Here is a 45,488-nt window from a genome sequence, read left to right as displayed (position 1 = left end):
CGCGGTGGCCGGCGCCGCGACGGCTGCGGCATCGGCGGCGGCGGCTTTCGGCGCGGGCGGCGGCATCACCGGCATCAGGCCGGGCGAACCGTTTGCCGCCGGTGCGGCGGCGGGCTGGCCGTCCGCGCCCTCTTTCGGTACGTCCTTGATCGGCGCCATCTTGTTATTGTGCTTGCGCAGCGGACGCTGCTCCTCATCCGCCGGTCGCGGAGGCATGTCCGGCGTCGACATCAGAATCAGCAACTGCGTATTGTTCATGATGCCGGCCAATGGCTGGCAGATCACGCCGCCGAACGAACCGCCGGCGCTGTTCTCCACCTGCGACACGCGCGCCACCGCCAGACCGGCCGGATACACACCGTCCAGACCCGAAGTAACCACGATATCGCCCACCTGAATGTCCGCATTCGGCGCCGTAAAGCGCAACTCCAGATTGCCCGCCTTGCCGCGCCCATAGGCCACGGAACGCAAGCCATTGCGCAGCAGTTGCACCGGAATCGCCTGCTCCTTGTCGGACAGCAGCGTCACCTCGGAGGTGAACGGAAACACCCGCGTCACCTGCCCGACCACGCCCTGATTATCGATCACCGGCAAACCCAGCGTCACATCGTGGCGCGTGCCGCGATCCAGAATGATCTTGCGGCTGTTGACATCGCGCGCGTCGTACAGCACATCGGCCAGCATCGACTTCACCGGCAGATGCTCGCGCGCGTCCAGCAGCTTGCGCAACTGCGCATTCTCGGCCGCCTGCAACTGCGCCTGCTGCAACGCCTGCGAGCTGAGGATCTGCTGGCGGCGCAACTCGCGCACCTGCTTTTCCATCGACGACAAAGTGGAGAAATAATCGCCGACGCCGTAGATGGCGTCGCGCGGCAACAAAGCCGCCATTTGCAGCGGATACAGCACGGTGCCGGCCACCTGGCGCACCGTGGTCAGGGTCCGCATATGCGAATCGACCAGCAGCAGTGCAATCGATATGCACGCGAACACCGTCATCTTGACCCGCGCCGAGGCGCCTTGCTTGAAAAGTGGCGGAGGACTGTATTCCATGACTTCCAATAAGCATCGGGGCCGCTGATTCGCGGCCCCGTTTTAGTCAGATCATTCGTAGGAGAAGATCGAACCCAGTTGGTCCATCCGCTCCAGCGCCATGCCGGAGCCGCGCACCACGCAGGTCAGCGGATCTTCCGCCACCAGCACCGGCAGGCCGGTTTCTTCCATCAGCAGGCGATCCAGATCGCGCAGCAGCGCGCCGCCGCCGGTCAGCATCATGCCTTTTTCGGCGATGTCCGCGCCCAGTTCCGGCGGGGTCTGTTCCAGCGCGTTCTTCACGGCGGAGACGATGTTGTTCAGCGGGTCGGTCAGCGCTTCCAGGATCTCGTTGGACGAGATGGTGAACGAGCGCGGAATACCTTCCGACAGGTTGCGGCCCTTGACTTCCATCTCCTTGACTTCGGAGCCAGGGAAGGCGGAACCGATGGCCTTCTTGATCGCCTCGGCGGTCTGTTCGCCGATCAGCATGCCGTAGTTGCGGCGGATGTAGTTGACGATGGCTTCGTCGAACTTGTCGCCGCCCACGCGCACCGAACCTTTGTAGACCATGCCGCCCAGCGAGATGATGCCCACTTCGGTGGTACCGCCACCGATGTCCACCACCATCGAGCCGGTTGCGTCGGACACCGGCAGGCCGGCGCCGATGGCCGCTGCCATCGGCTCTTCGATCAGATACACCTGCGAGGCGCCGGCGCCCAGCGCCGATTCACGGATCGCGCGGCGTTCCACCTGGGTCGAGCCGCAAGGCACGCAAATGATGATGCGTGGCGATGGGCGGAAGAATTTGGAGTCGTGCACCATGCGGATGAACTGCTTCAGCATTTGTTCGGTGACGGTGAAGTCGGCGATCACGCCGTCTTTCATCGGGCGGATCGCCTCGATATTGCCAGGTACTTTACCCAGCATCTGCTTTGCTTCTTTACCAACCGCTTGAATGGTCTTCTTGCCATTCGGGCCGCCTTCCTGGCGGATCGCGACAACCGAAGGTTCATCCAGGACGATCCCCTGGCCGCGAACGTAGATCAGGGTGTTGGCCGTGCCAAGGTCGATGGCCAGGTCAGAGGAAATGTAACGACGTAAAAAACCAAACATTAAAGTGTCCTGTGGCGCGACGTATGTGCGCGTAAACCGTTAAGTGAAAAATTCTGTCCGGATGCGGCGGCAGCATTGATTCGGCGCCGACAACGCATCAACCCGCCATTCTACCTTATAATTTGACTGCGATTTATCCAAAATCCATCCAAAAGTGCAGTGCCCCAGCCCGCGATTTAAGCGGCATTCGTCGGTAGTTGAAGACGAATAGGCAGATATTCAAGTTCTTTATCAATATTACAATTAACGCGCCATGTCCCTGACCCTATCCGACGTAACCCGCATTGCCAAACTGGCCCAACTTGAGATGAGCGAGCAGCAGAGCGCGACCGCTCTGGAACAGCTGAATGGCATCTTCGCGCTGGCCGAACAGATGCAGGCGGTCGACACCGAGGGCGTCGCTCCGCTGAGCCACCCGCTGGCGGCGCACATGAACAACATCGCCCTGCGCCTGCGCGAAGACGTGGCCAGCGAGCCGAATCGCCGCGACGATTACCAAGCCGTCGCACCGAAGACCCAGGACGGCCTGTACCTGGTGCCGAAAGTGATCGAGTAAGCCTTGCGCCGCACTCACCGCACCGATCACCGAATCTGAATTGAAACGCCATGCACACCAAAACCATTAAAGAGCTCTCCGCCCTCCTGCAAAGCAAAGCGATCACCGCCACCGAACTGGCCACCCAGTTCCTCGACCGCATCGAGCAAAGCGACCTGAATGCCTTCCTGCACATGGACCGCGCGCTGACCCTGGCGCAAGCGGCCGAAGCCGACAAACGCATCGCCGACGGCACCGCCGGCCCGCTGACCGGCGTGCCGATCGCCCACAAGGACATCTTCGTCACCAAAGGCTGGCGCTCCACCGCCGGCTCCAAAATGCTGGCCAACTACGTCAGCCCATTCGACGCCACCGTGGTCGAGAAGTTCCAGAAAGCCGGCATGGTCACGCTGGGCAAGCTGAATTGCGACGAATTCGCCATGGGCTCGGCCAACGAGAACTCGGCCTTCGGCGCGGTGAAAAACCCGTGGGATAAAAGCGCCGTGCCGGGCGGCTCGTCGGGCGGCTCGGCCGCCGCCGTGGCCGCGCGCCTGGCGCCGGGCGTGACCGGCACCGACACCGGCGGCTCGATCCGCCAGCCGGCCGCCTTCTGCGGCATCACCGGCATCAAGCCGACCTACGGCCGCGTGTCGCGCTTCGGCATGATCGCGTTTGCCTCGTCGCTGGACCAGGGCGGCCCGATGGCGCAAACCGCCGAAGACTGCGCCCTGCTGCTGAACGCCATGGCCGGTTTCGACGAGCGCGACTCGACCTCGCTGTCGCCGGAACTGGGCGGCGTCGACGAAGACTTCACCCGCGAACTGGGCCAGCCGCTGACCGGCCTGCGCATCGGCGTGCCGAAAGAATACTTCGGCGAAGGCCTGTCGAAGGACGTGGAAGACGCGGTGCGCGCCGCGCTGGCCAAGTACGTGGAACTGGGCGCGACGCTGGTCGACATTTCGCTGCCGAACACCAAGCTGTCGATCCCGGCCTACTACATGATCGCGCCGGCCGAGGCCTCCTCCAACCTGTCGCGCTTCGACGGCGTGCGCTACGGCTTCCGTGCCGAAGGCTACAAGGATCTGCAAGACATGTACCGCAAGACCCGCGACCAGGGCTTCGGCAATGAGGTGAAACGCCGCATCATGGTCGGCACCTATGTGCTGTGCCACGGCTACTACGACGCCTACTACCTGAAAGCGCAGAAAATCCGCCGCCTGATCGCGCAGGACTTCGAGAAGGTGCTGAACGGCCCGGACGCCGTGTGCGATGTGATCATGGGCCCTGTGGCGCCGACCGTGGCGTGGGATCTGGGCGACAAATCGGACGATCCGGTGGCCGCCTACCTGGCCGACATCTACACCCTGTCCACCAGCCTGGCCGGTCTGCCTGGCATGTCGATCCCTGTGGGCTTCGGCGCCAAGAATCGCCCGGTCGGTCTGCAAATCATCGGCAAACACTTTGGTGAAGCCAGGCTGCTGAACGTGGCGCACGCCTATCAGCAAGCCACCGACTGGCACACCCGCGCGCCAGCAGGCGTTTAATAACGAATACAGCGAGAACTATATGGAATGGGAAGTCGTCATCGGTATTGAGAACCACGTACAGCTCACTACCGCATCTAAAATCTTCAGCGGCTCGCCGACCACCTTCGGCGCCGAAGCCAACACCCAAGCCAGCCCGGTTGACCTGGCGCTGCCTGGGGTGCTGCCGGTCATGAACAAGCAAGCGGTCGATCGCGCGATCCGCTTCGGCCTGGCCGTCGGTTCAAAAATCGCGCCGGCGTCGATCTTCGCCCGCAAAAACTACTTCTATCCGGACCTGCCGAAGGGCTATCAGATCAGCCAATTCGAAGACCCGGTGGTGCAAGGCGGCGCCATCACCTTCGGCTACGAGAAGGATGGCGAATTCGTCACCAAGACGGTCAACCTGACGCGCGCCCACCTGGAAGAAGACGCCGGCAAATCGCTGCACGAAGACTATGCCGGCATGTCGGGCATCGACCTGAATCGCGCCGGCACGCCACTGCTGGAAATCGTCTCCGAGCCGGAAATCCGCAGCGCCGCCGAAGCGGTGGCCTACTGCAAAGCCCTGCACTCGCTGGTGATGTGGCTGGGCGTCTGCGACGGCAATATGCAGGAAGGCTCGTTCCGTTGCGACATCAACGTCTCCGTGCGTCCGAAAGGCCAGCAGGAATTCGGCACCCGCTGCGAGATCAAAAACCTGAACTCGTTCCGCTTCATCGAAGAAGCCGTGCACGTGGAAGTGCGCCGCCAGATCGAACTGATTGAAGACGGCGGCAAAGTGGTGCAGGCCACCCGCCTGTACGATCCGGACAAAAAAGAAACCCGCGAAATGCGCAGCAAGGAAGACGCGCAGGACTACCGCTACTTCCCGGACCCGGACCTGCCGCCGCTGGTCATCTCCAACGCATGGATCGATCAGGTGAAAGCCGCGATGCCGGAACTGCCGGCTGCCATGCGCGCTCGCTTCGTCAGCGAATACGCCCTGCCGGAATATGACTCGCTGGTGCTGACCGCATCCAAAGCCATGGCGACCTACTTCGTGGCCGTGGTGGACGCGGCGGGCAAGGAGAACGCCAAAGCCGCCGCCAACTGGCTGATGGGCGATGTCTCTTCGACCCTGAACCGCGAAGGCGTGGACATCGCCGACGCGCCGGTCAAGCCTGCGCAACTGGCGCTGATGTTGAAGCGCATCGCCGACGGCACCATCAACAACAAGACCGCCAAAGAACTGTTCGGCGACATGTGGGCCGCCAAGTCGGACGACGACAATCTGGTCGACGCGCTGATCGAATCGAAAGGCCTGAAACAGATCTCGGACACCGGTGCGCTGGAAGCCATCGTGAACGAAGTCATCGCCAACAACGCCAAGTCAGTGGAGCAGTACCGCGCTGGCAAGGAAGCTGCGATCAACGCCCTGATCGGCCAAGCCATGAAAGCCTCGCGCGGCAAAGCCAACCCGGCGCAGCTGACCGAACTGCTGAAAGCCAAGCTGGCCGGCTAATCCGCCGCCCCAGCCAGAAACGCCCCGCCAGCTCACGCTCGCGGGGCGTTTTTTTGTGGCCAGGCGGCCGCAGGATCGCGGCCCAACCCTGCGCGAAACTCCTGCCACAGCACCGACAACGGCTGACCATACGCCGCCTGCACCGATACGCCGAATGCCTTGCCTGCGGCGACATCCCGGATCAAGCGCTCAAACGCCACGCCATCGCGCTGCTTCATGTAATCCACCATCATGGAGCTCTGGCGATAGTACATCGGCCAGGATAGCTTGAATTCATCGGCGCGCCTGGGGAACAACAGCGAACCATCCGCCTCCGCTTCGAAGTGGCGGCCGTGGACCAGCGCGAATACGGCCTCCTCGCGCGAAACGCGTTCTGCGGCGCCGCCGTTCGACACCGCCGTGGGCAAACCTTCCATGAACCAGTTAGGCAAGCGCGCCACCGCCACGACGCCGGCCTGCTGCTGCAAGTGCAGGTGCGACAGTTCGTGTGTGAGTATCGCCGCGCGCACCGCCGGCGGGTCGGCCAACAAACGCGGCGACAAATGGACCGCCCCGAAGCCAGTGGCGCCGTACGCGATGGGCTGCACAGCCGAGTGCCGCGCGAAGCTCTCGCGCGAGCCATAGACCTGAACCCGCATCGGCTGAGGGAAGCTGCCGTAGTGCGCCCGTTCGACCACGCCGACCGCCGCCGCCATCAAGGGCGCGATGGCACGCGCCCCTTGCTCCGCTCCCGGCTCGCACCAGATGCGCGGGTCCGTCGTACACTGCACGAAATCCGATGTTGGCTGCGCCCACGCCAACACGATGCGCCCCGTCTGCCCAACTGCCAGCAATCCAACCCCGGCGAGTACCACGCCGCCTGCTATTAATCGTTTAATCAAACACACCTCCCTGTCTGCGTCATATCATATCGCTAATATTCACCACTCGCGCAAGGACTACGATGGATTTGCAATTCAACGCCGACCCGGCACTGCTGCCGCACGCCGTTCCCGGCGGCGTGCGTTTTGTTTTCGATGATGCCCATGCGCAGCGCGTCGCGCTGGCGGGCACCTTCAATTGCTGGGCGGGCGATGTTTGCATGATGGAGCGCGTGTCTTCTGCGCGCTGGCAGGTGACGCTGCCGATACCGGCCGGACGGCACCTCTACAAGATCGTCGTCAATGACACCGACTGGATTCCCGATCCCGCCAATCCGTGGATCTCGGAAGACGGTCAAAACAATTCCTGCCTGACGGTGGACGAAAGCGGCACGGTGCTGATGCGCCAGCACGGCTTGAGCGCGGCAGCCCCCGGTCCGCTACATGCGCGCGCCGCGCTGGCCAGTCCGGACTGGCTGCGCGACGGCGTGATCTACCAGCTATCCGTGCCGGCCTTCGGCGGCGACTTCGATGGCGTGCGCGCCAAGCTGCCCTACCTGAATGAGCTAGGCGTGGATGTGTTGTGGCTCATGCCCTTCCATCCGGTCGGTGTCGAGGGACGGCGCGGCGGGCTGGGCGATCCTTATGCGGTGCGAGATTTCAACAGCATCGATCCTGCGCTGGGCGATGCTGCATCCTTGCGCGCGCTGATCGACGCCGCGCACGCACGCGGCATGCGCGTGATCATGGACTGGACGCTGAACCGGAGCAGCGTCGATCATCCATTCACGCGCGAGCATCCGCAGTGGTACACGCAGCGGGCCGACGGCAGCATCTACTATGCCGTCCCCAATCGCGACTACTTTGCCGGCTTTAACTTTGCCAACCGCGAGTTGCGACAGTACCTGATCGCCAGCATGCGCTGCTGGATCGAACGCTTCGGCTTCGACGGCCTACGCTTCGACGATTCGGACATCACACCCTGCGACTTCCTCGACGAGATCCGCGCCGAGCTGGCGGCGCTGCGAGCCGACATCGCGCTGATCTCGCAGTCCTACGACGAATTCCACCACCTCGCCGCCTGCGACCTGACTTACGAAGGCGGCACGCGCGAAATGCTGCGGCAAGCCGACAACGCCGCCTTCGCCCGCTACTGGAACGAATCCACCTACAGCTTCCCGCGCGGCGCACTGCGCATGCGCTGGCTGGAAGACAAGGAGCAAGGCCGCATCTCCGCCTTCCTCGGCAGCGCCGCGCACCGCCCCGCCGCCGCCGTGATGCTGTGCATGGACGGCGTGCCGCACATCCTGATGGGCCAGGAATTCGGCGAGCCCACATGGACCGGCTGGCAGGCATTGTTCGACGGCTGGCAGCCCGACTGGCAAGCCTTCAACAGCGAACTGTATGCGCACTACCAAACCCTGATCGCCCTGCGCCGCCAACATGCCGCACTACGCACCGGCGCCACCGCTTTCCTTGAAGGCCTGCCCCCCGGCGCCATCGGCTTCACCCGCGATGACATCGTGGTGCTAGCCAACCTGTCGCCGACAACGCTGACCTTCGATACAAACCTCGCGCATGCCCAACCACTCTATACGTCCGACTGGCACGCCGCAGCCGCCACACTAGCGCCCTACGGCTGGATGATCGGCACACGCAACTAAGCCATACCTGATTGGAAGAGATCCACTTGGTCCATGTCAGATCAGATGGATCTCACACTTGGTAAGCCTGCTACTCTCCAGGAAAATGTGCGCTAGCCCAGCCGGAGCCGCACATGCTTACCATACTCGATCTCGATAAAATTTCAGTGGCACGCTTGCGTGATGCCGAGGCGCTCTATACAGCGGATCGCTATGACGGCGCATATTACATGGCAGGCTACTCGCTTGAATTGGCTTCGCTAGCAAAAAACAAGCGAGCGATATGCTCATTGCAATTTCGGCATTGATGAGGATGCTATGACTACGTTGATTGAGAAAATGAAGCGCGTGGAGTTAAAGGTTTCATCCAAGTATGGAGCATTCGAGCTGTTTGCATTGTTTCAGCCTGACACCACGTTGCGCCTGTGGGATATTCTGATCGCGGCCGAATGGGTCGAGCAGGACGAACTCGCCTCCATGCGCATCATCTCCAGCTATCCTACGTCATCACATCGTCACGCTATAAAGAAACTATACATTAATGTCTACTTTCTGCAACAAGAAGTATACAATTCTGTCTAGCCAGAATACTCTAAGTCTACTGCAATCAGGGAGACGTCATGAGTATTCCGAAACCCACCGCCGGCGAGCTGGAACTGCTGCAAGCACTGTGGCCGCTCGGTACGGCCACTGCCAAGCAGGTGCACGAGGCCATGCTGGCCGATAAACCGGACCTGGCCTACGGCACCGTGCTGCGCCTGATGCAGATCATGCACACCAAAGGCATCCTGACGCGCGACGAAAGCCAGCGCTCCCACATCTACGCGCCGGCCCAAGCGCAGGACGCGCTGCAATCGAGCCTGCTCAAAGACCTGATGCAGAAAGCCTTCGCCGGTTCGGCCAAGGCTTTGGTGCTGGCCGCCCTCCGCAGCGGCATCTCCAAAAAAGAGCGCGCAGAAATCGAAAAGCTGCTGAAGGACGACAGCAAATGAGCGCCTTCATCTTCGCCCTCGGCATGACGCTGATGCACTTCCTGTGGCAAGGTCTGTTGATCGGCTGCGCCACCGCGATCACCCTCACCTTGCTGCGCAACAGCCGCGCGGAGTACCGCTACATCGTCGCCTGCGTCGCCCTGCTGGCGTGCCTGTGCTGGCCGGCGCTGGAACTATGGCAGCGCGTCGCCAGCGAAGCGACGGCCGCCGGCGCCAGCATCCACGGCCTGCCGTGGCAGGGCGCCGACCTGCTCGACAACGACCAATGGTTCAACCTGCGCGACTCACTGCGCGCCATCGTTGGCGTATGGGCGCTGTGCGCCGCCGCGCTGGCGCTACGCATGATGCTTGGACTGCTGTGGATAGACCGCGTCTCGCGCCACCCAGGCAACTGCCGCCGCCACGACCAGCTGCGCTGGGAAGCCGATCTGGCAAGGCTGGCGCAGCGCTTCGGCATCACACGTGCAGTGCGCCTGCGCGTGGTCGATGCGCTGGCCAGCCCAGTCACCGCCGGCTGGTGGCGCCCCGTGGTGCTGGTGCCAGCCGCGTTGGTGGGCGGTATGCCGCCGGACTTGCTGGAGGCTCTGCTGGCGCACGAAATGGCTCACATCAAACGACACGACTACCTGATTAACCTGCTCCAGAACGTGATTGAAACGCTACTGTTCTACCACCCTGCCGTGTGGTGGATCTCGAACCGCATCCGCGTTGAACGCGAACTGATAGCAGACGATATCGCCGCAAGGCAGCTAGGCGAACCGCGGCGCCTGGCCCTTGCTCTCTCTGAACTAGAGCGGCTCCGGTTCTCCACAAACCAACTGGCCCAAGCGGCCAATGGAGGAAACCTGATGATGCGTATTCAGCACCTATTAAAACCTGCCCCGCAGGCCCTGAACTGGAAAGCCGCGATTGCCATGCTGGGCGTGGCGCTGGCCTGTCTGTCGATCTACACCGAAGCCACAGCGGCAGACAAAAACGCCTACGGCCGCAAGCCGGCGCGGATCGACTTCAAGACCTGCGCCAAGCCGGAATACCCGGCAGCGGCGATCAACGAAAACCGCACCGGCACCGTGCAACTGGGCTTTTTGATCGACCGCACCGGCAAGGTAAAGAACTCCCGTGTGGAGCACAGCAGCGGCCACACCGACCTCGACGAAGCCTCGCGCACCGGCATTGAAAAATGCATCTTCAAACCTGCCACCAGAGCCGGCAAACCAATCGAATCCTGGACGCGCCTGCAATACGTCTGGACGTTAGAATAGAGGCATAAATCCCCTGCACCGGAGGCGGACATGGGCAGCAAATCCATCCAGCGTATGCGTGAGCAATCTCGCCGTTTTATTTCGTCAACACCAATGAGAAATATATGCGCGATGGCCCGTTCGCCAATTTGAAAAATATCTTGTTGCGGCCTTTCCTGAAGCGCGCTCTACGTTTTCCCTCGGTCATGTTAAAGTCCCGCGCGTGGGTATTCTGGGTATCGTAGAGGGCATGCCAGAGCGACATTTTGTTGATGTTGCCACCTGTCCAAACCTGTCGGTCGTTGAGCCACACTTGGGCATCGTCATCGGCGCCGATCCACATCGTCAGGTCCTGCTCCCTGTCCAGCATGAGCTCGGTATAGCCGTAGTAGACGGCGTCTTCGGCGAAGTCGGGCGGCACGAGTGGGTAACTGTCGGCGTTGAAGTAACGCCACCTCACGATCCGGTTGTCCTTTCCACGATAGGCGGCGTCCAACGCGACACCATCTTCCGGCGGATAGCGGTAGTTGGAAAATAGTCCGCTGCCATGCCTTCCTTCAAACGGTCCGATCAGATACCAACTGTTGACATACACGCGGTTGGCAAATTCACCGCCGCGGCCCAGCATACGGCCGGCACCTTTGTGCATGGCGCCGGCATCGACCAATGGGATTTGGCCGACCCCGGGGTTGAAGATGCTTTCGTGGTTACGCCCATAGCGCCCGGAGACATGCTGGGGAAGTGCAAGATCACGATTGATAAACCTGTCGATCCGTTCGATGGCCAGGCTATCGCCGCCACCAGAGGGCGTGCCAAGCGGACCGTCGCTGGCCCGTTCCCCGCCAGCGCCGCTTCGGACCGCGTCAGGACGCCGGCCGCCACCGTATGCCTTGCCGGCGGTGCGCTCCGGGCTTTGCACGGCAACGCCATTGACACGGCGCCGCAGATCCTGTTGCCGTTGCATCAGCGCGGCGCGTGCAAGCGCAGCAAGCTGCTCGATCTCGGTCGCTACCTGTTCAGGCCGGGCGTCCGCCGCTGGCGCCGCCCCCTGCGCCGGCATCGGCGCCGGGGCATCAAGTTGCTTACGCGCCTGGTCCTTCGAGATCCCTTCGATGCGTGCCAGTTCGTCGGCCTTGAGACGCGCTTCCACCTCGGCGATGGACTCGGACAACTGTCTGGCTTGTTCAAGCAATTCGGCCGGTGTCTTCGGTAGCGAAGTGGCGCTGAAGCTCGTCTGGTCCTCGGTGGTATCGGACAAGGTACTGGCGCGATCACTTTGTTCCAGCAAGTCGCTGATCTGTTTCATGTCCTGCACGCGCTTTTCCATGCTCGACTGCTTCGATAATTCGGCGCCAGCGCGCACAAGGTCCTGTTGCCGCATCAGTTCGATCCGATAGGCGCCGAAGTAGTAGCACAGTGCGATCAGCGCGGCATGCAAGGCCAGCGACACCGCCACGAATATGTGACGCCGGCTCAGCTCGACCATGTGGTGCCGCAGCCGCTGCCATTCATCAATCGGACCGGACCTCATCGCGCGCCACGCGTGTGCATGGAGATATTGGTCAGCCGCTCGAACTGGCACAAATCAAGCACGTGCACAATGTCCTGATACCTGGCCAACTGGTCGCCATCAATACGTACCCGCCGCCCGGGATTGGCCGCCGCTTCGCGCTTGAGACGGCCATGCAGAATCTGGGTCGACACGGGCGCGCCGTCGAGAAACAACTGTCCGCTTTTGTCTACGCCAATGACGAGCGGCGCCGCCCCGGCCTCATCCGGCTCAAGACTCACCTGAGAGGCAGGGAGGGAAATCGGCAATTCGCCCTGCTTTTTTTGATTGGTTGGCTGCTTGAACGAGGTCGCCACCATGAAGAACATCAGCAAGAAGAAAATGCAGTCGATCAGCGCAATCAGACCGATTTCCGGCTGTTCCTCCTCACCCAATTTAATTCGCATGGGACACCACATGTAAAGATTGCGGCGGCACGTTTGTCCCCAGGAACCATTCGTGGATCAGACTGTTGATCTTTTTTTCCAGCGCCAAGCCGAAAAACGCCTGGCGATTTTTGAAGAAGTGGTGCATGGCCAAGGCGGGCAGTGCAACACACAGGCCGCAAGCAGTATTGATCAACGCCTTCGATATGCCTCCCGCCAGCAAGGCGGGATTGCCCATGCCCTCGGAGAACGCAATCATATGGAACGCTTCAATCATGCCTATCACGGTACCAAGCAGGCCCACGATAGGCGCTACCGTCGCCACGATCGCCAGCGCATAGGCTTTTTGCTGATGGTGGCGCAATTCGATCGAGGCGATTTCGCCGGCGCCGCTGTTGACGATGGCGTATCCGAGGTGCCGATGCGCGACCACGTAGGCGATCACGCGGGCCAGGGTGCTATCATGGTCGGTCAGTAGTTGCTGCAACTTGACGAATTCCTGCGCCGCCCACAGCGGTTTGACGCGCTCAATCAACCCGTCGGGCACAACGTGCAGGGCGCGGAAATTGACCAGGCGCTCGATCGTGACGGCGAGGAACAGAATCGACAATCCGAGCGTCACGACGATGGCGCCACCGCCGTCCGCGACCTGCGCGATTATGTTGAAGTCGGCGCCATGTGCGATGTTGTGCGCTGCGAGGGCAGCCAATGGCGCGATGCTGTAGAGTTTTCGCATACTGTATTTGAGATGGTGATGTGATCTTCGACGACGGTGTGCACCTTGGAGGTGTTGCATCCATTCTAACGACCGTGGTGCGCATGTTTTCCCCATGCGACGAATGCCCGCAAATCGGGGAGGAAACCGGCGCTGATGGGATGAATGCCGTCGACCGCATTACTTCCCCGGTCTGGCGATCTAGAAGGCTAAGTATGCGCCCTTAATCCCGCACGCCGATCCAGCGGCCGTGGTCGAGGCGGAGGCGTTGTTTCATCTGGAGTTGGCCTTCGCCTTTCATGATGTAGGCGATCATGGGGAAGACTTGCTGCGCTGAGGGCTCCTTCATCCACGGCGCGGCGGCGAATTTGTAGGTGTAGCTGGCGGTGCCGGTGGCTTCGTCCCACGATACCAGCTTCGCCACACTCAGTTTGCCGACGCAGAAGTCGCCCGTGCGGGTGATTTTTTCGCCGGTCGGCGAGACGGTGGTGGTGTCGCGCTTGACGTAGAATTTTTTGCCGGCTTCGGTCAGCGAGTAGCGCTCCACCGGGACTTGCTGTTCGCCGCGCGTGGTCATGCCGCTTTCGGCGTTCACCAATCCCAGTTTGGCCAGTACCGGCAGCTGGATCGCATCGCGGCTGCCGGCTTCGGCGTCGCCGGGCGCCACGTCGATCGGCCAGTCGAATTTGCCGACGCAGACGTCGCCGTTTTGCGCCAGGTATTTGCTGAGGCCTGCAGCCATCGCTTTGTCGGGTTGCTGCGCCGCGTGCGCCAGGCCGGCGCTCGCCAATGCTGCCGCCAGTGCAGCGGCGGTCCATGCTTTATTCATTTCTTCACCAAATCCGCATCGGTCAATGTATTGAGAAAGGCTTCCAGATCCTGCATCTCCTGCTCGGTCATGGCAGGCGTGCTGCCGCGTGCGCGGCCGTCCAGCGGCATTTGCTTATCGAGGTTGTCGCGATAGCGCGCCGGCAGGTCGTTGAATTTCCGGACCACGCCTTTGACGGTCGGATACCAGCGCTCCGGCTCCGTATCGCGCGTGTTGTAGAAGCGGATCACGTCCTTCAAGGATTTCAACGCACCGTTGTGGAAGAACACCGAGCGCGTGGCGACGTTGCGCAGGGTCGGCGTCTTGAACATGCCGCAGTATTGCGCGCTCGCCGGACGCGGATGGTCCGGGCGATCGCAGATCCCAAGGTCGCTGTACTTGGCGTTGCGATTGGCCGGTATGTCCTTGTTGCGCGGTACGCCGATCGCCGCATAGGTGTAGTCGGTGAACATCTTGACGCTGCCGCCCAGTCCCGCGCCGTTGTAATGACACGCGAAGCAGTTGCCTTTGTTTGGATCGCTGTAGACGGCGAAGCCACGCATCTCGGCCGCCGTCAGATCGCCGCCGATCTTGTTGCTGGAGTAGAGATCGTACTTGCTGCTGTAAGGATGGAAGCTGTTGTCCTCCAGCTGATACGCCTGCAACGCCTCCAGCGCGTGCCGGAAGGCTTGCTTGTTGTCGGCGAAGGCATCGGCGCCAAACGTCTTGCGGAATTGATCGGCGTAAGAAGACGCCTTGATCTTGCGGACCACATCGGCAACGCTCTTGTTGGCCATTTCGTGCTTCGCCAGCAGCGGTATGCGCGCCTGCTCGGCCAGCGTGGCGGCGCGGCCATCCTGCGTGTAACCGCCACCCGGCCCCGGCGTGCTGATGCCGTCCGGGTTGTCCAGCATGTCCGCATACGGCGGCGTGTATTCCTGGTAGCGCAGCGAGGGCACGGCGCGCACCCCGGCGGTCGTCATCTTCGCACCGCCCAGCTGCACGGATAAGTTATTCGGTGGTGCATGCGCATGCGCCGGATCGTGGCAGGTGGCGCACGCCAGCTTGCCGGACCCGGACAGCGACTTATCGAAAAACATCTGCTTGCCGATTTCGGCGGCGGCGCTCAAGGGCGTCGCCACCGGCACGGCGGCGGCTTGCGCCGTCGCCGCGATCAGCACCATCATCAGTGCTGATTTCATCTTACTTGAGCGCCCATCCGTTACGCTGATCGGCATCACGACCGACTTGCTTGATGGTCGGGTAGCCATTCTTCTGCACGTAGCCATCCGGGATCACATAAGCGTGATTCATCGGACGCACCGCATCGAAGTGCGCGTCGGCGCTGCCTGCGTATTCCGGCAGGTTCAGGATGTTCGCCGCGATGAATTTCTGCGTGTACTTCGAACGGTTCATGTACGACCAGTCATCCGCAGGGTCGGCCAACTGGAACATGTCCTGCAAGGTGCGCACCAGTGAGATGTGGCTGTACGCATCGCTGTCCACCACGCCCTTGGGTGCGGCAGGCTGGTTGTTCAACACGCCGAAGGTCGAAGTTCCGTGGCCCTTGTTGCCCTGCTTGTAGTTGGTGATGACTTCATTCGACACCGTGCCATCGGCATTCTTCACCAGGGGACCCAGCGCCAGCGGGGTGCCGCTGGTGTTCCAGCCGCAGCAAGAGTTGAAACCGCTGGTGGCCGTGCCTTCGTCGAACATCATCACGATGGCGACGCGCTTCTGCGGGTTGTTCCACAGCGGCGAAGCCTGGATCTTCTTGATCAGATAATCGGTGTACTTGTCGCCACGGTAGATCAGCGCACTGCCCGCGCAATCGCTGGCCGCCTTGGTGCTGGTGCTGGTGCTGCCTGGCATGGTGCCCACCAGCGTCACGCCGTGCATGTCGTCGCACTGGTCCGGTTCCAGGATGTTCAACTGGCCGACGTCGCCGCTGGCAAGATCGTCGCCGAATTGGTCGATGTTCCAGCCTGCCGGTGCGATGGCTTTCAAGGCATCGTCCCACTGGCCGCCGCCCATGGTGCGGTTATTTGCCAGGAACTCCGGCGAGCTGCGCACGTTCTGGAAGAACACGCTGCCATTGTGCTTGGCCGCGTACAGCGCGCCGGCCAGGCGTACTTGCAGGCCTGGCGTGCCGATTGCGCCCACTGGCTCGTCGGCGGTGTACAAATAATCCGGTGCCACGATGGTGGTGTCGGCGGTACCATCCTTGCGCCAATCGGCGCCCGGATTCTTGGACTCGCTGTACACGCGCCAGCTCATGCCCTTGCTGGTCAGCGCGGTGAACAGATTCTGCTTGCCCTTGATATTGTGGTTGGTGGCGTTGGTGCAGGCGCTCACGCCCGGCGGCAGCGGCAAGTCTTCAATCGCGTTGGCGGCCGTGGTGCCGCTTGGGTAGCAGTTGAAGGCACTGTCGTCGGTGATGCCGAAGTCGTCACCGGAGGCGATGGCCAGGCGGTTAGGCTCGGACGGATTGCCGGTCGAGTAGTAGCTGGTGAACTGGTTGCCAGCGTTCAGATAGGCGTTGATGCGCGGTGCGTACACCGAGTTCTTGATCGACGACGTGGCCTTGTTTTCCAACACGATCAGGAACACGTGGTCGTAGCGCGGAATGCCTTCCAGGTTCATCACGGCCAGCTGCGCTTCCTTCATGGTGATGGCCGGGCCGGTGGCGGTAGGATCGGCTGCCAGTGCGGCGGGCGATACATCGCGGCGGTCCACCATTTTGGCGGCGAAGGCGAAGCGGCTGGACAGCAGCACCGATTCTTTCAGCACGTCCGCATTGGCACCGGTGGTGTCGCTCAGCACCGTGTCGGCGCTGACGTTCAGACGCGTGGCCAGGCTGTTCTTGGCCGACTCGAAGCTGATGCGGTCATCGTCCATCATGCGGGCGATTTCGGTGGTCAGCGGCGAGATGGCGATCCTGGCCGGCACCAGTGGATTGATCAACGCTGCCGAAACCTGGTCGGCTGGCGCGCGCAGCACCATGCGCTGGGTGACGGCTTTGCCGTTGTTCAGCGAGGAGGTCGAGATTTCCGCCACCAGCGGCCCTGGCGTGCGGGTGGCCAGCAGGAAGCTGCCGTCGGCCTTGGTCAATACGCCGGTTTCACCGGTGTCGCACACGCCGTTGTCGTTGGCGTCGACGCACACCTTGGCCGACTGGTACAGCGAGGCGGCGGTCTTGGACGGCGCGCTGGCACCCGGCGAGTTGGAGATGACCGGCGGCGTGAACTCGGTGCCGGACACCACGCCGCGGATCGTCACCGGGGTCGTGGCGGCAAACGCCGGCGCGCACAACACCATCACGGCGCTGGCAATCAGGGAGGTTTTCAACATGGGGATTCCGTTTCGTCAGAGAGTAAGGAGATCAAGCCTGCTTGCGGCGACGGGCGATTGCACCGACCACACCCAGACCTGCGGCCAGCATGGCGATGCTGCTCGGTTCCGGTACCGGCGCGGCCACCAGCGACCAGGTGGCGTTCTGGGTCGGCTGGTCGAAGGCGACGTCGCCGGTGTTGTAGTTCACGGCGAAAGCCTGGTTGCCGATGCTGGCGTCGTTGCTGTTGACGAAGTAGAAGTAGTTATTGATGCTGCCGACCGCGTGCTGCGGATCGGCGTCGGCAAAGATGAAGTTGTTCTTGGCGGCGTTGGTGGAGATCACCGCGCCGGCGGCGCTGTTCCAGTCATGCGTGGACGCATCCCACGAGGCACCCACCAGCGCACCGGTGTAGTCGTTGCCATTGAAGTTGATGTGAACATTCGACACGCCATCCAGCAGATCGCCGACCAGATGGCCGGACAGCGAACCAGTGATGGCCTGGCCGTCTTCGAAAGCGTAGGAGAAGTTGAAGTTTTCAGCATGCGCGGAGGCGAATGCTGCCAGCAGGAGGGCTGCGCTAATAATTTTTTTCATTTCTGGCTACCTGAGGTTAAGGAAGCCGGAATGATGTGTTTTTTTTATGACCGAATCATGACGAACAGGCCATAAACGATATCATTTTTGTTTCGTATTGTATCGGCGCGCTTACTCAAGCAGTGCGCCGATCGCCAGCGGCGTGCTGCCGGTGATGATCTGTCCCGCCTCCGGCCACGCCGCGAAACGATAGACGTACACCCGAAATCCCTGGGCCGCATCGCCTGCAAAGGCTGGCCCCTCTTTCGCTGCCAGCGTCGTCGCCGCGCCTTCCTTCGCATGGAACCGCACCTGCGCCGTATCGCTCTTCATGTAGATGAACTGCACACCGATGCACTGCTTGCCGCCCGCCTCACCGCTATAACGCAAGTAGGCCAGTAACTGCTCACACGCTGTGCGCAGATCGGTCGCCGGATAGACGCCGTCCGGCCGCGTGACAATCGATACCCATGGTCCGGCCTTGATCTGCCCCGGCTTGCGGTTGATCCGCAATTCCGCGTTGTCGTCATAGGCGGCCTTGGAGAGCGGCAGCACCGCGCGGCCCAGCGCATCAAGCGCCAGCGACACTTGCGTGGCTTTGCCGTTGAGGGTCAGGCGCAGCCCTTCCATGTTCACGCTGGCGTCGCGCGGCCGCAGGCGAAAGTGGTTTTGCAGGAACTGCTTAGGCTTGCCGTATTTTTCAAACCAGATCATCTGGCGATATGCATCGCGATAGGCGATCCAGTCGCCATCTTCCTGCGCGCAGGCGACCGCCGGCAGCAAGGCGAAGCAGAGCAGGAGTGCGGCGCGCATCGTCAGAAGCGGTAAGCCAGACCGCTGTATACGGTGAGGAAACCGCGCCGCTCCACCACAGGGCTGGCGGCGGCTTGCCCACCCAACCGCGTGACGCTGGCGCCGCTGGTCAGCAGCCACTTGCTGCTCAAGGCCCAGTTCCAGTTGGCGCCCGCGTTAAGCTCAGCGACGCCGCCCGACGGCGTGTAGTCGCGCGGCCCGCCGGCTGCGCGTGAGACTTCGTAGCGCTCGCGCATCACGGAAGCATCGGCCAGCGATACCCCTGCCGACAACGAAAAGGTGTGGTGTGGCGCCAGGCTGCTCCAGCTCTTCTGCACGCCCACATCGCAGCGCAGGCCGTGTGCGCTGGTGTCGTAGATCAGGCGCGATGTGACCCGCGCATCGTCGCCGAGGTAGTAATTGAAATAGCCGCCCGCATCCAGCGTGCCGTCGATGGTATGCGAGCCACGCAGGCGGCGGTTATCATCCGGGCTGCGTGAATTACTGGCGGCCAGCAGCGGCCCATATTCCACGCCGGCGACAGGCGACAGATTCATGCCTGCCACGCCGCTGGCCGACAGGAAAACGCCATTGCTCCACTCGACCTGCAACAGGGGCCGCAGCGATACCGGGCGATTCTCGCCGGCCGCCGCGGCGCCGCTGGTCGACAGCGCTACACCCACATACATATCCCGGCTACCGTCCGGCATCATCGGTACGTTGCCGTCGTCGGCGGCAGCCACGCCGCACAGCGGCAACAGGATAAGAGGCAGTAGCTTGTTCATGTCTTCCTTAAAAACCGACGCGCACACCGAGCGAAACGCGGTCCATCGATATGGTCAGTCCTTGCTGTTTTAGTTTGTCCGTGTGTTCCAGTTCCAGTAGCAGCGACACATCCTTGCTGACGGCGTAAGCCGCGCCGAAGCCGAGGTACAGGCCGTTCTTCTTCACCGTCTCCGACGCTGGCGCGTCCTTGCCGTCTATGCCGACCTTGAAACGCCCCTGCGCCACGCCTGCCTTTCCGTACAGCGACCAGTCCTCGTCCAGGCGCCACGTGTTTCGCGCAGCGAAGTAGCCCATGTGCGTACGTGTCTTCAACTGGTAGCCCTGCGACAGCTCAAACGCTTTCTCGTCGCCGATGCCGCGATAGCCCGCCTCCAGCGCCCACGACGGCGACAGGGCATAGCCCGCGAAAACGGTCAACGCCGGATCGCGCTTGCTGGAGTAGCGATCGGTGGTGACGCCGTCTTCGGTATACTTGAGATGTCCTTTGCCGAACGAGCTGAGACCAGCGCCAATATACATATCCTCGGCGCGCACCAGCGAGCAGACGGCAAGAGCGATCAGGGTGCTGCACACAAATTTGTTCATGTCGGATTCCGGTTGATGTAAGAGCCTCCATGGTAAGAAGACGCCACGCCGGAATCCGCCGTTATCTGTCGCAGAATTGTCCGCAATTTGTAGGCCGCATTTGTATAAAAAGTGTACGCGGATGTACCTGATTGTCGAAAACACCACTTCTGTCGCGCGCTCCACTACAATAACAGTCCAAAACAGGAGATGCGATGCAGCGTGTGATGCTGGTGGAGGACGATACGCGGCTGGCCGCGCTGGTCAAGGAGTACCTGGACTGCTACGACTACCGGGTCGACGTGGTTGGCCGTGGCGACCTTGCGCTGGACCGCTTCCGCGACACGCAACCCGATATCGTCATCCTCGACCTGACGCTGCCCGGCACCGACGGTCTGGTAGTGTGCCGTCAACTGCGCCAGCTGAGTGCCGTGCCTATACTCATCCTCACCGCGCGCGAAGACAGCTTCGACGAAGTCTCCGGCCTTGAACAAGGCGCCGATGATTACGTTAACAAGCCGGTACAGCCACGCGTATTGCTGGCCCGCCTGCGCGCATTGCAGCGGCGCGGCAGCAGCGCGGCCAGTAGCGATATCGTCATCGGTCAGTTGCGCATCTCGCGCGAAAACCGGGCAGTCTACTGGCGCACGCAGGAGGTGCCGATGAACAGCACTGAATTCAAACTGTTCCTCATCCTTGCCGATGCCTCCGGCAAGGTCATGTCGCGCAACGACATTCTGGTAAAAATGCGCGGCATTGAATTCGACGGACTGGATCGCAGCATCGACAATTGCATCTCGCGCCTGCGCCGCAAGTTCGGCGATGGCGGCACGGAACGTATCAAGACGGTGTGGGGCGAAGGTTATCTGTTCAGCCCCTCGGCGTGGGAATGAACCGCATCTTCAGACGCTTTGCGCTGCTGGTGGTGCTGGCGATGACGTTCGCCAGCGGCGCCATCTACCTGTGCTTCCGCCTGCTGTCCGGCGACCCGCTGGAGCAGATCGCGCGCCGCCAAGCCGCCGGCCAGATCTTCCTGCTGGAGCAATACATCGATCAGGCGCCCGCCGACGAATGGCTGCCGCGCCTGAACAAAGTACGTGAAGTCTCCAATATCACACTGGAGCTGTTACCGTTGCAAGCGGCGCTGGTAGCCCTGCCCTCCGGCCAGCGTGACGCGCTGTTGCACGGCGAGGTTGTGATCGACGTAGCGGGCAAGGCTTTCTACCGCCGGGTTGACATCGAAGGCGCACGGTACATCGGCAGCGAAGACGACGTCATCCACGCCCAGCGCCTGCCGATCGACATCAGCGAAGCGCTGGGCATGGAGGTGATCCGCTTTGTCATGATCGCGCTGTTCCTGCTGGTGCCGATAGGCTGGTGGGCGCGCGTGCACTGGCGCGACATTCAGGCGCTGTCACAGATGGCGGACGATTTCGGCAGCGGCGACTTGTCGGCGCGCGCCAGCGTGGCTGGCGGCACCGGCATCGCGCCACTGGCGGGCCGCATCAACGACATGGCCGGGCGCATCGGTGCGCTGCTGGAGGCGCGCAAGCACCTGCTGCATTCGGTATCGCATGAATTGCGTACGCCGATCGCGCGGCTGGAGTTCGGCATGGAGCTGCTGCGCGAGCGCCACGCCGACGACGATGCGGCGCTGTGCAAGCGCCTTGAGGCAATGGAAATGGATCTCGGCGAGCTGAAAACACTGGTGGACGAACTACTCAGCCTGACGCAGCTCGACCACGCGCAGGACATGCAGCGCAAGCCATTTGCGTTGGAGCCGCTGCTGCGAACATGCACGCCGCCCGGCACTCAGCATTTCATTGCCGACATCGCCGGCGACCTGGGCGAACTGCAAGGTGACCCGCGCCTGTTGGCGCGCGCCATCAACAACCTGCTCGGCAACGCCGCCAAGTACGCGCGATCACGCATTGCGCTGTCGGCCGCGCGCGGCACGCAGCTGATCATTGTGATTGAAGACGATGGTCCCGGCATTCCACCAGAGGCGCGCGAGCAGGTATTCGAACCATTCCACCGGCTGACGCGCGAACAGGATCACGCAGCCGGCGGCTACGGACTGGGACTGGCCATCAGCGCCAAGGCGATCCGCCTGCACGGCGGCGCCATTGCCATTGATGACTCCCCACTGGGTGGCGCGCGCTTCACGATTACGCTATAGTCGCTACATGCCCTTGAAGCGATGCTGGAAGCGCTGGCTTACCGGCAGGCGCGATGCGTGGCCGCGCAGGCTAAGCCACAACGCACCATCCGCATCCCGGTTCACGGCGGCGATGCGCTTGACCGCCACCAGGAAGCCGCGATGGATTTGCCAGAAACCGGCATCCTCCAGTTCCCCCGCCAGCTCCTTCAAGGGTGTGCGGATATGCGCCTCCATCTGGTCGGTAACGACGCGTGTGTACTTGAGCTCCGAACCGAAGTAGATCACCTCATTCAAATCGATGAAGTGGATGGTATTGCCCACGCTGGCCTGTAGCCATGCGGGTGCCTTCTTCGGCGCCAGTTGCTGCACCAGCCGCGCCAGATCGGGCGGCGGCGTGCCGATGCGGTTGCGCAGGCGTTCGATGGCGCGCGCCAGGCGTGCCGTGTCGAGTGGCTTAAGCAGATAGTCGATGGCGCCTTCGTCAAAGGCCGCCAGCGCGTGCTCCTGATACGCCGTCACAAATACCACGTGCGTGCGCGAACCGAAAGTGCGCGCCACTTCCAGCCCGTTCAGGCCCGGCATGCGGATGTCGAGGAAGGCGATGTCCGGCTCCAGCTCGCGCGCCAGGCGCAGCGCCTCGATGCCATCGCCGGCCGAAGCCACCAGTTGCGCTTCCGGCCAGAGAGCGGCCAGCGCCGCTTCCAGTTCGGCGCGTAGCAGCGGTTCGTCGTCTGCGATCAGGATGCGGGGAACGTGGGTCATGCGGGCTCCAGACGGGAAAACGGCAGGTTCAGTTCAGCGACGGTCCAGCCATCGGGGCCGATGCGCAAACTCAGGCTGGCAGCGCTGCCGTACAACACCTCCAGCCGCTGTCGCACGTTGCGCAACCCGACGCCGCTGCCCAGCACCGTGTTGCCGATGCCTGCGCCATTGTCGCGTACAGTAACCAACACCCTATCACCTTCGCGGCGCGCGGAGACTGACACCGTCACCGCGCCGGCATGCGGTTCGACGCCGTGCTGCACGGCGTTCTCCACCAGCGGCATCAGCATCAGCGGCGGCAAGGCCAGATCGTGCAGTTCTTCGTCGCACGCTACCTCGATGCTGAGGCGCTCGCCGTAGCGCATGGCCATCAGCTCCAGGTAATGCGCGGCGAGTTCGCATTCGCGGCCCAGTGTGGACATGGGGTTGCGCAGGTCCGGCAAGGCGCTGCGCAAATACGCGATCAGGCGGTCCAGCATGCCGCTGGCGCGCTCGGGATCGTGGCGCACCAGATAGCGGGTGTTGGCCAGGGTGTTGTACAGGAAGTGCGGTTCGATCTGCGCCTGCAAGGCTTTCAGGTCCGCCGCCAACGCCGCCTGCGACAACTGGGCGATGTGCAGGGTGCGCGCGCGGTGTTGCGCCATCCATAGCGGCAGCACAAACAGCGTCAGCATGAGCAGCGCTTCCACCGCCATCACCTGCGCTTCGTTCAGTGGTGCGATACCTATCCACGACAAGCCCACCACATAGATCCAACCGGCCGCCGTCACGCCGGCGGGCGCCAGCGCCAGCAGCCCGGCCCACAACGCAGGCCAGCTGCGCGCGATGGCTCGGCGCTGCATCAGCAACAGCAAGGCGGCGAGCGCGCCCAGTGGCAGCAGCAAGGCGGTGAACAGCGCCAGCCAGGTGTAGGCGCGCAACTCAAGCGCTATCAACGCGCCGGCGGCGATCACCGCTGCGCTCAGCGCCCACTGGCGTGGCGAGCATGCGGCCACGCGCCTAAACGCGGCCGGCGCGCCGCCAATGCCAATACCGGTGCCGACGCCGCCGAAGCCATCGCTGCCGCTGCTACCGTCGGTGCCGGTGCCGGTGCCGGTGCCGGTGCCGGCGCCGCCGCCACCATCGCCGCTGTCTGCGCCGATGCCGTTGCGGCCGCCGCTGCGGACTTCACGCCATGGCGCCAGCGTCATCATAGAACCGGCTTCTCCGGCAGGCGCGAAGCCGGCATCACGTCCACCGGCACGCTCTTGTCCACCACATCAAACGACAGTTCATCGATCCACACCTGGCCACTGCCGGAGTTGATCACGCCGAAGGAGATGGTGGTGCCATCTTCCGGCACGTCCAGCGTCACGCTGCGCACCTGCCACGCAGTGCTGCCCTTGATCGGCTGGTCGCTGCTGTTGTAGAACGCGCCGTTGGGCCGCTTCTGCGCCTGCACCTGCATCCACAGGCCGGCCCAGTTGCTGACATCGCGCGTCTTGATCATGGCGCGGAAGCGCACCCGTTGGCCGAGGTAGCGCTGCGCCGAAATCACCTGCACCAGCGAGCCGAATCCCTTGTCCTCGCCCTGCGCATAGCGCAGGAACTTGGCGCCCTTGCCGCTGATGGTTTCCACGTTGTCGATCCCGGCCACGTAGGACGTGGCGTGGTCGCCCGAGACAAACCACGGCGGCGGCAGCTTGCCGACCGATTCCGCCGCCACCACCCACAAGGAAGTGGCGGCCAGCGCGGCGGCGATGACGTGCAGCGGCCTCATAGCGTCGGCGCCTCCGCTGGTACAGAGCGGCCCGGCATGACGTCCACCGGCACATCCTTGCCGACCACCTCCAGCGACAGCTCGTCTATCCACACCTGTCCTTTGCCGGCATTAATCACGCCGAAGTTCAGCACGGTCGCATCTTCAGGAATGTCCAGCGTGACGCTGCGCAGTTGCCAGTCGGTGGTGCCGGCAATGGGCTTGTCCTGGCTGTTGTAGAACGCATCCGGGCGTTCATCGCGCGAACGCAATGCGCTCATCCACAAACCGGCCCAGCTGCTGACATCGCGCGTCTTGACTATGGCCTGAAAGCGTACGCGCTTGCCCTGATAGTTCTTGGCCGAGATTTGCTGCATCAAGGTGCCAAAGGACGAGGCGTCGCCGCCGGTGTAGCGGATAAAGCGCGACATCTTGTTGCTGCGGCTCTCGCCGGCATCTTCGCCGATTTCATAAGAACCGGCACGCGCGCCGGAAAGTATCCATCCTTCGACCCGGGCGGCATGGACCGAACCGCACAGGGCCGCCGCCAGCAGCACGACGCTCAAGATTTTCGTTTTCATGTTATCTCCAAGAGTATGACGGGATGTCATGAGCGCTACTGTGCACCTGCAAGCGCACGCCGTGTGAACGCTGCGACAAGCGCGCGGCACGCCGGATAAGCGTCGTGAAAACCGGATTAGCGCGCCATCCACGCGAGGATGTCGGCGAAGATTTCTTCGCGATTCAGCTCGTTGAAGTTTTCATGGAAGTTTTGCGGATAGCGATGGCAGGTCAGCAGCGACGAGGGCACTGACTTCAACATCGCCTCGGCCGCATTGGCGTCGGCCAGCTTGTCGTCGCCGGCCACCACGGCAAACAGCGGCTGGGTCCACGACGGCATGCGCGCGGCCAGGCCTTGCTGCGCGCCAGTCAGCGCGTTGCCGAAGCGGACCGTGATTTCGGTGGCGCGGATGCCGTCACGCTCATCGTCGTAATGGCGGGCGGTGATGCTGCTGTCGTGCGTGAGCTGGTGCGTCAGCGATTCCAGCGGCACCTTCATGCGCGGGACCAGTGCGCCCAGCACGCCGGCCAGCGCCAGCAGCACCGGCGATACCTTGATCGCATTCACGTAGTACGGCGAAGACAGGATATAGCCCTTGATCGCGGTCTCGCCGGCGAAGTGGCCGAGCGCCAGATGGGTCGCGATCAGCGCGCCCATCGAATGGCCCATCACATAAATCGGCAAGCCCGGATACTGCTGCTTCACCCATTGCAGGAACAGCAGGCTGTCATCGAGGAAGACGTTAAACCCGGGGACGTCGACGCGGCGTGCATCCTGATGGCCGCACAAGTCGTAGGCCACGGTAGCGATGCCGCGCTGGCGGAAGTACAGCGCCGGCGTGACGTAGTCGCCGCCATGCGCCATGCCGCCGTGAATGGCGAGGATGACCGCGCGCGGTGTTTCCGGCGCCCACACGTGGACGCGCCGCTGCACGCCCCACGCTGCGGCAAAGGTGGTGAGGCGGTCTTCGGAAAACCGCATCAAGCGGTGATGCTCAGATTGATGCCCATCTCGACCAGCATGGTCATGTCAGACAGCGACAGGTCCAGCGTCGGCGTCGACGCGCCCTGTTCGCACGGGAAGGAGATGCGCAGTTCGGCGTCCACGTCCGAGCGTTCGAAGTGGATGCCGCGCGCCTTGCATTCGCCAAGGTAGAAGCGGATTTGCTTCAGCAACTCGGTCGGGTTCTGTTCGGTACCGATGGCCACGTAAAAACCGGAATCGATGCGCACACGGCCATCGGGCTTGACGTCGCCCTTCTGCCAGTCGCCATGCGGTTCGGTCGGCAGGCCATCACGGATGTCTGCCAGGCCTTCATCGTCGCCGTGTACCTTGAGTGTTGCGATATTCATGGTCTGCCTTTTGTTGGTCTCCTGCTATCAAGAAGGTTACACCATAGAAATTTCAAAGTCTAGCAAGATGGCTAATTAGACAATGCCGTAGCGCGCGCGGTAAGCGGCCACCGCGTCCTTGTATTGTGCCAGTTGTGGATCGGCGCCGGCGCCATTCAGGAAGCCGAACAGATCGTCCAGGTTGCCGATGGAAATTACCGGGATGCCGTATTTCTGGGTCACTTCCTGCACCGCCGACAGGTCGGAGATCTGGCCATCCTTGCCGCCGCGTTCCATGCGGTCCAGCGCGATCAGCACGGCGCATGGCTCGGCGCCGGCGGCGCGGATCATTTCCACCGATTCGCGCACCGAGGTGCCGGCCGAGATCACGTCGTCGATGATGACGACCTTGCCTTGCAGCTTGGCGCCGACGATGGTGCCGCCTTCGCCGTGGTCCTTGGCTTCCTTGCGGTTGAAGGCGAACGAGGTGTTGCGGCCCTTGCCGGCCAGCGCCACAGCGGTGGCCGAGGCCAGCGTGATGCCCTTGTAGGCCGGGCCGAACAGCATGTCGAACTGCACGCCGGAATCCAGCAGGGTTTGCGCGTAGAACTGCGCCACCTGCGCCAGCGTGGCGCCGTCATGGAACAGGCCGGCGTTGAAGAAGTACGGGGACTGGCGACCAGCCTTGGTGGTGAACTCGCCGAAGCGCAGCACGCCGCTCTGGACCGAAAACTGGATAAATTCTTGGCGTAACGAAGTTGTTTGACCCATCATGATGCCTCATTTCTTTAAAGTGCCGGTATTTTACCGCTACACTAGCGCATTCCGTATTTTCTGCCCTGAATCTTCTATGCCAAAAATCATCTCCGCCAACCTGAATGGCATCCGCTCCGCCGCCTCCAAGGGCTTCTTCACCTGGCTGGCCAAGCAGGATGCCGACTTCGTCTGTGTGCAGGAACTCAAGGCGCAAGCGCCGGACATGACGCCGGAATTCCTCAACCCGGGCGGCTACCACGGCCACTTCCACTACGCCGAGAAAAAAGGCTATTCCGGCACCGGCGTCTACAGCAAGATCGAACCGGACCGCGTGGTGATCGGCTTCGGCTCGCCCGAGTTTGACGCCGAAGGCCGCTACGTGCGCTGCGATTTCGGCAATCTGACCGTGATTTCGGTGTACTGCCCGTCCGGCTCGTCCGGCCCGGAACGCCAGGAAGCCAAGTTCCGCTTTATGGACCTGTTCCTGCCGCACCTGCAAGCGCTGCACGCCGAAGGCCGCGAAGTGGTGATCTGCGGCGACTGGAACATCGCCCACAAGGAAATCGACCTCAAGAACTGGAAGGGCAACAAGAAGAATTCCGGCTTCCTGCCGGAAGAGCGCGAATGGATGACCCGCATCTTCGACGAAGTGGGCTACGTCGACGTCCACCGCGGCCTCGACCCGCGCGAGGAGCAATACACCTGGTGGAGCAACCGCGGCCAGGCCTATGCGAAGAACGTGGGCTGGCGCATCGATTACCACGTCGCCACCCCGGGCATCGCCGCCAAGGCCACCAGCGTGGCCATCTACAAGGACGAGAAATTCTCCGACCACGCGCCGCTGACCATTGATTACGGCGCTTTGTAAGTGCCCACTTCGCCGCGTCCGTCCCTGGATGCGGCGATAACGTTGTATCCCGGCACGAAATGGCGTTTATGAAATTTACTAAATGGAAATAATCGTGTTTCCTTGTTATCATTAGTGCTTCCCAAAGATAACTTTGAAACTGCCATGACTGCGCCCGCCCTGACATCCGTCTCCGCCTCCGGTACCACCATCACCCTGACCTTTGACACGGCGGTCGCTCAAGGCGACGGTGCGTTCGTGATCAGCGACGGCAACAGCCAGTCGTACATCACGGGAGGCGGACTGTCCACCCGCATCATCGGCGCCACCGACACCCGCTCCATCGACAGCGCCAACTTCGACCTCGTCACCTACAGCGACACGACGGTGGTGCTGCATCTGTCGGAGGCGCTCAAGGCCGGCGTCAATTACAGCGTCACCATGGGCCGCGGCACCGTGCACAACGCCAGCCTGGAAGGCAATGACAAGATCAGCTCGACCGCGCTGTACAAATTCACCGCCGCCGGCGCCGCCATCGACACGCCCAGCGCGGTGGTCGACTCGACCATCAACTTTACCGACACCGGCAGCGCCGACTACATCACCGCCTCGGCCGACCAGGTGCTGAGCGGCCACTACACCGGCACGCTTGGCGCCAACGATTTCATTCAGGTGTCGCTGGACAACGGCGCCAGCTGGTACAAGGCCACGGTCGACACCGGCGCCAACACCTGGAGCTTCGAGGGCGAGATCAATGTCGACAACCTGACCGCCGGCAGCGGTGGCGCCCTCAACGGTGGCCTGCTGGCGCGCGTCAGCAACACCGCCGGCGGCAGCAGCGCCCAGGCCAGCCACAGCTATGTGTACAACAGCCATCCGATCGACATCGCGGTCAGCAGCAGCTTCACGTTTTCCGACGATACCGGCAGCAGCGCGACCGACCTGATCACCAAGACGACCGCTCAGACCATCAACGGTACCTACAGCGGCACGCTGGACGCGGGCCAGTTCATGCAGGTGTCGGTGGACGGCGGCACCAGTTGGACCAGCGTCACCGCCAGCGCCGGCAGTTGGCACACCACCGGCACCATCAACCTGAACGCCGGCACCAATTACGTGCAGGCGCGCGTCGTGGACGGCGCCGGCAACACCAGCGGCGTCGGCTCGGCCGAGTACACGCTGGATACCAGCGGCCTGACGCTGTCCGGCCGCGCGCTCACTTTGCCTGGCAGCACCGACAGCGGCGTCTCCTCCAGCGACGCCATCACCAACTCGGCCGCCAAGGTCACGCTGAACGTGGCCGGTCTGCATGGCGTGCACGCCGGCGACACTATTCAGATCGTCGACACCAGCGCCAGCTCGACGGTGGTGGGCAGCTATGTGATCACCGACGCCGACCTGTACTACGGCGACGATTACTTCACCGTTGCAAAATTCGATCCGACCGGGCGCGACACCGTGGACATCACCCTCGGCTCACTGAGCAACGGTGACCACACGCTGGCCGCGCGCATCGTCGACGCGGCGGGCAATATCGGCACCGCCAGCGCCACCAAGACGGTGACCATCGACGCCGCCGCGCCCATCCTCTCGACCACGTCGCCGTTGGAGCACGCCGGCTCGGTCGCCACCGACCTGACCCAGCTGACCTTCACCTTCAACGAGAACATCGTCATCGAAGACGACACCATTGTCTATATCACGGACGACAACAACAGCGACAATTCCCAGGAAGTCACGCTGTCGAGCAGCGATATCAGCGGCAAGGTGCTGACCATCACCCTGAGCAGCGCGCTGACCAGCGGCACCAGCTACACCGTGCAGGGCGCCATCATCAGCGACCTTGCCGGCAATGCTGGCGTCACCGGCGACACGCCGATGCTGCACTTCACCACCGCCGGCACCTACGGCGGCGGCTCGTTGCCGGCCCCGATCAGCGCATCCTACACCGACACCGCACCGACCTACGACACCGACGACGGCTCGTCCCTGCATACGGACGGCGTCACCAGCAACAACATCATCCGTGTCAAGGACGTGGCCGCCTCAGGCACCTGGTCCTACCGCACCAGCGCCACCGGCATCTGGAAAGCCGGCAACAGCGACAACTTCTTCATCCTGGCCGACGGCACCTACGCCATGGACAGCATCCAGGTCAAGCAAACCGTGGATGGCGTAGACAGCGCCATTTTCACCATCAACGAGACCCTCGTGATCGACACTGTCGCCTCCAGCGCCAGCGTGGCCGGCTTCACTTTCAGCAGTGGCGTCGGCAGCATCAACGGCCTGGTCACCGGCAGTACCGATTTTTCCAATGAATTTGTCGAGGTGACCTTCGACCACGGCGCCAGCTGGGTGCAGGCCACCACCACCTACGTCTCCGACGGCACCTCCAGCTGGACCGCGAGCGGCACGCTGGGCAACGAGTATGGCTTGCGCCTGTCCGACAAGGCCGGCAACCTCACCGGCATTGCCGGCGCCACCGAGTACACCTCGCTGTTCTACCTGGCCAACGACGGCGTCAACTACAGCCATGCGGACGACAATTACACCTCGGTGCGAGGCGGCGCCGGCACCGACACCATCACGGTCGGCAACCATGCCTCCGTCGTCTCCCTCGGCGGCGACACCATCACCACCGGCGACAACGCGCAGGTCACGGTCGACGCCAACGCCACCGTCACCACCGGCGACGGCATGAACACGGTGATCGCCGGCGACCACGCCAACATCACCACCGGCAGCGGCGCCGATTACATCACCCTGACTTCCCTGACCGGAGCGGTGGTGCACGCCGGTGCTGGCAAGGACACGCTGCAACTCAGCAACGATACCGTCTTCTCGCTGTCCTCGCTGAGCACCTCCAGCGGCATCGATGTGATCGACTTCATCCACGGCGGCACCAACGGCGTGACCATCCTGTCCGCGTCCACCGTGCAAAACCTGACCGACAGCAACCAGCTCACCATCAACAATACCGGCGGCGGCAGCACCACGGTGTCGATGGATTCGCTGGTGTGGCACGCCGACGGCACCTCAGGCGGCTACAACGTGTACCATAACTCCGCCAACACCGTCGCGGTGCTGGTCGGCGTTGGCATCACAGTTGACCTGGAGCCGTTCACGGCCTGAGCGCCACAACCTTCGCGCCGATGGTATCGGGATTTCAAAAGGGAAATAATAATTTCCGTGTTATCATTGAGGATTCATCTATGATAACTTTTGAATCCCATGCCCGCCCCCACCCTGCTGTCTGTCTCCTCGTCCGACAACTCCACCATCACGCTGCACTTCGACCGCGCCGTGTTTGCCGGCGACAGCAGCATCGTGATCAGCGACGGTTATAGCCAGCGCTACCTCGGGACCACCGGCCTGTCCAGCCGCATTGTCGGCGCCACCGACAGCCGGGTGATCGGCAGCCATGACAGCCAGGTCAGCTACAGCGGCCAGGACGTCGTCATCCACCTGTCCAGCGCCCTCAAAAGCGGGCTCAACTACAATGTCACCATGGGTGGCCGCGCCGTGCTCGACAGCAGCGACAGCGGCAACGCCAGCGTCAGCGCGACCGCGCTGTTCAGCTTTACCGCCAGCGGCGTGGCCACCCCGGCCACGCCCTCGGCTGTGATCGGTGCCGCCCTTCACTTCACCGACACCGGCGTCAGCGCCAGCGACTACATCACCGCGGCGCTGGAGCAGACCGTGAGCGGCACCTACACCGGCACGCTGAGCGCCAACGATTTCATCCAGGTATCGCTCGATAACGGCGCCAGCTGGCACAAGGCCACCGCAAGCGCCGCCGGCGCCTGGAGCTACAGCGGCGCGATCGACACCGGCAATCTGACCGGGGGCGCCGACGGCCTCCTCAACGGTACGCTGCTGGCGCGCGTCAGCAACAACGTCGGCGGCAACAGCGGCACCGCCAGCCATAGTTATATCTACTACAATAGCCACCCGATCAACATCAGCATCGGCGGCAACTTCACATTTTCCGCCGACACCGGCACCAGCAGCAGCGACCGCATCACCAACAGCGCCGCCCAGACCATCAGCGGCACCTACGAGGGCGCGCTGCTCACCGGCCAGACGTTGCAAGTGTCGGTCGACGACGGCGCCAGCTGGATCAGCGCCACCGCCGCCAGCGGCGTCTGGCAGGCTGACGCCACGCTGGTCAGCGGCGCCCATCAGGTGCAGGCGCGCGTGACCGATGCGGTCGGCAACACCAGCGGCGTCGCCGCGGCAGACTACCAGTTGCTGACCGGCGCCCTCTCACTGTCCGGCCGCGCGCTGACGCTGGCCGACGGCAGCGACACCGGCGTGTCGTCCAGCGACGCCATCACCAACAATCCGCAACAAGTCACCCTGAACGTGGCCGGCCTGCATGGCCTGCACGCCGGCGACACTATCCAGATCGTCGACGCCAGCCACGACTCGGCCGTGGTGGGCAGCTACGTGATCCAGTCCGCTGACCTCTACTACGGCGACGACTACTTCTCGGTCAGCAAATTCAATCCCGAGGCGCGCACCACGTTCGACATCAGCCTCGGCACGCTGGCCGACGGCGCTCATACCTTGGCCGCCCGCATCCTGGACATGGCAGGCAACACCAGCAGCAGCGCCAGCGCCACCGCCGCCATCACGGTCGACCGCAAGATACCGCTGCTCTCGGCCACGGCGCCGGTGGAAGGCGCGACCACGGACGCCACCAGCCTGACCAAGCTGGTGTTCACCTTCAATGAAAACATCGCCATTGCCGACGGCACCGTGGTCACCATCAGCGACGATAACAACAGCGACAACACTCAGGAGATCACGCTGGCCAGCAACGCGGCCAGCGGCAAGACGCTGACCATCGATCTGGACAGCGCGCTGGTGAACGGCACCCATTACACGGTGCGCGGCGCCATCGTCAGCGACCTCGCGGGCAATGTCGGCGTGACCGGCGACGACTCGATGCTGCATTTCACCACCGCCAGCGGCGGCTCGGCGCCGAAGCTCACCTACACCGACACGGCGCCAGCCTCGGACACCGACGCCGGCTCGGCGCTGCACACCGACGGCGTCACCAACCACCACCGCATCAGCGTCACGAACCTCGATCCACAGGGCACGTGGTACTACCGCCTGGGCACGGCCGACAGCTGGCACGCGGGCAGCGGCGATGGCTTCGACCTGGACGACGGCGCGTATGCGATGGACCAGATCCAGGTCAAGCAAACGGTGAGCGGCGTCGACAGCACGGTCGCCAGCATCGTCCAGCCTTTGACCGTCGATACGCAGCCTTCCACCGCCATCGTGACCGGCACGCCAAACGCCTTCGCCAGCGGTGCCGCCAGCATCGACGGTTTTCTGAGCGGCAGCACCGACTTGCCGAATGAAATCGTCGAGATCACCTTCGACCATGGCGCGACCTGGACGAAGGCGGCTACCACCTACCAGGCCAGCGGCCAAGCCACCTGGAGCCTGACCGGCCTGAGCGGCCAGCTCACCGACAACTATGGCGTGCGACTATCCGATCAGGCCGGCAACGTCACCGCCTTCGCCGGCCAGGAGGAGGCCGCGCCGACCTACTATCTGTCCAACAACGGCGTCACCTACAGCCACGCCGGCGACAATGACAGCATCGTGTATGGCGGCTCGGGTGCGGACAACATCATCGTCGGCAACCGCGCGCAGGTGATCGGCGGCGATGGCGATACGGTCACCAGCGGCAGCGACGCCGTGATCACGGTGGGCGACTACGCCACGGTCAGCACCGGTGGCGGCACGAATGTGATCACGGCCGGCGCGGGAGCGCACATCAATACCGGCAGCGGCGCGGATATCATCTCGATCAGTTCGGTCAGCGGCGCCATCGTCGGCGCCGGCGCCGGCGCGGACACGCTGCGCCTGACGGCCACCACCGAAGCGTCACTGACAGCGCTGAGCAGCAGCTTCAGCGGCATCGACACGCTCAGCTTTGACGCCAGCGACACCAACGTGCTGAATATCGGCAGCAGCGCCGCCGTCCACAGTTTTACCGATAGCGACACCCTGACCATTACCGCCCTCCAGTCTGGCTCCAAGGTGCATCTGGAACAAGCGGACTGGGTCGCGGCCGGCACGCAGGGCGACTACAACGTCTATCACGATGCCGACGGCAGCGGCAGCATCACCCTGCTGATCGGCCAGAACATCCTGGTCAACATCTCAACCTCGTAGGCCGGCGCTACAGCGCGCGGCGCGAGCGGAACTCGCGCCACTCGCCGCTGAGGGGATCGATGAAACTGATGGCGCGCGCCAGCAGTTGCAAGGGCTGCGACACGTCGTCCTGTTTGCAGGGCAGCGCCACCGGATAGAAGGCGTCGTTCACAATCGGAATGCCGAGTGAGGACAAGTGCACGCGCAACTGGTGCTGGCGTCCGGTATGCGGATACAGGCGGTACAAGGTCAGCTCCCCACGCTGTTCGATCACGTCGATCAGCGTTTCCGAATTCGGCTCGCCCTCCACTTCCTTCATGACGAAGAACTTGTCGCCCTCCACCATGCGGCTGCGGTAGGTGAAAGGAAAAGTCACGCCCTCAAGGCGTGGCGCCAGTGCTTCGTATTCCTTGTCGATCACGCGCTTCTGGAACAGGGATTGATACACGCCGCGGCTGGCGGCGTTGCGCGAGAAGATCACCACGCCGGCGGTCTCGCGGTCCAGCCTGTGGATCGGCACCAGATCTTCCTCGCCCAGCGCTTTGCGCAGGCGCACCAGCAGCGTCTCGTGCAGGAAGCGGCCGGAGGGAATCACCGGCAGGAAGTGCGGCTTGTCCACCACCACCAGATGTTCGTCCTGATGCAGGATCTCTTCCCTGAACGGGATCGGCGTTTCGGGGTATTCCAGCTCGCGGTAATAGAACATGCGCAGGCCGCGCTTGAAGCGGCTGGTGGGCAGCAACGGCTTGCCATCGTTATCCACCACGTCGCCGCGCGCCATGCGTTCGCGCCACGCGGCCTCGCTCACATCGGGAAAGCGCGCCACCAGGAAGCTGATCATGTCAGACCAGTCGCCCTCCGGCAGATACAGATAGCTGGGCGCGACGCCGTCGCGCATGGGCAGCGGGTGGCGCGGCATATCAGGACTTCGGCAGCGCGAGCGAGCGGTATGGCGGCAGCTTGTTCGGGTCCAGTCCCTTGGCGCGCGCGAACACCGGCAGCACCAGATGCATATTCTTGTTCATGTCCTCGATGCGCTGGTTGCCGCTCGGGTGGGTCGACAGGAAGGGCAAGGGCTGGGCCTTGTTCACGGCGCTCATCTTCTGCCACAGGGCGATGCCGGCGCGCGGATCGAAACCGGCGCGCGCGGCCAGGTCCATGCCGACCAGATCGGCCTCGCTCTCGTCGCTGCGCGAGAAGCTCAGCGAGGCCACTTTGGCGGCGCCGCTGCCGACCGCATCGCCGAGGCGCGGATCGAGCCCGAAGTAAGCCGCGCCGGCGGCGCCGGCCAGCCGCGCCACCAGCGAGGTGGCGTTGTTCTTGCCGGCTTGCTCGCGCGCGTGCTCGCGCAGGGCGTGGGCGATTTCGTGGCCCATCACCATGGCCACTTCATCGTCGGTCAGATTCAGTTTGGTCAGGATGCCGTTGTAGAAGGCGATGCGGCCGCCTGGCATGCAGAACGCGTTCACGGTCGGGGAATTCAGCAGGTTGACCTGCCAGTCCCATTTGGCCGCGTCCGGATTCCAGCGCGAGGTAAAGGGAATCAGGCGGCCGGCGATGGCGCGCAGGCGGATCAGTTGCGGATTGCGGTCGGTGGCGACGGCGTCTTTCTGATGGGCTTCGGCCAGCATCTGGTTGTACTGGAGTTTCGACTGCTCGTCGAACTGGCGCGAGTCCGCGCCGGCCAGGCCGCGCAGCGGCGACAGCTTGCGCACCGGTATGCCGTCATCCTGCGCCAGTGCGCTGGCGCAGATCAGCAGCGCCAGCAAGGCGCTTTTCAATTTAAGCTTTTTCATGTCCACTATTCCACGGAGCGATTTTGGGCAGCATCATCATTGCAGGGAATGCAAGGATAAAGCATACGATAAAGAACCAGAACCATCCGGTTTCGGCAACAATATACCCCACCGAGGAGTTGATGAATGTGCGCGGCACCGCAGCCAGGCTGGAAAACAGCGCATATTGGGTGGCGGTGTAGCGCGGATCGGTGGCGCGCGACATGAAGGCTACCAGCGCGGCCGAGCCCAGGCCAAGGCTGGCAAACGCCTCGAAGCCGAAGACGGCGCTCAGCAGCAGCTTGTCCGGGCCGACCTGCGCCAGCCAGGCAAAGCCGAGGATGGCCAGCGCTTGCAGCACGCCGAACACCCACAGCGCGCGGTTGATGCCCAGCTTGATCATCCAGATGCCGCCCACCGCGCCGCCGGCCAAGCTGGCCCACCAACCGGTGGCGTTGGCGGCCAGGCCGATGTCCTTGGTGGAGAAGCCGATGTCGAGGAAAAACTTGGTCGACAAGGCAGTCGTCATCGTATCGCCGATTTTGTAGAGCAGCACGAAGGCGATGATGAGCGCGGCCTGCTTGATGCCATCGCGCTTGATGAATTCACGGAACGGCAGCACCACCGCCTCTTGCAAATTCTTCGGCGGCTCACCGTACAGGGTCGGTTCCCTGGACAGCAGCGTGCACGCCAGGCCTGGCAACATGAAGGCGGCCACGGTCCAGAACACGACCTGCCACGGCTGGCTGTCCGCCATCACCAATCCCAGCGCGCTAGGTATCAGGCTGGCGGCCTTGTAGGCGTTGACGATGATGGCCGCACCCAGGCCCTGCTCTTCCTCGGCCAGAATCTCGCGGCGATAGGCGTCGATCACCACGTCCTGACTGGCCGACAAGAAGGCAATCAGGAACACGGTGCCGGCGATCAGCGATAGCTCCAGCTTCGGGTCCAACATGCCCAGCCCACCGATAAAGGCGAACAGCGCCAGCTGGGTCAGCGCCATCCAGCCACGCCGGCGGCCCAGCGGCAGCACGGTGTAGCGGTCCATGAACGGCGCCCACAGGAACTTGAAGGTGTAGGGGAACATGGCCAGGCCGAACAGGCCCAGCGCCTTGACGTCCAGTCCGGACTTGGCCAGCCACGCCTGCATCAGGTAGATCAGCGTGTACAGCGGCAGTCCGGAACTGAAGCCCAGGAACAGGATGGAAACGGTGCGTCCGTTGATGTAGCTGTACCAGGGCGTTTTTTGCGTCATTATTTTTTTCGTAGTCGGAACACGGCCAGGTCGCCGCGCAGGTTAGGCAGGAATGATACCCGCTTCCCTTCCGCCAGCGCCACACATTCAATCACTTCCAGCCCGCAATCCTCGGCCAGATCGCGGAAGTCGGTGATGGTGGCGCAGCGCAGGTTGGGCGTGTCGTACCACTCGTACGGCAGCGATTCCGACACCGGCATGCGCCCTTTCAGCAGCGCCACGCGGTGCGGCCAGTAGGCAAAGTTGGGGAACGAGACAATCGCCTCCTTGCCGACACGGACGATGTCGCGCAACAGCGCCTCCACGTGCTTCATCATCTGCAAGGAGGACAGGCACAGTACCGTGTCGAAGCTGTTGTCGCCGAACAGGCCCAGGCCCTGCTCCATGTCTTGCTGGATCACCTGCACGCCGCGCCGGGTGGATTCCAGCACCTTGTCGTCGGCGATCTCGATGCCGTAGCCGCTGCATTGCTTGTCGCTTTGCAGATAGTCCATCATCACGCCGTCGCCGCAGCCGACGTCCAGCACATGCGACTTGTCGCCGATCCAGTGGGCGATGAAGGCCAGGTCCGGGCGCGCCGCGCTCAATTCATTGAAGTTCATGCCTTGCCCCCGATCTCGTTCCACACCTGGTCGTAATAGGCGCGCACCATGTTCATGTAGCGCGGGTCTTCCAGCAGGAAGGCATCGTGGCCATGCGGCGCATCGATTTCCGCGTACGTGACCTTGCGGCGGTTGCTGATCAGCGCCTGCACGATTTCGCGGCTGCGCTCCGGCGAGAAGCGCCAGTCGGTGGTGAAGGACGCCAGGAAGAACCTGGCCTTGGTGCCGGCCAGGGTCTTCGCCAGGTCGCCGTTGTGCAAGCGCGCCGGATCAAAGTAATCCAGCGCCTTGGTAATCAGCAGATAGGTGTTGGCGTCGAAGTATTCGCTGAACTTGTCGCCCTGGTAGCGCAGGTAGGATTCGATCTCGAAGTCGACGCCGAAGTCGAATTTGTAGTCGCCGCTGGCAGCGACGTCGCGCAGCTTGCGGCCGAACTTCTCCGCCATGTCGTCGTCCGACAGGTAGGTGATGTGGCCGATCATGCGCGCCACTTTCAAACCATTCTTCGGCACCACGCCATGCTCGTAGAAATCGCCGCCGCGGTAATCCGGATCGGTCAGGATGGCCTGGCGCGCCACGTCGTTGAAGGCGATGTTCTGCGCCGACAGCTTGGGCGTGGAGGCGATCACCACGCAGTGACGCAGGCGGTCCGGATACATGATGGACCACGACAGCGCCTGCATGCCGCCCAGCGAGCCGCCCATGACGGCGGCGAACTGGCGGATGCCCAGCGCATCGGCCAGGCGTGCCTGCGCCGCCACCCAGTCCTCTACTGTCACCACCGGGAAGGCGGCGCCATACGGCTTGCCGGTGGCCGGGTTGGTGTGCATCGGCCCAGTGGAGCCGAAGCAGGAACCAAGGTTGTTCACGCCGATCACGAAGAACTTGTTGGTGTCCAGCGACTTGCCCGGGCCGACCATGTTGTCCCACCAGCCGGTGCTTTTGGCGACGCCTTCGTATTCGCCGGCCACGTGGTGCGAAGCGTTCAGTGCGTGGCAGACCAGCACCGCATTGGATTTGTCGGCATTCAGGGTGCCGTAGGTTTCGTACACCAGCATATAGTCGCGCAGCGACGCGCCGCTTTGCAGGAGCAGGGGCTCGGCAAAATGCATGGTTTGCGGCTTAACGTATCCCAGGGATGACATCGTTGATTTAATTTTTATTGGGCGGCCCCGCGGGCCAACGATCAAGGCTGGACCGCGAATGATGGGTCCAGCCGGTTCACATCAACTGTAATTGTTCGACCGCGTCTGCAATCACGTTGGGTTCCATCGAGCGCATGATCTTGCGGGTTTGCGGCATGATGCGCGCAAGATCGCTGTTCAGGATTTCCTGCTTGACCGAGAGCAGTTGGGCCGGATGCATCGAGAATTCCCGCAATCCCATGCCCAGCAGGAGACGTGTCAGTTTGACATCCCCCGCCATTTCGCCGCACACGGCGACGTCGATCCCGGCTTTATGCCCGGCCGCAATCGTCATCGAGATCAGTTGCAGCACAGCCGGATGCAGCGGATTGTAAAGGTGTGCGACCTCATAATCAACCCGGTCGATGGCCAGGGTGTACTGAATCAGGTCATTGGTGCCGATCGACAGGAAGTTCATGCGCTTGACGAACATGGGCAACGCCAGCGCCGCCGCCGGGATTTCGATCATGGCGCCGACATCGACATTTTCGTCAAACTTGACGTTTTGCTCACGCAGTTCGGCCTTGGCCTGCGCCACCATGGCCAGCGACTGGTCGATCTCGAAGGCATGCGCCAGCATCGGAATCAGGATGCGCACCTTGCCGAAGGCCGAGGCGCGCAGGATGGCGCGCAGCTGCGTCAGGAAGATCTGCGGCTCCGCCAGGCAGTAGCGGATGGCGCGCAGGCCCAGCGCCGGATTGAGCGCGGTCTGCTCGCTTTGATCGAGCGGCTTGTCGGCGCCGATGTCCAGCGTGCGGATGGTAACCGGGCGGCCCTTCATCGCCACCACGGCCTTCCTGTACTGCTCGAACTGCTCGTCCTCGGACGGGATCTTGCTGTTGCGGCCCATGAACAGGAATTCGGAACGGAACAGGCCCACGCCGTTGGCGCCCGCCTCCATCGCGGCCGGGCAATCGTCCGGCAGTTCGATATTGGCCAGCAGGGTGATCTCGGTACCATCCTTGGTGATGGCCGGCGTTTTCTTGAGCTTCTGGAGTTTCTTGCGCGCGCGGGCGGCGGCGTTCTGGCGTTCGCGGTACTGCTCCAGCACCAGCACGCTCGGATTGGCGATCACCACGCCGGCGTCGCCGTCGATGATCAGCCAGTCGTCCTGCTCGATCAGGGTGGAGGCGCCCGACATGCCGACCGCCGCCGGAATATCCAGCGAGCGCGCGACGATGGCGGTGTGCGAGTTCTGGCCGCCGACGTCGGTCACAAAGCCGATGAAGGAACGGTCGCGGAATTGCAGCATGTCGGCCGGCGAGATATCGTGCGCCACGATGATCATCTGCGGCTGGACCTCGTCCTCGCCACCGTCGGCCTTGGGCAGCATTTGCTCGGTGCCCATCAGCACCTTGAGCACGCGCTCGGCCACCTGCTGGATGTCGGCCTTGCGCTCGCGCAGGTAGGGGTCTTCGATTTCGTCGAACTGCGCCGACAGCTCGTCGATCTGGGTCAGCAGCGCCCATTCGGCGTTGTAGTGGCGGGTGCGGATGATGTCGAGCGGCGCTTCCGAAATCATCGGATCGGACAGGATCAGCGCGTGCACGTCGATGAACGCGCCCAGCTCGGTCGGCGCGTCCTTGGGCAGCTCATTCCACAGCGTCTGCAATTCCTTGTGCACGGCGGCCAGCGCCTGTTGCAGGCGCGTGACCTCGGCCTCGACCTGCTCTTCCGCCACCAAGTAATGCTTGACGTCCAGCGCCGCCGGCGCCAGCAGGTGGGCGCGGCCAATCGCAATGCCGCGCGAGACCGGAATGCCGTGCAGGGTGAACGAGGCCATCGGCGGGCCTGCGGGGAAACGGGGACGGCTGCGTTCCGCCGCCATTACTCGCCTTCGCCGAACTTGTCGTTGACCAGGGCGCTCAGGGCGGCGACGCAATCGCCTTCATCGTCGCCGTCGGCCTCCAGCAGGACTTTGGCGCCCTTGCCGGCCGCCAGCATCATCACGCCCATGATGGATTTGGCGTTGATCCGGCGCGCGTTACGCGTCAGCCAGACATCGCTTTTGTATTTTGCTGCCAGTTGGGTAAATTTGGCGGAAGCGCGCGCATGCAAACCAAGCTTGTTAATAATTTCGAGTTCTTGCTGAATCATTTTTCTTTTATCTCAATCAGAGTGCGCATTGCTAAAAAAAACGTCGGGATTAGCCGACGCGTGTCCGGTTGTCGACGCGCACCGCTCCACTTTGCGCGCCGGCCAGGGCCATCTCGACCACCACGTCCAGCGTGTCGCGGCGGTAGGTGATGGCGCGCAGCAGCATCGGCAAACTGATGCCCGCGATCACCTCCACCCGGCCCGCGTCGGCCAGCCGGTTGCAGCAGTTGGCGGGCGTGCCGCCTTTGACGTCGGTGATGACCAGCACGCCGTCGCCATCGTCGAGACGCTTGATCGCCGCCGCCGCCAGATCCTGGACTTGGCCGAGGTCCTGGTCGGCGATCACGTCGATCGCCTCCAGATGCTCGGTCGGACCACGAAACACGTGGGCGCAGGCCGCAAGAAAGGCCTGTCCCAGTGGGGCGTGTGTCATAAGTAGTATGCCTACCATATTGTTAAACCGCCAGTGAGTAATGAATATTTCTTGTCATCGGCCCAGGGCCACCGCCGCCTCGACCGCGTCGATGAACGTCGCCGCCACCGGGAAGCCGGCCTGCTGGGTGATCTCCTGGAAGCAGGTCGGGCTGGTGACGTTCACCTCGGTCAGGAAATCGCCGATCACATCCAATCCTACCAGCAACAGGCCGCGGGCGGCCAATATCGGCCCCAGCGTATTGGCGATTTCAAAATCGCGCGCGGTCAGCGGCTGGGCCACGCCGATGCCGCCGGCCGCCAGGTTGCCGCGCACCTCGCCGTTCTGCGGAATGCGCGCCAGCGCGAACGGCACCGGCTTGCCGCCGATGACCAGAATGCGCTTGTCGCCCTTGACGATGTCCGGGATGTAGCGCTGCGCCATGATGGTCTGCTTGCCGTTGTTGGTCAGCGTCTCGATGATGGAACCAAGGTTCATGCCGTCGGCCGTCACGCGGAAGATGCCGGTGCCGCCCATGCCGTCCAGCGGCTTGAGGATAATGTCGCCGTGCTGCTTCTGGAAGGCGCGGATGCGCGCCTCGTCCGCGGTCACCAGGGTGGGCGAGGTGAACTCGCTGAACTGGGCGATGGCCAGCTTTTCATTATGGTCGCGGATGGCGGACGGCTTGTTGAACACCTGCGCGCCCTGCTTCTCGGCCAGCTCCAGCAGGTAGGTGCCGTACACGTATTCCATGTCGAACGGCGGGTCCTTGCGCTGGATGATGGCGTCGAACTCGCCGAGATTGGTTTCGACCGGCCCGGCCGCGCGGTACCAGTCCTTGCTGTCGCCGGTCAGGGTGATGAGCGACACCCTGGCGCTGACCACGCCCTGCTCCACCGCCATGTCCTTTTGCTCGAAGGCGTAGACGGCGTGGCCGCGCTTGCCGGCTTCGACCATCATGGCGTAGGTGGAATCCTTGTAGGTCTTGAAGGTCGACAACGGGTCGGCGAGGAAGGCGATTTTCATTGGGTGTTCAACAGTAGAGGTAATGGCTGATTTTAGTACACTTCCGGATTCGGATCGGTGCGCTCCATTTCCAGCGAGGCCGCCAGCAGCGCCAGGCGCGCCACCACGCCGTACACGTAGAAGCGGTTCGGCGCGGCCGTGCCCGGCTTGGCCTTGAGATCCGGCACCGCGTGCTGCTGCGCGAACGCCAGCGGCACGTATTGCGAGCCGGGCGCGTTCAGGTTCTGGTCGACGCCCTTCTCGGCGTGCACGCGGTAGAAGCCGCCCACCACGTAGCGGTCGATCATGTACACCACCGGCTCGGCCACCGCGTGCTCGATGCTCTCGAAGGTCGGCACGCCTTCCTGGATGATGAAGTCGGTCACTTCCTTGCCATCCTTGACGACGGTCATCTTGTCGCGCTGGGCCTGGGTCAGGTCCTGGATCTCGGCCGAGTCCTTGATGGTCAGGATGCTGGTGCCATAGGTGCCGGCGTCCGGCTTGACGATCACGAACGGCTTCTGGTCCTTGATGCCGTATTCCTTGTACTTCTTCTTGATCTTGGCCAGCAGCGCGTCGACATTGGCGGCCAGGCATTCGTAGCCCTCGCCGGTGCGGAAGTTGACCGCGTCGCACTTGGCGTGCAGCGGGTTCAGCATCCACGGGTCGACGCCGATCAGCTTGCCGAACTTCTTCACCACCTCGTCGTAGGCGTTCAGGTGATTGCTCTTGCGGCGCAGCGCCCAGCCGGCGTGCAGCGGCGGCAGCAGGCTTTGCTCATGGATGTTTTGCAGGATGTCCGGGATGCCGGCCGACAGGTCGTTGTTCAGCAAAATGGTGCACGGATCGAAATCCTTGAGGCCGACGCGGCGGCCGTTGGGCGAGCGCACCAGCGGCTCCACCACCAGCATATTGCCGTCCGGCAGAGGCAGCGGGGTCGGCTGGGTGACTTCCGGCGACAGCGAGCCGAGGCGCACGTGCAGGCCGGTCTGGCGGAAGATCTGCATCAGGCGCGCCACGTTCTGCCAGTAGGTCGGATGGCGCTGGGTGATTTCCGGGATCAGCAGCAGGTTGCGCGCGTCCGGGCAATACTTGTCGATCGCGGCCATGGCGGCCTGCACCGACAGCGGCAGCATCTCAGTGGCCAGCATGTTGAAGCCGCCCGGGAACAGATTGGTATCCACCGGCGCCAGCTTGTAGCCGGCATTCCTCATATCCACCGAGCAATAAAACGGCGGCGTGTGCTCCTGCCATTCGAGGCGGAACCAACGCTCGATTGCGGGGGTGGCGGCCAGGATTTTTTCTTCCAGGTCGAGCAGGGGTCCGCTCAGGGCCGTGACGAGGTGGGGAACCATGTTTACATCCTTATTACCGTGCGGACTATGCCAAATGAGGGCAAAAATCCTATTTTAAAGGCAGGCAATAAAAAAAGCGCCCCGAGGGGCGCTTTTCGGATGCAACATTGCTAATTAAGCATGGTAAGCGGATTCACCGTGGGTGGTGATATCCAGGCCTTCGCGCTCTTCCTCTTCCGGCACGCGCAGGCCGATGACGATGTCCACCAGTTTGTAGGCGATCACCGAAACCACGGCCGACCAGATGATGGTGGTGCCGACGCCGGTGGCCTGCACGATCACTTGCGAGCCGATCGAGTAGTCAGCCGATGCCTTGTTGGCAACGTAGTCGAAGATGCCCTGGCCGCCCAGCGATGGTGCGGCGAACACACCGGTCAGGATGGCACCCAGGATGCCGCCAACGCCGTGCACGCCGAACACGTCCAGCGAGTCGTCAGCGCCCAGCAGGCGTTTCAGGCCGTTCACGCCCCACAGGCAGATCACGCCAGCCAGCAGGCCCATGATCAGCGCGCCCATCGGACCGACGAAGCCGCAGGCCGGGGTGATGGCCACCAGGCCGGCCACCGCGCCCGAGGCGCCGCCCAGCATCGATGGTTTGCCCTTGAAGATCCACTCGGCGAACACCCACGCCACGGTGGCGGCGGCGGTAGCCAGCAGGGTGTTGATGAAGGCCAGGCCGGCGATGTCGGCCGCTTCCAGCGCCGAACCGGCGTTGAAACCGAACCAGCCCACCCACAGCAGCGATGCACCAATCATGGTCATGGTGACCGAGTGCGGCGCCATCGATTCGCGGCCGTAGCCGACGCGTTTGCCGATCATGTAGGCGCCCACCAGGCCGGCGACCGCCGCATTGATGTGCACCACGGTGCCGCCGGCGAAGTCCAGCGCACCTTTCTGGAACAGGAAGCCGGCTTTGGCGGTTTCCGATGCCAGGGTGGCGGCGTCCTTGATCGCGTCCGGACCGGTCCAGAACCAGACCATGTGGGCGATCGGCAGGTAGGCGAAGGTGAACCACAGCACCACGAAGGCCAGCACGGCGGTGAACTTGGCGCGCTCGGCGAAGGCGCCGACGATCAGGCCGCAGGTGATGGCCGCGAAGGTCGCCTGGAAGGCCACGTACACGAACTCAGGAATCACCACGCCCTTGCTGAAGGTGGCGGCGTAGGAGAAGGCGCCCTTGGCCGGGTCCCAGATGCCGTTCAGGAAGGCACGGTCGAACTTGCCGAAGAAGGCGTTACCCTCGGTGAACGCCAGCGAGTAGCCGTAGATGCACCACAGCACGATGATCAGGGCAAACACCATGAACACCTGCATCAGGATCGACAGCATGTTTTTCGAACGCACCAGGCCGCCGTAGAACAGGGCCAGGCCAGGAATGGTCATCAGAATCACCAGCAGGGTCGACACCATCATCCAGGCGGTGTCGCCTTTTTGCGGGGTCGGAGCGGCCGGGGCCGCTGCTGCTTCGGCAGGCGCGGCGGCAGCCGGTGCGGCGGCGGCTGGCGCAGCGGCGGCGGCT

Annotated in this window: 44 protein-coding genes; 13 read left to right on the top strand and 31 right to left on the bottom strand. The window is 63.0% G+C overall.

Annotation, left to right across the window (positions count from 1 at the left end; translation table 11 throughout):
- Together mreC and GM676_RS26635 are read right to left on the bottom strand one after the other, a co-directional pair.
- The coding region (gene mreC, locus GM676_RS26640) for a rod shape-determining protein MreC (RefSeq protein ID WP_155467229.1) at positions 1 to 1,050 on the bottom strand (1,050 nt) is incomplete at its 3' end.
- Positions 1,051 to 1,101: 51 nt separating this feature from the next.
- Positions 1,102 to 2,145 carry a rod shape-determining protein gene (locus GM676_RS26635; protein ID WP_072789105.1) on the bottom strand — a complete coding sequence of 348 codons (1,044 nt, stop codon included), beginning with the start codon at positions 2,143 to 2,145 and terminating at the stop codon, positions 1,102 to 1,104.
- A gap of 253 nt (positions 2,146 to 2,398) precedes the next feature.
- Between GM676_RS26635 and gatC the strand changes: the two genes are divergently transcribed.
- The 3 genes from gatC to gatB are packed head-to-tail and all read left to right on the top strand — an operon-like array spanning position 2,399 to position 5,707.
- Positions 2,399 to 2,701, top strand: a complete 303-nt coding sequence (gene gatC / locus GM676_RS26630; protein WP_155467228.1) for an Asp-tRNA(Asn)/Glu-tRNA(Gln) amidotransferase subunit GatC — start codon at positions 2,399 to 2,401, stop codon at positions 2,699 to 2,701.
- A 50-nt stretch (positions 2,702 to 2,751) separates the two neighbouring features.
- Positions 2,752 to 4,224, top strand: coding sequence for an Asp-tRNA(Asn)/Glu-tRNA(Gln) amidotransferase subunit GatA (gatA, locus tag GM676_RS26625; protein ID WP_155467227.1), 1,473 nt, complete (start codon positions 2,752 to 2,754; stop codon positions 4,222 to 4,224).
- A 22-nt stretch (positions 4,225 to 4,246) separates the two neighbouring features.
- Positions 4,247 to 5,707 (top strand): Asp-tRNA(Asn)/Glu-tRNA(Gln) amidotransferase subunit GatB, encoded by a 1,461-nt coding sequence (gene gatB / locus GM676_RS26620; protein ID WP_155467226.1) that lies wholly within the window; start codon positions 4,247 to 4,249, stop codon positions 5,705 to 5,707.
- A 32-nt stretch (positions 5,708 to 5,739) separates the two neighbouring features.
- On the opposite strand, the gene GM676_RS26615 is transcribed toward gatB, so the two are convergent.
- Entirely contained in the window at positions 5,740 to 6,477 is a 738-nt protein-coding gene (locus GM676_RS26615) for a hypothetical protein (RefSeq protein WP_155467225.1), read from the bottom strand.
- 173 nt (positions 6,478 to 6,650) lie between these two features.
- On the opposite strand from GM676_RS26615, the gene GM676_RS26610 reads away from it, so the two are divergent.
- The 5 genes from GM676_RS26610 to GM676_RS26590 all read left to right on the top strand — a co-directional run bounded on the left by GM676_RS26610 (position 6,651) and on the right by GM676_RS26590 (position 10,464).
- Positions 6,651 to 8,231, top strand: a complete 1,581-nt coding sequence (locus GM676_RS26610; protein ID WP_155467224.1) for an alpha-amylase family glycosyl hydrolase — start codon at positions 6,651 to 6,653, stop codon at positions 8,229 to 8,231.
- Between the two features lie 113 nt (positions 8,232 to 8,344).
- Positions 8,345 to 8,518, top strand: coding sequence for a hypothetical protein (locus GM676_RS26605; RefSeq protein ID WP_155467223.1), 174 nt, complete (start codon positions 8,345 to 8,347; stop codon positions 8,516 to 8,518).
- A 10-nt stretch (positions 8,519 to 8,528) separates the two neighbouring features.
- Positions 8,529 to 8,792 carry a hypothetical protein gene (locus GM676_RS26600; RefSeq protein WP_155467222.1) on the top strand — a complete coding sequence of 88 codons (264 nt, stop codon included), beginning with the start codon at positions 8,529 to 8,531 and terminating at the stop codon, positions 8,790 to 8,792.
- 38 nt (positions 8,793 to 8,830) lie between these two features.
- Entirely contained in the window at positions 8,831 to 9,202 is a 372-nt protein-coding gene (locus GM676_RS26595) for a BlaI/MecI/CopY family transcriptional regulator (RefSeq protein WP_155467221.1), read from the top strand.
- On the top strand, positions 9,199 to 10,464 hold the full coding sequence (locus tag GM676_RS26590) for a M56 family metallopeptidase (RefSeq protein ID WP_155467220.1): 1,266 nt from the start codon (positions 9,199 to 9,201) through the stop codon (positions 10,462 to 10,464). The genes GM676_RS26595 and GM676_RS26590 overlap by 4 nt, the downstream gene beginning before the upstream one ends.
- Before the next feature lie 76 nt (positions 10,465 to 10,540).
- Here the strand turns inward: GM676_RS26590 and GM676_RS26585 are convergent, their stop codons facing one another.
- The 10 genes from GM676_RS26585 to GM676_RS26540 all read right to left on the bottom strand — a co-directional run bounded on the left by GM676_RS26585 (position 10,541) and on the right by GM676_RS26540 (position 19,971).
- Positions 10,541 to 11,929: a hypothetical protein gene (locus tag GM676_RS26585; protein ID WP_155467219.1), complete on the bottom strand. Its 1,389-nt coding sequence runs from the start codon at positions 11,927 to 11,929 to the stop codon at positions 10,541 to 10,543.
- A gap of 41 nt (positions 11,930 to 11,970) precedes the next feature.
- Positions 11,971 to 12,399 (bottom strand): ExbD/TolR family protein, encoded by a 429-nt coding sequence (locus GM676_RS26580; protein ID WP_170304365.1) that lies wholly within the window; start codon positions 12,397 to 12,399, stop codon positions 11,971 to 11,973.
- Entirely contained in the window at positions 12,389 to 13,114 is a 726-nt protein-coding gene (locus GM676_RS26575) for a MotA/TolQ/ExbB proton channel family protein (RefSeq protein ID WP_170304364.1), read from the bottom strand. The genes GM676_RS26580 and GM676_RS26575 overlap by 11 nt, the downstream gene beginning before the upstream one ends.
- Before the next feature lie 202 nt (positions 13,115 to 13,316).
- Positions 13,317 to 13,922 (bottom strand): SEN1982 family lipoprotein, encoded by a 606-nt coding sequence (locus GM676_RS26570; protein ID WP_155467216.1) that lies wholly within the window; start codon positions 13,920 to 13,922, stop codon positions 13,317 to 13,319.
- Positions 13,919 to 15,103, bottom strand: a complete 1,185-nt coding sequence (locus tag GM676_RS26565) for a cytochrome-c peroxidase (protein ID WP_229262879.1) — start codon at positions 15,101 to 15,103, stop codon at positions 13,919 to 13,921. The genes GM676_RS26570 and GM676_RS26565 overlap by 4 nt, the downstream gene beginning before the upstream one ends.
- A 1-nt stretch (position 15,104) precedes the next feature.
- On the bottom strand, positions 15,105 to 17,252 hold the full coding sequence (locus GM676_RS26560; protein WP_155467214.1) for an alkaline phosphatase family protein: 2,148 nt from the start codon (positions 17,250 to 17,252) through the stop codon (positions 15,105 to 15,107).
- A gap of 31 nt (positions 17,253 to 17,283) precedes the next feature.
- Positions 17,284 to 17,829, bottom strand: coding sequence for a PEP-CTERM sorting domain-containing protein (locus GM676_RS26555; protein ID WP_155467213.1), 546 nt, complete (start codon positions 17,827 to 17,829; stop codon positions 17,284 to 17,286).
- A 111-nt stretch (positions 17,830 to 17,940) separates the two neighbouring features.
- Positions 17,941 to 18,621 carry a hypothetical protein gene (locus GM676_RS26550; protein WP_155467212.1) on the bottom strand — a complete coding sequence of 227 codons (681 nt, stop codon included), beginning with the start codon at positions 18,619 to 18,621 and terminating at the stop codon, positions 17,941 to 17,943.
- A 2-nt stretch (positions 18,622 to 18,623) separates the two neighbouring features.
- On the bottom strand, positions 18,624 to 19,385 hold the full coding sequence (locus GM676_RS26545) for a MipA/OmpV family protein (RefSeq protein WP_155467211.1): 762 nt from the start codon (positions 19,383 to 19,385) through the stop codon (positions 18,624 to 18,626).
- 7 nt (positions 19,386 to 19,392) lie between these two features.
- The gene (locus GM676_RS26540; RefSeq protein WP_155467210.1) at positions 19,393 to 19,971 is read right to left on the bottom strand and encodes a porin family protein; all 579 of its coding nucleotides are present in this window, start codon (positions 19,969 to 19,971) and stop codon (positions 19,393 to 19,395) included.
- Between the two features lie 194 nt (positions 19,972 to 20,165).
- On the opposite strand from GM676_RS26540, the gene GM676_RS26535 reads away from it, so the two are divergent.
- The gene (locus GM676_RS26535) at positions 20,166 to 20,843 is read left to right on the top strand and encodes a response regulator (RefSeq protein WP_155467209.1); all 678 of its coding nucleotides are present in this window, start codon (positions 20,166 to 20,168) and stop codon (positions 20,841 to 20,843) included.
- Complete coding sequence (locus tag GM676_RS26530) at positions 20,840 to 22,129, top strand: ATP-binding protein (protein WP_155467208.1); 1,290 nt, start codon at positions 20,840 to 20,842, stop codon at positions 22,127 to 22,129. Before GM676_RS26535 ends, GM676_RS26530 begins: the two co-directional genes overlap by 4 nt.
- Positions 22,130 to 22,132: 3 nt before the next feature.
- On the opposite strand, the gene GM676_RS26525 is transcribed toward GM676_RS26530, so the two are convergent.
- The 7 genes from GM676_RS26525 to pyrE form a co-directional block, all read right to left on the bottom strand.
- Positions 22,133 to 22,873, bottom strand: coding sequence for a LytR/AlgR family response regulator transcription factor (locus GM676_RS26525; protein ID WP_155467207.1), 741 nt, complete (start codon positions 22,871 to 22,873; stop codon positions 22,133 to 22,135).
- Positions 22,870 to 24,066 (bottom strand): sensor histidine kinase, encoded by a 1,197-nt coding sequence (locus GM676_RS26520; protein ID WP_155467206.1) that lies wholly within the window; start codon positions 24,064 to 24,066, stop codon positions 22,870 to 22,872. The genes GM676_RS26525 and GM676_RS26520 overlap by 4 nt, the downstream gene beginning before the upstream one ends.
- Positions 24,063 to 24,632 carry a transcriptional regulator gene (locus tag GM676_RS26515; protein WP_155467205.1) on the bottom strand — a complete coding sequence of 190 codons (570 nt, stop codon included), beginning with the start codon at positions 24,630 to 24,632 and terminating at the stop codon, positions 24,063 to 24,065. Before GM676_RS26515 ends, GM676_RS26520 begins: the two co-directional genes overlap by 4 nt.
- Positions 24,629 to 25,192 (bottom strand): transcriptional regulator, encoded by a 564-nt coding sequence (locus tag GM676_RS26510; RefSeq protein ID WP_155467204.1) that lies wholly within the window; start codon positions 25,190 to 25,192, stop codon positions 24,629 to 24,631. The genes GM676_RS26515 and GM676_RS26510 overlap by 4 nt, the downstream gene beginning before the upstream one ends.
- Before the next feature lie 116 nt (positions 25,193 to 25,308).
- Positions 25,309 to 26,154, bottom strand: coding sequence for an alpha/beta fold hydrolase (locus GM676_RS26505; protein ID WP_155467233.1), 846 nt, complete (start codon positions 26,152 to 26,154; stop codon positions 25,309 to 25,311).
- Positions 26,154 to 26,525: a hypothetical protein gene (locus GM676_RS26500; protein ID WP_155467203.1), complete on the bottom strand. Its 372-nt coding sequence runs from the start codon at positions 26,523 to 26,525 to the stop codon at positions 26,154 to 26,156. The genes GM676_RS26505 and GM676_RS26500 overlap by 1 nt, the downstream gene beginning before the upstream one ends.
- A 75-nt stretch (positions 26,526 to 26,600) precedes the next feature.
- Positions 26,601 to 27,278, bottom strand: coding sequence for an orotate phosphoribosyltransferase (pyrE, locus tag GM676_RS26495; protein WP_229262878.1), 678 nt, complete (start codon positions 27,276 to 27,278; stop codon positions 26,601 to 26,603).
- Between the two features lie 76 nt (positions 27,279 to 27,354).
- Between pyrE and GM676_RS26490 the strand changes: the two genes are divergently transcribed.
- From GM676_RS26490 to GM676_RS26480, 3 genes are all read left to right on the top strand, one after another.
- A complete protein-coding gene (locus GM676_RS26490) occupies positions 27,355 to 28,128 on the top strand; it encodes an exodeoxyribonuclease III (protein WP_155467202.1) in 774 nt (257 codons plus the stop codon).
- Between the two features lie 144 nt (positions 28,129 to 28,272).
- Complete coding sequence (locus GM676_RS26485; RefSeq protein ID WP_155467201.1) at positions 28,273 to 31,239, top strand: beta strand repeat-containing protein; 2,967 nt, start codon at positions 28,273 to 28,275, stop codon at positions 31,237 to 31,239.
- 99 nt (positions 31,240 to 31,338) lie between these two features.
- Complete coding sequence (locus tag GM676_RS26480; protein WP_155467200.1) at positions 31,339 to 34,305, top strand: beta strand repeat-containing protein; 2,967 nt, start codon at positions 31,339 to 31,341, stop codon at positions 34,303 to 34,305.
- A 7-nt stretch (positions 34,306 to 34,312) separates the two neighbouring features.
- Here the strand turns inward: GM676_RS26480 and GM676_RS26475 are convergent, their stop codons facing one another.
- From GM676_RS26475 to GM676_RS26425, 11 genes are all read right to left on the bottom strand, one after another.
- Positions 34,313 to 35,203: a pseudouridine synthase gene (locus tag GM676_RS26475; protein WP_155467199.1), complete on the bottom strand. Its 891-nt coding sequence runs from the start codon at positions 35,201 to 35,203 to the stop codon at positions 34,313 to 34,315.
- Between the two features lies 1 nt (position 35,204).
- A complete protein-coding gene (locus GM676_RS26470; RefSeq protein WP_155467198.1) occupies positions 35,205 to 36,080 on the bottom strand; it encodes a M48 family metallopeptidase in 876 nt (291 codons plus the stop codon).
- Positions 36,067 to 37,314, bottom strand: a complete 1,248-nt coding sequence (locus tag GM676_RS26465; protein WP_155467197.1) for an AmpG family muropeptide MFS transporter — start codon at positions 37,312 to 37,314, stop codon at positions 36,067 to 36,069. The genes GM676_RS26470 and GM676_RS26465 overlap by 14 nt, the downstream gene beginning before the upstream one ends.
- Entirely contained in the window at positions 37,314 to 37,916 is a 603-nt protein-coding gene (gene metW, locus GM676_RS26460) for a methionine biosynthesis protein MetW (protein WP_155467196.1), read from the bottom strand. Before metW ends, GM676_RS26465 begins: the two co-directional genes overlap by 1 nt.
- Positions 37,913 to 39,028 (bottom strand): homoserine O-succinyltransferase MetX, encoded by a 1,116-nt coding sequence (gene metX, locus GM676_RS26455; protein ID WP_229262877.1) that lies wholly within the window; start codon positions 39,026 to 39,028, stop codon positions 37,913 to 37,915. Before metX ends, metW begins: the two co-directional genes overlap by 4 nt.
- A 109-nt stretch (positions 39,029 to 39,137) precedes the next feature.
- Positions 39,138 to 40,883: a phosphoenolpyruvate--protein phosphotransferase gene (gene ptsP, locus GM676_RS26450; RefSeq protein ID WP_155467231.1), complete on the bottom strand. Its 1,746-nt coding sequence runs from the start codon at positions 40,881 to 40,883 to the stop codon at positions 39,138 to 39,140.
- Positions 40,884 to 40,927: 44 nt separating this feature from the next.
- Complete coding sequence (locus GM676_RS26445) at positions 40,928 to 41,197, bottom strand: HPr family phosphocarrier protein (protein WP_154382893.1); 270 nt, start codon at positions 41,195 to 41,197, stop codon at positions 40,928 to 40,930.
- Positions 41,198 to 41,246: 49 nt separating this feature from the next.
- A complete protein-coding gene (locus GM676_RS26440) occupies positions 41,247 to 41,648 on the bottom strand; it encodes a PTS sugar transporter subunit IIA (RefSeq protein ID WP_155467194.1) in 402 nt (133 codons plus the stop codon).
- Positions 41,649 to 41,684: 36 nt separating this feature from the next.
- Positions 41,685 to 42,635 (bottom strand): glutathione synthase, encoded by a 951-nt coding sequence (gene gshB, locus GM676_RS26435; RefSeq protein WP_155467193.1) that lies wholly within the window; start codon positions 42,633 to 42,635, stop codon positions 41,685 to 41,687.
- A 32-nt stretch (positions 42,636 to 42,667) separates the two neighbouring features.
- Positions 42,668 to 43,969, bottom strand: coding sequence for a glutamate--cysteine ligase (gshA, locus tag GM676_RS26430; protein ID WP_155467192.1), 1,302 nt, complete (start codon positions 43,967 to 43,969; stop codon positions 42,668 to 42,670).
- Positions 43,970 to 44,083: 114 nt separating this feature from the next.
- A partial coding sequence (locus GM676_RS26425) for an ammonium transporter (protein WP_308936703.1) occupies positions 44,084 to 45,488 on the bottom strand: 1,405 nt, incomplete at its 5' end.

It is taken from the genome of Duganella radicis (assembly GCF_009720825.1).
Classification (GTDB): Bacteria; Pseudomonadota; Gammaproteobacteria; order Burkholderiales; family Burkholderiaceae_D; genus Rugamonas; species Rugamonas radicis.
Note: the sequence above shows the minus strand (reverse complement) of the source record. Positions and strands in the feature narration are given on the sequence as shown.

Coding starts and splice junctions, on each gene's coding strand:
- GM676_RS26570 (WP_155467216.1), bottom strand. CDS start 13,922: ATGAATAAAGCATGGACCGCCGCTGCACTGGCGGCAGCATTGGCGAGC.
- GM676_RS26505 (WP_155467233.1), bottom strand. CDS start 26,154: ATGCGGTTTTCCGAAGACCGCCTCACCACCTTTGCCGCAGCGTGGGGC.
- GM676_RS26595 (WP_155467221.1), top strand. CDS start 8,831: ATGAGTATTCCGAAACCCACCGCCGGCGAGCTGGAACTGCTGCAAGCA.
- GM676_RS26525 (WP_155467207.1), bottom strand. CDS start 22,873: ATGACCCACGTTCCCCGCATCCTGATCGCAGACGACGAACCGCTGCTA.
- GM676_RS26555 (WP_155467213.1), bottom strand. CDS start 17,829: ATGAAAAAAATTATTAGCGCAGCCCTCCTGCTGGCAGCATTCGCCTCC.
- GM676_RS26635 (WP_072789105.1), bottom strand. CDS start 2,145: ATGTTTGGTTTTTTACGTCGTTACATTTCCTCTGACCTGGCCATCGAC.
- metX (WP_229262877.1), bottom strand. CDS start 39,028: ATGCATTTTGCCGAGCCCCTGCTCCTGCAAAGCGGCGCGTCGCTGCGC.
- GM676_RS26485 (WP_155467201.1), top strand. CDS start 28,273: ATGACTGCGCCCGCCCTGACATCCGTCTCCGCCTCCGGTACCACCATC.
- GM676_RS26480 (WP_155467200.1), top strand. CDS start 31,339: ATGCCCGCCCCCACCCTGCTGTCTGTCTCCTCGTCCGACAACTCCACC.
- gatA (WP_155467227.1), top strand. CDS start 2,752: ATGCACACCAAAACCATTAAAGAGCTCTCCGCCCTCCTGCAAAGCAAA.
- GM676_RS26490 (WP_155467202.1), top strand. CDS start 27,355: ATGCCAAAAATCATCTCCGCCAACCTGAATGGCATCCGCTCCGCCGCC.
- GM676_RS26565 (WP_229262879.1), bottom strand. CDS start 15,103: ATGAAATCAGCACTGATGATGGTGCTGATCGCGGCGACGGCGCAAGCC.
- GM676_RS26540 (WP_155467210.1), bottom strand. CDS start 19,971: ATGAACAAATTTGTGTGCAGCACCCTGATCGCTCTTGCCGTCTGCTCG.
- GM676_RS26440 (WP_155467194.1), bottom strand. CDS start 41,648: ATGGTAGGCATACTACTTATGACACACGCCCCACTGGGACAGGCCTTT.
- GM676_RS26445 (WP_154382893.1), bottom strand. CDS start 41,197: ATGATTCAGCAAGAACTCGAAATTATTAACAAGCTTGGTTTGCATGCG.
- gatB (WP_155467226.1), top strand. CDS start 4,247: ATGGAATGGGAAGTCGTCATCGGTATTGAGAACCACGTACAGCTCACT.
- GM676_RS26515 (WP_155467205.1), bottom strand. CDS start 24,632: ATGAGGCCGCTGCACGTCATCGCCGCCGCGCTGGCCGCCACTTCCTTG.
- GM676_RS26610 (WP_155467224.1), top strand. CDS start 6,651: ATGGATTTGCAATTCAACGCCGACCCGGCACTGCTGCCGCACGCCGTT.
- GM676_RS26530 (WP_155467208.1), top strand. CDS start 20,840: ATGAACCGCATCTTCAGACGCTTTGCGCTGCTGGTGGTGCTGGCGATG.
- ptsP (WP_155467231.1), bottom strand. CDS start 40,883: ATGGCCTCGTTCACCCTGCACGGCATTCCGGTCTCGCGCGGCATTGCG.
- gshB (WP_155467193.1), bottom strand. CDS start 42,635: ATGAAAATCGCCTTCCTCGCCGACCCGTTGTCGACCTTCAAGACCTAC.
- metW (WP_155467196.1), bottom strand. CDS start 37,916: ATGAACTTCAATGAATTGAGCGCGGCGCGCCCGGACCTGGCCTTCATC.
- GM676_RS26545 (WP_155467211.1), bottom strand. CDS start 19,385: ATGAACAAGCTACTGCCTCTTATCCTGTTGCCGCTGTGCGGCGTGGCT.
- GM676_RS26605 (WP_155467223.1), top strand. CDS start 8,345: ATGCTTACCATACTCGATCTCGATAAAATTTCAGTGGCACGCTTGCGT.
- gatC (WP_155467228.1), top strand. CDS start 2,399: ATGTCCCTGACCCTATCCGACGTAACCCGCATTGCCAAACTGGCCCAA.
- gshA (WP_155467192.1), bottom strand. CDS start 43,969: ATGGTTCCCCACCTCGTCACGGCCCTGAGCGGACCCCTGCTCGACCTG.
- GM676_RS26475 (WP_155467199.1), bottom strand. CDS start 35,203: ATGCCGCGCCACCCGCTGCCCATGCGCGACGGCGTCGCGCCCAGCTAT.
- GM676_RS26585 (WP_155467219.1), bottom strand. CDS start 11,929: ATGGTCGAGCTGAGCCGGCGTCACATATTCGTGGCGGTGTCGCTGGCC.
- GM676_RS26535 (WP_155467209.1), top strand. CDS start 20,166: ATGCAGCGTGTGATGCTGGTGGAGGACGATACGCGGCTGGCCGCGCTG.
- GM676_RS26550 (WP_155467212.1), bottom strand. CDS start 18,621: ATGCGCGCCGCACTCCTGCTCTGCTTCGCCTTGCTGCCGGCGGTCGCC.
- GM676_RS26510 (WP_155467204.1), bottom strand. CDS start 25,192: ATGAAAACGAAAATCTTGAGCGTCGTGCTGCTGGCGGCGGCCCTGTGC.
- GM676_RS26580 (WP_170304365.1), bottom strand. CDS start 12,399: ATGCGAATTAAATTGGGTGAGGAGGAACAGCCGGAAATCGGTCTGATT.
- GM676_RS26590 (WP_155467220.1), top strand. CDS start 9,199: ATGAGCGCCTTCATCTTCGCCCTCGGCATGACGCTGATGCACTTCCTG.
- GM676_RS26470 (WP_155467198.1), bottom strand. CDS start 36,080: ATGAAAAAGCTTAAATTGAAAAGCGCCTTGCTGGCGCTGCTGATCTGC.
- GM676_RS26600 (WP_155467222.1), top strand. CDS start 8,529: ATGACTACGTTGATTGAGAAAATGAAGCGCGTGGAGTTAAAGGTTTCA.
- GM676_RS26500 (WP_155467203.1), bottom strand. CDS start 26,525: ATGAATATCGCAACACTCAAGGTACACGGCGACGATGAAGGCCTGGCA.
- GM676_RS26575 (WP_170304364.1), bottom strand. CDS start 13,114: ATGCGAAAACTCTACAGCATCGCGCCATTGGCTGCCCTCGCAGCGCAC.
- pyrE (WP_229262878.1), bottom strand. CDS start 27,278: ATGATGGGTCAAACAACTTCGTTACGCCAAGAATTTATCCAGTTTTCG.
- GM676_RS26520 (WP_155467206.1), bottom strand. CDS start 24,066: ATGATGACGCTGGCGCCATGGCGTGAAGTCCGCAGCGGCGGCCGCAAC.
- GM676_RS26560 (WP_155467214.1), bottom strand. CDS start 17,252: ATGTTGAAAACCTCCCTGATTGCCAGCGCCGTGATGGTGTTGTGCGCG.
- GM676_RS26465 (WP_155467197.1), bottom strand. CDS start 37,314: ATGACGCAAAAAACGCCCTGGTACAGCTACATCAACGGACGCACCGTT.